Source organism: Afifella aestuarii, assembly GCF_004023665.1.
GTDB lineage: Bacteria > Pseudomonadota > Alphaproteobacteria > Rhizobiales > Afifellaceae > Afifella > Afifella aestuarii.
On sequence record NZ_SAUF01000001.1, the window covers coordinates 57,672 to 115,342 of the forward strand.

Sequence of the window (57,671 nt, forward strand, 5' to 3'; positions counted from 1 at the left end):
CGCCCTTCATCCGTGTCCGCCACCCGCACGAGCCCGCGAGATGGGCCCGTCTTGATGAGGCATTGTTCTCCCCGCAGCGAAAAGTACGCTCCCGGCGCAAACGGGGTTCCGCCTTCATGGGCTTGCATCCGTTTGGCGAGCCAGTCGCGGTGGCCGGCCAGAAAGCGCTCGCCCGCCGAGAGCGGCACGGAGGCCGGAAGCGTCAAAAGCGGTTCGCCTGTCGCAGCGTCGAGCCGCAGGATCATACGCCGGGCCCGGCTGGAACGGCGTACCTTTACGGCAAGCTCGCTCTCCTGAAAGGCAAGACGGCAGGTTTCGGGGGTTTTGCGGCGGGAGAATCGCATAGCGCGCACTATGCCTCGTCTACCGCCGTCGCCAAAGGCGTTGCTCGTTTCGCCCACGCATCTCGGGCAAGCCGGCGGTCTCAGCGCTCAAGATCATCTTCGACCGCCCAAAACGACAAACGGGGCCCTGCGGGCCCCGCTGTCTTCGCAATCCGTTCCTGGACTTTAGAACGCGCCCTGCGTTCCGTCGTCCGTGCGCCGGCGGTACTCGGCCATGAAGCGATCGAACTCTTCCTTGTCCTTCGCCCGCCGCAATTCCTTCACGAAGGTCTCAAACTCGGTGCGCATGCCTTCGACCTTACGGCGCTCTTCCTCGATCCGCTCCAACTCACGGGCACGGTACTCGTCGAAAGCGATATTGCCGGTGTCGCCGACACTGAATCCGGCCTGGCGCGTGATGCCGCCGAACTGGCTGCGGAATTGATTGCGCATGTCCTGTCCGAACCGGACCAATTCCTGGCCCCAGATCATCCAGGCCAGCATGGCAAGGCCGAGCGGCCAGAACAGAGCAAAACCGATCACCATCAGAAGAATGTTCAGCGGTGACCAGCGGCCCCGAGTCGAACAGGCCCGATTGGCAGTAACAGTTTGGTTCATCGAACTCCCCTCAAGCAGTGGATGAACTGGAGATGGGGAGCGCAAAATCGGGATTCAAGAAAAACCGGAAGCCGTGCGCCCCAAAGAGCTCTCGAGCTCTCGCGACGGCGATCGCGGCACTTCGACCGGTCAGTGCGTCGACGGCGAGGTTCCGGCCAACGGAAAAGCCCGATCAGTGCCGGGTATCGGCGGCCACGCCCATCATGCGCCGCGCCTGTGCCACCCAGCTCTCGAGCGCCTCGCCCGCATGAGGTGACATCTCCCCTTGCAAGGCTTCGATCGCCTCGCTCGTCATTTCGGCGAGCTGGCTCACCTGGAAGATGCCGAACTCGTTGAGGCTGTCAGCTGCGGCCGGTCCGAGACCGACGATCTCGTTCAGATCCGTCGCGACCGCCGGGAGGTTGTCGACGGCAAGCGCCGAGAAGCCCATCGCATCGGCAAAACGCGCATGATAATCCTCGCGCGGGTTGCTGCGCACGGCCTCCGCCGCCCCGTTCAAGGGCTTGGCGTCCTCCCGCGCGAAGCGGCGGATGAAATCTGCGATGACGGGCACGATCTCCTTGCGGAACCGGGTGCCATTGAAGACGCCGTAATGGCCGACCTTTGGCTGCAGGTGGTGGTACTTCATCTCCGCGGGCAGGCTGGAGCACAGGGACTGCGCCGCTTCCGTCTGGCCCACACCGGAAATGTCGTCGCGCTCACCTTCCACCGTCAGAAGCGCCGTCTTTTTGATGAGCTCCGGGCGAACGAGGCGGCCGCGATGGCGCATCTCTCCGCGCGGGAGATCGTGGCGGATGAAGACGGTCTCCACCGTCTGCAGATAAAACTCCGCCGTCAGATCCATCACGGCGAGATATTCGTCATAGAAGTCGCGGTGCTTCTCGGCGCTGTCGCCGTCGCCGTCGACGAGGTGCTGGAAGAACTCGTGATGGGCGCTCACATGCCGGTCGAGATTCATGCTCATGAAGCCCGAGAGCTGCAGGAAGCCCGGATAGACCGCCCGCATGAAGCCCGGATGCGGGAAAGGCACGTTCATGATGACGTGGCGCCGGAACCAGTCGACGCTCTTGCCGTCGGCAAACATGTTGACCGCAGTCGGATTGCGCCGCGTGTCGATCGGCCCGCCCATCAGCGTCATGGAGGCGGCCTGACAGGGATCGTCGTCTTCCGCCATCACGGCAGCTGCGGCGAGGACCGGGACGGACGGCTGGCAAACCGCCATGACATGCGTTCCGGAGCCCAGATGATGCAGCATCTCGACGATGTAATCGACGAAATCGTCGAGATCGAAATGCCCCTTGGACAAGGGCACCATGCGCGCATCGGTCCAATCGGTGATGAAGACCTCGTGGAAGGGCAGCATCGCTTCCACCGTTCCGCGCAGCAAAGTGGCGTAGTGGCCGGACATCGGCGCGACGATCAGAAGTTTCGGATCGCGCGGGCGGTCAGACGGCAGGTCGCGCTTGAAATGGAGGAGATCGCAGAAGGGCTTCGACCACACCACGCGCTCTTCGATGGCAACGGTCTTGCCGTCGACCTCGACATCTTTCAGGCCGAACTCCGGCTTGCCGTAGCGCCGCGTCGTGCGCTCAAACAACTCCGCCGCAGCCGCGACCGACCGGCCGAACGGGGTCTCCGCAAACGGGTTGAATGGATTCTGGAAGGCGAGCCGCGTCACATCGGCCATGGCCCGCCACGGCGCAAGCACGGCGTGATTGAGCTCGTAGAACTGATAGATGCCCACGTTTCCCGCCCTTTCTTTCGCCGTGACGCCGATGTCCGGGGAATTGCGGCGTCGCAGCATAGTCTTCTGCATCGCAGAATAGGCCGTTTAGTTTCAAAGGCAACTGCGGCACGCCAAAAGTCTTCGGGCGCGATGCTTGCGCGGACCTGTTATTCGCCAAGCTGAAGCAACGCACCCGACCGGCGACCTGAGCGCAAAAACGCTGCAAAAGCAACGGATGCCGCAGTCAAATAAACAAGATTGAGGCCGCCGGCCCACAACATCTCGCCAACGTCGAAACGATTCTCCAAAACGAGAGCCCGCATGCCCTCGAAAACATGCGTCGGTGGAAGCGCGAGCGAAATCGGCTGCAGCCAGGCGGGCAGAACCGTCACGGGGTAGTACACACAGGCGAGCGGAAGCAGGAGGAACGAGACGCTCCAGACGAAACTCTCCGCGCCGAGCCCGTTGCGCAGAACGATGCCGCAGGCGAACAGCCCAACCGCCCAGCTGGTTATGATGAGATTGGCAAAAAAAGCGGCGAGCGCCAGACCCATCCCCAGAAGGTTGAAGCCGAAGAAGACGATCGCCATCACCGTGACCGGCACCAGCCCGATCAGGAGCCTGATGATGCTCATCACTCCGAGGGCGGCCAGAAGCTCGTACATCCTGAGCGGCGTCATCATCAGATTGCCGAGGTTGCGGGACCACATCTCCTCCAGGAAGGAGACCGAAAAGCCGATCTGGCCCCGCAACAGGATGTCCCACAAAAGAACCGAGCCGATGAGGGCGCCGCCGGCGAGTGCGGTGACGGACGTCTTTTCCGCGAGATAGGCCTGCAAAAATCCCCACATCAACAACTCGACGGTCGGCCAATAGACGATGTCGAGGAGCCTCGGCCAGGAATCTTTGAGAAGATACCAGTAGCGCAGAACGAGCGCGAAGATGCGGTTGAGGGAGGCAGAGAGCATCGTATCGTCCTTGACGGTTCCGGCGGCGAAGAGGCTCGCAAAGAGGCTGGGCGAAGCGGCCGCCCGGCAATCGTAGACCCGCCGCCGCAGCGCGAAAAGCCGGCAAGAAGCCGGAGAAAAATGCCGCTGACCGGGCCCCGACCCATCACGTCGCCCCTTTCCGCGCGCCGCCCCCTCCCTTCGGCGACCATCATTGCCTAAGGTCCTCGCCGACAAATTCAGCGAAGAGGAAGCCTCATGGTCTATGGCATCATCGGCGTCGGAGCGATCGCTGAGGCGATCGTGGAAGGCTTGTGCAGCGTCGACGTGGGCGCACCCGCAATCGTGCTGTCGCCGCGCAATGCCGAGATTGCCGCCGATCTCGAGCAAAGATACGCAAGCGTCACGGTTGCGGAGGACAATCAGGCCGTCATCGATCGCTCATCGGTCGTGATCCTTGCCGTCAGGCCTCAGGACGCGGCGGTGGCGCTCAAGGATCTCGTCTTTCCCAAAGAGCGCCCGGTCATCAGCCTGTTGGCTCGCACACCGCTTGCGCAGCTTTCTTCGCTCGTCGCGCCGGCCACAAAGATCGCGAGAGCCATCCCGCTGCCGCCCGTGCGCGCACGCTCAGGCATCACGCCCGTCTTCCCGGCCGGAGGGGAAGCCAAAACCCTGTTCGATCGGCTCGGCAGCGCCGTCGAGCTGCCGAGCGAGGAAAGCTTTGAGGCTTTCGCCACGGCTTCTGCGACGGTCGCGGCGCATTTTGCCTATCTCGACACCATCGCCGGATGGCTCACGGCTCAGAACGTGCCTCAGAAGGCCGCGTCACAGTATATGGCGGCGGTCTTCGCCGGTGTGGCGGGCTCGCTCCACGAGGACAAGCCGGACTTTGAGCGCCTCGCCAAGGATCACGCGACGCCTGGGGGCATCAACGAAGCGTTTCTCACCGCCCTCACCTCGGCCGGTGTCTTCGACAAGGTGAAGGACGGGCTTGAGACGCTCGCCGCAAAGACTTCGCTTTCCTAGAGGTCTCAGACCGCCTCAGGCCGCCTCGCCCTGCCTGCGGCCGCGGGCGACATCGAGGAAGACATCTTCCATGGTCTCGCGGCCATAGCGCGAGATTAGCTCGGACGGGGCCCCCTGATCGACGATCACGCCGCCCTTCATCATGACGACGTCATCGCAGAGACGCTCCACCTCGGGCATGTTGTGCGAGGCGAGGAGAATGGTGGCGCCGCGTTCGCGGCGATAGCGCTCCAGATGGGTGCGCACCCAATCGGCGGTGTCGGGATCGAGCGAAGCGGTCGGCTCGTCGAGGAGGAGGACCTCGGGCCGATTGATCAGGGATTTTGCGAGCGCCACGCGGGTTTTCTGTCCGGCGGAAAGCTTGCCCGACGGGCGGTCGAGAAAATCCCGAAGCGCCAGCTCGCCGGCGAGCTCGTCGATGCGCTCCTTGAGGTCGGCGACACCGTAGAGCCGCCCGAAGACCTTGAGGTTCTGCCGCACGGTGAGCCGCATCGGCATTTCCACATAGGGACTTTCGAAATTGATCCGGTGGAGAACCTGATAGCGCTGGTGCGCCATGTCGGCACCCAGGATGCGGGCTTCCCCCGAGCTCGGCGTGATCAAACCCATCAGCATGGCGATCGTCGTCGTCTTGCCGGCGCCGTTGCCGCCGAGGAGGCCGGTGACGGAGGCGGCGGGCACCGAGAAGCTGATGCCGTCGACGGCGCTGACCGGGCCGTAGCGCTTGGCGAGGCGCGTCACCGCAATCGGACTGACACCCAGCTGTTGCATCCTCGTGGTCCTCACGCAGAGCTTCGCCGGCGTCGGGCGCAAATCTTGCGGCCCCCGGTCGAACGGCCTTGAAAACGTCTCCTGAGATTACGGAGAGACGGCTGGCACTTCCAGCCTCAGTCGCGCGGCTCGCGGGTCACATCCTCGCCGAAACCGCCTTCGACGAGAGCAGCAAGCGCCTCAAGTGCTGCATCCGCATCCGGCCCGACGGCGGCGATATCGATGAAACAGCCGGGGGCTGCGGCAAGCGTCATCAAACCCATGATGGAGGTGCCGCCGACGCTTTGACCGTCCTTGATCACCACCACCTCTGCATCGAAACAGCTTGCGAGCTTCACGAACTTCGCCGAAGCACGTGCGTGAAGGCCCCGCTTGTTGCAGATGGTGAGGCGTCGCAAAGGCAGGCTCTCCAGAGCGATCGTGGTCATTTGGCGGACAAGATCCGGCTGGCGACGTTGATGTATTTCCTCCCGGCATCCTGAGCCGCGACTGTCGCCTCGTCGAGCTCCGCATCGCCACGGATGCTCGCAAGCTTGATCAGCATCGGCAGGTTGACGCCGGCCACGACCTCGATGCGGCCAGGTTCCATCACCGAAATCGCAAGGTTCGAAGGGGTGCCACCGAACATATCGGTCAACAGGATCACGCCATCGCCGGCGTCGACCTCCTGCACCGCCTGAACGATGTCCTGGCGCCGATCCTCCATATCGTCGTCGGGGCCGATGGAGATCGTCGCGCAGCCCTGCTGAGGCCCCACCACATGTTCCAAAGCAGCGCGAAATTCAGAAGCGAGCTGGCCGTGGGTGACGAGGACTAATCCGATCATGCGGGGTTTGCCGATCCATTGTGCAAGGGTTGTCATCTTGGCCACAAAAATGCGTCACCTTGCAAGTCCCTCGCGCGGCTGAAGGGCTGCGGCAAGCGCTGTTCGCACGAGCAGCAGCGTCGCAGGGCTCCGTGCCGGAGCCGGTTGGCGCGGCAGGCCTATCCCGGCGATCTCCGTCATCAGCTCCTCGGCATCCGGCAGGCGTTCGAGAGCTGCCTCGGGGACGAGGTCGACGACGAGGCGAATCACCGCTGCCTTTTCATGAGGCAGCGGTACTAGCCCGCGGCCCCGCAGCTCTATCAACCCCTCGGTCGCTGCGGGCGGGGTGGCGACGAGGCGGCCATGGCAGGCCGTCAAATCGCAGTAATCATCGGCAACGAGGCGTCCACCTTCCGCAAGGATCGACCAGGCGAGCATGGATTTGCCGCTTCCCGACGCGCCGCGAATGAGAATGCCAGCCCCTTGCCAGAGAACACAGCTTGCGTGCAGCCGCAGCGACATGGCCCCCTCAATCGGCTGCGGGCAGGACGACCGTGAAGCGCGCACCCGCAACGGAACCGTCCCGGTTGCGCCGGTTTTCCGCAGTGATCGTGCCGCGGTGCGCGACCACGATCTGCCGCGAAATCGCGAGACCGAGACCAGAATTGTTGCCGAACGCCTCTTTTTCCGGGCGGTCGGTGTAAAAGCGCTCGAAAATGCGCTCGAAATTGTCTTCCGGGATGCCGCGGCCGTCATCATCGACCACGACCACGATCCGCCCGGGCAAGCGCTCGGCTACGACCCGCACCACGCCCTCGTCGGGGGAGAAGGACAGCGCGTTGTCGATCAGATTGTTGAACACCTGACCAAGGCGGCTGTCATGGCCGAGGACGTAGAAGGCGTCCTTGCCGAACTTTCCGGACTTGAGGCTGAGGGTGAGCTGGCTCGGATCGGTCGTGCGCACCTCGCGCGCGACACTCACCACCGCCTCGAGAAGGCGGGCGATATCCACCGGCTCCGTGTCCTCGCGCGCCAGTTCGGCATCGAGGCGGGAGGCATCGGAGATGTCGCTGATCAGGCGATCGAGGCGACGCACATCGTGCTTGATGACATCGAGAAGCCGCTCTCGGTTTTCCTCGCTGCGCGCGATCGGCAGGGTCTCGACGGCACTTCGGAGCGAAGTCAGCGGGTTCTTCAGTTCATGCGCGACATCGGCGGCAAAGCGCTCGATCGCATCCATGCGGCTGTAGAGCGCGTTGGTCATGTCGCGCAGCGAACGCGCCAGATGGCCGATCTCGTCCTTGCGCTCGCCGAAATCGGGGATCTGCATGCGCGAGCGCACGCCGCGCCCGACCCTTTCCGCGGCCTGAGAAAGGCGGCTGATGGGGCCCGCGATCGTACTCGCCAGCAGGATCGACAACAGGACGGTCGAACTGGCAGCGACCAGGAAGACGCGGAAGATGCCCATACGTTCGGCATGGACGATCGCATCGATGTCGCCCGATTCCGTCGACAAAAGCAGCGCGCCGAGGACCGCACGGAAGCGCTGCACGGGCACCGCGACCGAGACGATCAGGCCGCCGTCTTCTCCGACGCGCACGACGGACCCCGCCTGGCCTGAAAGGGCGTTGACCACTTCGGGATAGGCCCGGCCGTCGCCGGCACCGACCTCGTGATATTTCGGCAGATCGCCACGCCGCAGCCAGAGGCGGAGCTTGTCCCAGGACTTCTCCCACCAGGAACGCGTTTCTTCCGGTGCCGGCAGATCGAAGCGCAGGATCTGACCGCGCGTGTAAAGCCCCTTGGAATCGACGATCAGGTTGCCTTCCTGATCGTAGAGACGGCCGCGAATGCGCGTCGGCGTCATCAGCCGCTTCAACAGGGGCGCGACGCGTTCCGGGTTGATCGGAAAATCGGCTGAGGTCTCGCCGACATCGAAAGATGAGACGCTTTCGCCCGCCTGCAATTCCAGGAGCTTGTCGGGATCGATGGTGATCGCGTCGGTTTCAACGGTTGCCTGCGCGGCGATCGCCGCGGCAATGATCTCCCCCTGCGTTCTCAGGCTTTCGACGCGGGCATCGATCAGGCCGGCGCGAAACTGGTTGAGGTAGAGAACCGCAAGGACGAGCGCGATGAGGCCGGCGAGGTTGAGGGTGACGATGCGGCGGCTGACGCTCGAAAAGCTCGCCTGGGCAAGGATCGACAGGCCTCTGGCGAACGGCAAGACCAGGAGCCGCCGCCAGCGCCGTCGCGCCCGCAGCGCTTCATTCTGCCGCGGGGTCTCTTCACGCTTGTGCGTCTCGCCTGGATGCGTCTCAGCCACCATGGGCTAAAGCGCTCTCATGTCTCGCGGAAGCGATATCCGACACCGTAGAGGGTCTCGATCATGTTGAACTCGTCATCGACGGCCTTGAACTTCTTGCGGAGCCGCTTGATGTGGCTGTCGATGGTGCGGTCATCCACATAGACCTGATCGTCATAGGCCGCATCCATCAGTGCGTTGCGGCTTTTGACCACGCCAGGCCGCTGAGCCAGTGCGAAAAGAATCAGAAATTCCGTGACGGTCAGGGTCACATTCTCGTTATTCCACGTGCAGGTGTGGCGCTCCTGATCCATGACAAGGGCGCCGCGCTCCAATGTCTTTGAGCTGTCGCCGGTGCGCGCAGGGCCCATTTCCTTGGGCTGGGCACGGCGCAAGACGGCGCGCACCCGTTCAACCAGAAGCCGCTGCGAGAACGGCTTTTTGATGAAATCGTCGGCTCCCATCTTGAGGCCGAAAAGCTCGTCGATCTCTTCATCCTTCGAGGTCAGAAAAATCACCGGCAGGTCCGTCTTCTGCCGCAGTTTGCGCAGGAGCTCCATGCCGTCCATGCGCGGCATCTTGATATCGAGAATGGCAAGGTCCGGCGGGGCCTGCGTCAGCCCATCGAGCGCGGAGGCGCCGTCGTTGAAGGTCGTGACGCGATAGCCTTCTGATTCCAGCGTCATCGCCACGGAAGTCAGGATGTTGCGATCGTCATCCACGAGTGCGATGGTCGCCATGGGGTGATGCTCCTACCGGTGGTTTGCGGCGCCAAAGACTGCGCCTGCGCCGCTCTTGTGACAGAATGCGAACGAATTGTGGCAGGTTGCACAAAAAATGCCGTTGCGGAACATGAGAAATCTGTAAGGTTCCGTAACTTAAAAGATGCCTGCCGTCGCAGGGACACAACTGCGAATTAGGGATCAGAGTTGCAAATGTCGCTCTTGCGACTGCGCATAGCACCCGTCTATGCAGAAACAGGGGTAGCCGGCTCCGGGGGGATGTCCGGCTCAAAAACATATAGGAGTGAATGGTGGAGGAGAGTGGCAAGCGCAACCCCGCATGCGGGGTCGAAGCTGTTGGGCTTGATAGGGTCAAAAGGGTTTTCTGGAATCTTCCGCAGGCGGAGCTTGCCGAGCACGCCATCCGGCGCGGCGAAGCCCGCTTTTCTTCAGACGGCGCGGTCGTCGCAACGACCGGCAAGCACACCGGTCGGTCGCCGAAAGACAAGTTCATCGTTCGCGACGAGAAGACGGAAAACACCATCTGGTGGGGCGGCAACGGCGCCATGGAGCCGGAGGCTTTCGAGCGTCTGCGCGAGGACTTTCTCGCCCATGCCGACGGGATGACGCTCTATGCGCAGGACATGTGCGGCGGCGCCGATCCGGTTCATCGCCTCAATGTCCGCGTCTACACCGAGCTCGCCTGGCATTCGCTGTTCATTCATAACCTTCTGCGCGTACCGGACGCGGAGGCCCGCGCCTCCTTCCTGCCGGAGTTCACGGTCATCGATCTGCCGAGCTTCAAGGCGGACCCCGAGCGGCATGGCTGCCGCACCGAAACCGTGATCGCTGTCAACTTTTCGAAGAAGCTCATCCTCATCGGCGGATCCGCCTATGCCGGCGAGATCAAGAAGTCCGTCTTCACGCTTCTCAACTATCTCCTGCCGGAGAAGGGCGTGATGCCGATGCATTGTTCGGCCAACGAGGCGGACAATGGCGACGTCGCCATCTTCTTCGGCCTGTCGGGCACCGGAAAGACCACGCTGTCGGCCGATCCTGAGCGCACGCTCATCGGCGACGACGAGCATGGCTGGAGCGAGAACGGCGTCTTCAATTTCGAAGGCGGCTGCTATGCGAAGACGATCCGACTTTCCGCAGATCAGGAGCCGGAGATCTACGCAGCGTCCACCCGCTTCGGCACGGTTCTGGAAAACGTCGTCCTCGACGAGGACACCCGCAAACCAGACTTCGACGACGGATCGCTGACGGAAAACACGCGCTCGGCCTATCCGCTCGACTATATCGCCAATGCGAGCGACACGGGCATGGGCGGCCAGCCCAACCACATCGTCATGCTGACCTGCGACGCGTTCGGCGTTCTGCCGCCGATCTCCAAGCTCTCGGCCGAGCAGGCGATGGTGCACTTCCTGTCCGGCTATACCGCCAAGGTGGCGGGCACCGAACGTGGCGTGACGGAGCCGGAGGCGACCTTCTCGACCTGCTTCGGCGCGCCCTTCATGCCGCGCCTTCCCGCCGTCTATGGCGACCTTCTGCGCGAGCACATCAACAAGCACGCCGTGACCTGCTGGCTGGTCAACACCGGCTGGAGCGGTGGCCCCTACGGCGTCGGCAAGCGCATGCCGCTGAAGCTGACGCGGCGGCTGCTGGAAGCCGCGCTCGAGGGCACGCTTGAGAAGGCGCCGATGGAGAAGGAGCCGGTCTTCGGCCTCGAGATCCCGACCGAGCTCGAAGGTGTCGATGCCAAGGTTCTGCATCCGCGTGAGACCTGGAGCGACAAGGCCGCCTACGACCGTCAGGCCGAGAAGCTGCTGGAAATGTTCTCCGAGAACTTCAAGCAATTCGCCGGCGACGTCGATGCAGAGGTTCTGGCGGCAGCCCCGCGTCTGAAAGACGCCGCCGAATAGGCGACGCTGTCATCTTTGTTGTCACGGCCGGCGTATCGCAACGGTGCGCCGGCCGTTTTGTATCCGGCTTCGGGACCCGTCCAGTTTATCCCTGTGCCGGGTCATCGTTTCGGTCTCACCTGCGGCTTAGCGAGGCTTCATGGGCAAAGAGCAGGCAAAGGGCGCTGTCGCCTGCGGCCATCGTGAGACGGCGGCCGCCGCTGTCGCCATTCTGTGCGAGGGCGGCAATGCCGTGGACGCCTGCATCGGGGCGCTGCTGACCGCCTGCGTCACCGAACCCATCCTTGCCGCGCCGGGTGGCGGCGGCTTTCTCATGGCCTATGACGGCGCGCAGCCACATCTCTTCGACTTCTTCTGCGACGCGCCCCTCGCTTTGCCGCCCGACGGAGACATCGATTTTTTCGAGATCCATGCCGATTTCGGCGAAACCACCCAGTCCTTCCATATCGGCGCAGGTGCGGCGGCAACGCCCGGTTTTCTTGCCGGGATCGCGGCCGCCTCAGAAAAGCTCGGCCGCCTGCCGCTCAGCGATCTCGTGGAGCCTTCGATCGCAGCTGCCCGCAAGGGCGTGACGATCGAGCCATTGCAGGCGCGCATGTTCGAGATCGTCGAACCGATCATCACCGCGGATACCGACGTGCGCCGGCTCTTCGCGCCTTCGGGGCGCCTCCTGCGCGCCGGAGATCTCTTCCGCAACGAGGCGCTCGCTGAGGCCTTCCAGGAAATCGGAGCCGGGCGCCTTGCCACGCTCGAGGCGGCGATGATCGAGCAGTGCACCACGCATGGGGGCCTGCTCGAAACCGCGGATTTCCGCCGCTATCAGGTGCAGGAGCGCGATCCGCTTGCGCTTGCCCTCGGCGAAACCACGCTTTTCCTCAATCCGCCCCCATCACTCGGAGGCAGTCTTTCGGCGATCGCGCTTCAGGCGCTCGTCCGGCAAAAGAAAAGCGACGCGCCCGCCAGGCTGACAGCCCTCAGGGAGATGGAGAAAGCGCGTCTTTCCGGAAATTTCGACGCGCTTCTTGCAGATCGGGACGACGATGGTCCGGCAAGCCGCGTCGTCAGCCGCGGCACGACGCATGTGAGTGTCGTCGACCGCGCCGGCATGGCAGCCGCTGCGACCGTCTCCAACGGCGAGGGCAACGGCCGAATGGTGCCGGGAATGGGCTTCATGTTCAACAATATGCTGGGCGAGGAGGATCTCAATCCGAAGGGCTTCCACGCCTGCGAGGCGGGCATGCGCCTTGCCTCCATGATGGCGCCGACGCTGGCTCTCGGCCCGGATGGCGAGATCACCGCCTTCGGCACGGGAGGATCCTCGCGCATCCGCACGGCAATCTTCAACGTCGCTGCCAACCTCTTTCTGGAACATGCCGATGCGGACACGGCCGTGTCAGCGCCACGCCTGCATTTCGAGAACGGGCAGCTCGACGTGGAGGCGGCCGCCGAGCGGGCCGATCTCGCACGGCTCAGAGACATCGAGCCGGAGCTCAGGGCCTGGCGCGAGCGCTCGCTTTATTTTGGCGGCGTGCATGTCGCCGAAAATGACGGAAAAGGCCGCTTTTCCGGCGCCGGTGATGCACGTCGCGGCGGCGTCTTCGCCAGCGCCTGAGGCGCTAGATTTTTCGGAAGGTCAGATAGGCGGGCCGGCGCCCTTCTCGCAACGCCTTCGCCTCGTAGCGCGTGCCGGGCCAGCCAGGATAGGGCTCGCGCCAGTCCGCCACCGTCTCGGCCGGCCATGCGAAGCCGCCATGGCGCAGGACGCGGATCATCGTCCAATCGACGTAAGAAGGGATGTCGCTTGCAAAGCGAAAAACCCCGCCCGGGCGCAGCACACGATGAATGCGCGCAAGGTTTTCGGCATTGACGAAGCGACGCTTCCAATGCCGCCGCTTCGGCCAGGGATCGGGATAGAAAAGATCGACGCGCGACAGGCTTTGTGGCGGCAACCAATCGAGGAGGTTGGCCGCATCGCCGTCATACAGGCGGATGTTCGCCAGCTCTTCGCCTTCGATCGCGGCGACGGCCTTCGCCATGCCGTTCACGAAAGGCTCGACACCGAAAAAGCCTGAGGACGGCGTCTTGCGGGCTTCGTGGATCAGATGCTCGCCCCCGCCGAAGCCGATCTCCAGACGCAGATCCTCGACGCCAGCCGCAAAAAGCCCTGACAGATTGTCGGGTGCCGGCTCGCTCAGATCGAGGGCGAGCTGCGGCAAAAGGCGCTCCATGAGCGCCTCGCGATGGGCGGTGAGCTTCTTGCCCTTGCGGCGGCCGTGAAGCGAGCTTGTGGTCGGCCGGTCCGCGGCCGACCCATTCTCAGAGCGCGTCGCGGATGCTGTCGGCGAGATCGGTCTTTTCCCAGGAGAAGCCGCCATCTGCCTCCGGCGCCCGGCCGAAATGACCATAGGCCGCCGTGCGGGCGTAGATGGGGCGGTTGAGCTGCAGGTGCTGGCGGATACCGCGTGGCGAGAGATCCATCACCTTGTTGATCGCACGTTCAATGTCGGAGGCACGCACATTCTTCGCCGTCTCGTGCGTATCGACATAGATCGACAAGGGCTTGGCGACGCCGATCGCATAGGAGACCTGGATCGTGCAGCGCTCGGCGAGATCGGCCGCAACGATGTTCTTGGCGAGGTAACGCGCCGCATAAGCCGCTGAGCGATCGACCTTGGTCGGATCCTTGCCGGAAAAGGCACCGCCGCCATGGGGGGCCGCACCGCCATAGGTGTCGACGATGATCTTGCGTCCGGTCAGGCCGCAATCGCCGTCCGGGCCGCCCACCTCGAACTTGCCCGTCGGATTGACGTGCCAGGTGGTCTCGTCGTTGATCCAGCCTTCCGGCAGCGCCTCGTAAACGAAGGGCTCGACGATCTTGCGCACGTCCGCGGAGGTCAGGCCTTTGGCATGCTGCGTCGACACTACGATGGAATGCACGCCGACCGGCACGCCGTTTTCATAACGCACCGTCACCTGCGATTTGGAATCCGGCATCAACTCCGGCGCACGGCCGGCGTGACGCGCTTCCGCCATCAGGTGGAGGATCTTGTGCGCATAAAGGATCGGCGCCGGCATGAGCTCCGGCGTCTCGCGGCAGGCGAAGCCGAACATGATGCCCTGGTCGCCAGCACCTTCTTCCTTCGCCTCGCCCGCATCGACGCCCTGGGCGATGTCGGGAGATTGTTCATGAAGGAGCACGTCGACCTGACAATTCTGCCAGTGGAAGCCTTCCTGGTGGTAGCCGATGTCGCGGATCGCCTCACGGGCGCATTGCTCGACGACGGCTGCATCGACCTCAGGCGAGCCGCGCACTTCACCGGCGATCAGGACACGGTTGGTCGTCGCCAGCGTCTCGCAGGCCACGCGAGCTTCGGGGAACTTTGCCAGATGGGCATCGACCACGCAGTCCGAAATACGGTCGCACACCTTGTCGGGATGGCCCTCGGACACCGACTCGCTGGTAAACAGGAAATGTTCTCGGGGCACGCACACGCCTCCTTTGAATATGGGAGAGCTACCCGAAGGCTGATCCGCACGGGCAGGAAGGTCGTTCGGTGGGTCTTGCCCGGGAGGAAGGTCGCCGTCAAGGTCGCTTTGCATGCGCGAGGCGCGCCTGTTGTCGCGATGACATAAATCCTTCTAATTGCCGAAGATACGGCCGAAGAATCCGCCAATGCCTCCCTGGCCGCCATTGCCGCGCTGCGGCCGCGACGGACCGGTCTGTGTGCGGTCGCTGTCGCGGTTGAGAATCCAGTCACGATATTGCGCATCGCCGCCGGATCCCGCGGCCGAAGGCTGTCCCGCCCCCGGATTTTGAGCAATCGCAGGGCTATAAAGCCCCTCGCCCGGCAAGGCCTCAACGGCCACGCCGCGATGCGCCGCTTTCATGAAATCCGCCCAGATCATCGACGGCACATTACCGCCCGAAGCCTTCTTGGTCGGCGAATTGTCGTCGTTGCCGACCCAGACGCCCGCCGTCAGATTGGCCGTGTAGCCGACGAACCAGGCATCGCGCCAATCCTGGCTGGTGCCGGTTTTGCCGCCGGCGGGCCAGCCGGGGATCTGGGCCTTGCGCCCGGTCCCGATCTCGAGCGTCGCCTTCATCATCTCGTTCATCATCGCGACGGTGTGCAGATCCACGACACGTCCGAGCCCCGGGCTGGAACGCTGGAAGAGCGTTTTTCCGTCATCGGTGACGACACGTTCGATCGCGTGCGGGAGGACGGCGAAACCGCCATTGGCAAGCGGCGCATAAGCACCCGTCAGCTCCAACAGGCTCACTTCCGACGTTCCGAGAGCGATCGTGGCGTTGGCCTTGAGGTCGGAGCTGATGCCCATCCGGTGGGCCGTCGCGACGACGTTCTGCGGTCCGACTTCGGCGGCAAGCTGCGCAGCGACCGTATTCAGCGAGCGGGCGAGCGCCGTCTTCAGCGTCACCGGCCCCTCGTATTTGTTGGAATAATTGTGCGGCTCCCAATTGCCGATCCGCACCGGCTTGTCGACGCGCACCGTCTCCGGCCTGAGACCCTGTTCGAGCGCTGTCAGATAGACGAAGGGTTTGAAGGAGGAGCCGGGCTGGCGCTTCGCCTGAACCGCGCGATTGAACTGGCTCTTGTCGTAGGAACGTCCGCCGACCATGGCACGGATCGCACCGGTGCCATCGAGCGCCACCAGAGCCCCCTGATGCACGCCGTATTTGTCGCCGTTCGCCTTCAGGCCTTCGACAAGCGCCGACTCCGCCTCGCGCTCCAGCGACAGATCGATGGTGGTGTAGACCGTGACGTCCTCATCGATCGCACCGACATAGGAAGGGAGCCGATCCATGACGAAATCGGCGACGTAGTTTTCCGCGTGAACGCGATGGCGCGAGGCGATGCGTGGCGGATTCTCCTTGGCATGCTTCGCCTGCGCGGCCGTGACAAAGCCTTCGCGCACCATCGCATCGAGGACGAGGCGGGCGCGCGCCTCGGCCGCATCGAAATTGCGGTCCGGCTGATAATGCGACGGTGCCTTGACGAGACCCGCCAGCATCGCGGCTTCCGCCAGGTTGAGATTGCTTGAATCCTTGGCGAAGAAGCGATGGGCCGCCGCATCGACACCATAGGCGCCCCCGCCGAAATAGACCCGGTTCAGATACATCTCCAGGATTTCGCCCTTGGAGTATTTGTGCTCCAGCCAGAGCGCCAGAAGCATTTCCTGGATCTTTCGCCGGATCGAGCGCTCAGGCGTCAGGAACATGTTCTTGGCAAGCTGCTGGGTGAGCGTCGAGCCGCCCTGCACGACACCGCCGGAGACGAGATTGCGCACGACCGCACGGGAAAGACCGATCGGATCGACGCCGAAATGCTGGCGAAAGCGATGGTCCTCGATCGCGATGACCGCTTCGGGCACATAATCGGGAAGTTCGGAAAGCCTGACCGCCTGGCCGCCGGTGTCGCCACGATTACCGATGAGGGCGCCGTCGACAGCGAGGATGCGAACATTGGGCGGCCGCTCCGGCACCCGCCATTCCGACGTCGGCGGCATCTGGACGCCGTACCAGGCGATGATGCCGACGACGGCGATCAAGCCCCACACGGCCAGAACCGACCCCCAGTAGAGCGTCCGCCTCAGAAATCCGCCGCCCGATCCGCGCGCCTTTCTTCTGCGGGGCGCGGAGGAACGGCTTTTTGCCGTCTTGGCTTTCGGTTTGCGCTGCGACGTCCCGCCGGCCGGCCGGTCGCGCGCCTCCACGCGGATGCCGCCGCTCTCGCCGAGCCGCGGCTCGACGCGCTGCTTTGCCTTCCGCCCCGCCATCAGATGTCCTGCACTGCCATAAGGATCCGGTGTAACGCTAAAAGCGGCAATTTAAGGCCGGGTTAACCACGACCTTAAGGCTCTCATCACGCTGCAAGATCGGCCACGACGGCATCGAGGACGACGAGACCGGCAGGCGTCGCGCGCAGACGTCCATCCGGTTCGAGCTGCATCATGCCGTGCTCCACGAGGTCGTGGATCCGGCTTTCCTGCAGCGGGCGGCCGGCAAGCGCCTGATAACGCGCAAGATCGATGCCCTCGACGAGACGCAGCCCCATAACGAGGAGCTCGTCCGCCTCCTCCTCCAGGCTCAGAAGGCGGTCTTCGATCAGGCCGTTGCCCGCTTCTTCGACCCGGCTGCGCCATGTCTCCGGATGCGCCTCCGCCACGGTCGCAAAACGCCCACCCTCGCCACGCACGCGGCCATGGGCGCCGGGACCGACGCCGACCCATTCGCCATAGCGCCAGTAGGTGAGGTTGTGACGGCTTTCAGCCCCCGGCCGCGCATGGTTGGAGATTTCATAGGCCGGCAGGCCGGCGGCAATCATCATCTCCTGCGTCAGCTCGTAGAAATCGGCCGAGGCGTCGGGATCGGGCAACGTGAGCTTGCCGGCCTGATGGAGGGCCGCAAACGGCGTGCCCGGCTCGATCGTCAGCTGATAAAGAGACAGATGGTCGGCCGCAAAGCCGATGGCCTCGCCGAGCTCGCGCCGCCAATCCTCAAGCGACTGGTTCGAGCGCGCATAGATGAGATCGAAGGACAGTCGCGGAAAGATCTCGCGGGCGAGTTCGACAGCTGCGAGCGCCTCCGCGCGGTTGTGCAGCCGGCCGAGCGCCTTCAGCGACGCATCGTCGAGAGCCTGCACGCCAAGTGAAACCCGGTTCACACCCTCTTTGCGATAGCCGCGGAAGCGCTCCGCTTCGACGCTCGAAGGATTGGCCTCGAGGCTGATTTCAGCATTTTCCGCGACCGTCCAATTCGCGGCGATCGCCTCGAGAAGCGCTGCGACCGTCGCCGGCTCCATCAAGGACGGTGTGCCGCCACCGAAGAAGATGCTCGTAACCCGCCGCCCGCGCGTGCGTTCGGCAAAAAAGCCGAGCTCGCGCCGGAAAGCCGAAACGAAGGCCGCCTGGTCCACCTTTTGGTGCCGCACATGCGAGTTGAAGTCGCAATAAGGGCATTTGGCCGCGCAGAAGGGCCAATGCAGATAGATGCCGAATTCCGTCTCCGCGGCCGGGATCATGCAGCATCAGCCTCCGTTGAGACCGAGACAGGCGACGGCGAACGCTTCGAACGCACGCGCCCGATGCGAAAGCGGATTGCGTTCACCGGGCTTCCAGCCGTGTTTTTCTTCCGCACTCATCTCGCCGAAGGTGCGCTCATGGCCCTCCGGCTGAAACATCGGATCGTAACCGAAGCCATGTTCGCCGCGCGGCGGCCACACCAGCGTGCCCTCCACTTTTCCTTCAAAGCTCTCCACAACTCCGTCGGGCAAAGCGAGCGCCAGGACGCAGACGAAGGCTCCGCCGCGGGCCTCGGGCGTCACCGCCCCCTGCATCTGAAGCTTCTCCTCGATGTTGCGCATCGCCTGGGCAAAGTCCTTGTCCGGCCCTGCCCAGCGGGCAGAATAGATGCCGGGATCGCCATTCAGCGCATCGACCGTGAGGCCGGAATCATCGGCAAGTGCGGGAAGGCCCGCGGCGTCGCAGGCGGTGCGTGCCTTCAAAATCGCGTTCTCAGCGAAGGTCGAGCCGGTTTCCTCCGGCTCGATCAGACCGAGATCGGCCGCGGAATGAACCGTGAAGCCGAACGGGTCGAGGAGTGCCCGGATCTCGGCCACCTTGCCGGGATTGTGGCTCGCAACGACGAGAGGTCCGGGCTCCAAGGCCAGTTTCACCATCACTCGACTGCCATCTTCTGCAAATCGACGAGACGGCCGATGCCTTTGCGCGCCAGGCCCATGAGGGCGATAAGCTCTTCCTCGCTGAAGGGCTTGCCCTCCGCCGTCGCCTGCACTTCGACGAGATTGCCGCTGCCGGTGATGACGAAGTTCGCATCCGTTTCCGCGTCGGAATCTTCCGCATAATCGAGATCGAGCACCGGCTCGCTGCGATAGATGCCGCAAGAGATCGCCGCCACATGGTCGGTGAGAACCGGAGCCTTGACGATGTCGCGGGCGCGCATCCATTCGAGCGCGTCGTGCAGCGCCACCCAGGCACCGGTGATCGCCGCGGTGCGCGTTCCGCCATCGGCCTGGATGACGTCGCAATCGACGGTGATCTGGCGCTCGCCGAGAGCCTTCAGATCGACGACCGCGCGCAATGAGCGGCCGATCAGGCGCTGGATTTCCATGGTGCGGCCGCCCTGCTTGCCCTGGCTCGCCTCGCGGCGCATGCGATCGCCGGTCGAGCGCGGCAGCATACCATATTCGGCCGTCACCCAGCCGCGGCCACCGCCGCGCAGCCACGGCGGCACCTGCTCGGCGACACTTGCCAGACACATCACCTGCGTGTCGCCGAAGCGAACGAGGCACGATCCTTCCGCATATTTCGAAACCCGGCGCTCAAGCGAGACGGCGCGCATCTCCTCGGCGGCCCGTCGCGATGGGCGCATGAAATCCTCCTTCAAGAATGTGGGCCCTGTTACGCATTCCATCCGCCGACGGCAAGGCGAGTGCCTTGCGTGATGCCCTCGGCGAAGCAATATGAGGCATCAAAGGTGCCCCGGCACCGGGGAACGTCCCATGATGAAATCGGAAATGCTGACAGCTTTGGACGACCGTTCGCGGGAGATCTTTCGACGCATCGTCGAGAGTTACCTGGAACGCGGCGAGCCGGTCGGCTCGCGCAACATCAGCCGCCTTCTGTCGACGGCCTTGTCGCCGGCGTCCGTGCGCAATGTCATGTCGGACCTGGAATCCATGGGCCTCGTCTTTGCGCCGCATACGAGCGCCGGACGCATGCCCACGGAAATGGGCCTCAGGTTCTTCATCGATTCGTTTCTGGAGGTCGGCGGTCTCAGCGACAACGAGCGGCAGGCGATCGAAAAACAGGTGCGCACCGGCGACGGCGAAAAGAGCGTCGAATCGCTGCTGACGGAGGCGAGCCAGACCCTGTCGGGCCTGTCGGAAGGCGCCGGCGTGGTGGTTGCCGCCAAACAGGACCTGCGGCTCAAACACATTGAATTCGTGCGCATCGAGCAGGACCGGGCGCTCGTCGTGCTCGTGGCCGATGACGGCACGGTGGAAAACCGCGTCGTCAACGTGCCGCGCGGCCTGCCGACCTCGGCCCTGACGGAAGCCTCCAACTATCTCAACGCCCATATCCGCGGGCGCACGCTGGCGGAAGCGCGCGCCGAACTCGAGCGCAAGCGTGAAGAGCGCCGACAGGCCATCGACGCCCTGTCGGAGACGATCATCTCGGAAGGGCTGGCGCAATGGTCGGGCCCGGCACAGGAGCCGGCCACCCTCATCGTGCGCGGCCGCTCCAAGCTTCTGACCGATCTCAGGGCGATCGAGGATCTGGAGCGCATCCGGATCCTCTTCGACGATCTTGAGACCAAGACGGACATCATCCAGCTCCTCAACCTGACGGAAGAAGGCGAAGGAGTGCGCATTTTCATCGGCTCGGAGAACAAATTGTTTTCGCTCTCCGGCTCGTCGCTCGTCGTGGCGCCTTTTCGCGACAGCGGAGAACGCGTCGTGGGGGTGCTCGGCGTGATCGGTCCGACCCGGCTGAACTATGCTCGCGTCATTCCCGTGGTCGATTACACGGCGCAACTGATGACACAGCTCATTCGCCGCTGAGAATGTGTGATTAGACATAGGTTGCGGGCCGGCGGGTTGATTTTCCCAGTGTGAGCCCTGATATGCCGCTCGACTTGAGATCACCTACGAGAGATCGAAGCTTCGCGATGGATACCGAAAAGCGTAACACCGAAACCAACGAAGCGCCGAGACAGGACAACGAGCCGCCGCTTGGCGCTGGCGCCGAATATGCAGCGGGCGCAGCAGAGGCCGCAGAGGCAGATGCCGCCGCGCAGGCTGCCGAGGACGCCGCCGCACAGGAGAGTGTGGAAGAGCTGATCGCCCGGCTGGAGGCGGAGAAATCCGACCTCACGGACCGGCTTTTGCGGGCTGCCGCCGAGGCGGAGAATCTTCGCCGGCGCGCCGCCCGCGACGTGCAGGACGCGCGTCGCTATTCCATGACCAAATTCGCGACCGACATGCTGCAGGTCGGCGACAATCTGCGCCGTGCGCTGGGTGCCGTCGACGAAAAGGCCTGGGGCACGGAAGATCCGGAGCTGAAGGCCCTGCTCGAAGGCGTGCAGATGACGGCGCGCGAACTCGACCGTATTCTGGAGCGCCATGAGGTCGTGATAATTCCGGCGATGGGCGAACGGTTCGATCCGCATCGCCATCAGGCGATGTTCGAGGTCCCGGATCCGAGCGTGCCGGCCGGCACCATCGTGCAGGTGGCCCAGGAGGGTTATATGATCGGCGACCGGGTTCTGCGTGCGGCCCTCGTCGGCGTCGCCAAGGGCGGACCGACTCCGGACAAGGCCGCCAATCAGGCGCCGAAGCCCGAGGCACAATAAGCGCCATTCCCACCGGATTTGACCAATGCGCCTCCTCGCAAGAGGGGGCGTTTTTCTTTGTGCGGCGTCAGGCGGTGCGACCCGCGCTCGGTAGTGTTGCCGGCCGAAAGGCCTGCACAAATCCTTGCCCGACACGCTGAAGGCTTGACCCGCCGCCGGCTTTCCTGCCTTTCGGGAGGCGGAGGCGACATGGACGATCAAGCAGCACTTTTTTCCATCATCAAGGAACGCTCCTTCCGCCAGGGCGGCGAGTTCACGCTCGTCTCGGGGCGAAAGAGTACGATCTACTTCAACCTGAAACCGACGATGCTCGATCCGGAAGGCGCACGCCTCATCGGCGCGGCCGTCGCGGCAAAAGCGCACGAATTGAAGCTCGTCTATGTCGGCGGGCTCGCCATGGGGGCCGTGCCGCTCGTCTCGGCGACGGCGGCGATGAGCGCAGTTGCCGGCACGCCGGTGAAGGCGATCTTCGTGCGCAAGGAAGCGAAGGGCCACGGCACGCAGAGCCAGATCGAAGGGCTTGCAGAAGGCGAGAGCCTCACAGGCCAGTCTCTTCTCGTCGTCGAGGACGTCACCACCACCGGCGGATCGGCCATGCAGGCGATTTCGATCCTGCGTGAGGCCGGCGCCGAGGTGCAGCACGTGTTGACGCTCGTCGATCGGCAGGAAGGGGCGGAAGAGGCTTTCCGTCAGGCCGGCATCACGCTCCACGCTCTCTTCCGCAAGAGCGATTTCGGCAAGGATCTGGCATAGGCGCCTACGAGGGCGAACCTATTCGCTCTTCGTCACCCGCCGCAGCGTCAGATTGATCCGCCCGCCTTTAGGCAAAAGCGTCGAGGTGCCGGCGATGATCCGGTCGACACCGTGGAAGGCGAGACGCGCCTCGCCGCCCAGGACCAGCGCGTCCCCGGATTTCAGGCGCAACGAACCGGTCGGATCCTTGCGGCTGTGGCCACCGATGCGGAACACGGCCTCGTCACCGAGAGACAGCGAGACGACGGGTGCTGCAAGATCCTTTTCGTCCCGGTCCTGATGCAGGCCCATGCGCGTTCCCGACGCATAGAAATTGACGAGGCAGGCTTCCGGCGGCCTCGAATAGCCGCCGAGTTCCGCCCAGGCATCCAGAAGAACCTGTGGGATCGGAGGCCATGGCCGGCCCGTCTCGGGATGCGTCGGCTGGTAGCGATAGCCGGCGCGGTCCGACACCCAGCCGAGCGTGCCGCAATTCGTCATGCGCACCGAGAAGGGCTTGCCGGAGCGCGGCATGACGGGCGTGTAGAAAGGTGCCTCTTTCAGGAGCGCACGAAGATCTTCGACGAGCTGCTCCTGCGCGCCCCGGTCGAGGAAGCTTGGCGCCAATTTGAAACCCTCAAGAGCCGTCATGCCGAATCTTTCAATCCAGACCTTCAGTGTTTTCAAACGCTTGCCAGCGAGCATGAGACCCCGTGGCAGCGGTACGATCAATATCTCGGTCGGCCGCTCGGCTTGTGCAACCTCAGGGCCCTTCTTACTTGCGGCTCCCAAACCCCCTTCTTATATGACCGTCAACGCGCGGCGGAGAGCCAGCGCGAAAGGTTTTTCGAACGTCAGACCATGGGGGCTGGTGAAGGCGTTTTGCCTCGTGCGGATGCCAGAAGGGGTCCGGCCGGCCTGCCGACAAAGGAGTGATTGAACATGGCGAAAGTCATCGGCATTGACCTCGGCACGACGAATTCGTGCATCGCCGTCATGGACGGCAAGAATCCCAAAGTCATTGAGAATTCCGAGGGCGCACGCACCACGCCGTCCATGGTGGCTTTCACGGAGGAAGACGAGCGCCTCGTTGGCCAGCCGGCAAAGCGCCAGGCCGTCACCAACCCGCAGCGCACGGTCTTTGCCGTCAAGCGCCTGATCGGCCGGCGTTTCGACGACCCGACCGTTGCCAAGGATCAGAAGCTCGTTCCCTACAAGATCGTGCGCGCCGACAATGGCGATGCATGGGTCGAAGCGAACAGCGAGAAATATTCGCCGTCGCAGATCTCGGCCATGATCCTGCAGAAGATGCGCGAAACGGCGGAAAGCTATCTCGGCGAGAAGGTCGAAAAGGCCGTCATCACCGTTCCGGCCTACTTCAACGACGCGCAGCGCCAGGCGACCAAGGACGCCGGCAAAATCGCGGGTCTGGAAGTTCTGCGCATCATCAACGAGCCGACCGCGGCTGCCCTCGCCTACGGCCTCGACAAGAACGACGGCAAGACCATCGCCGTCTATGACCTCGGCGGCGGCACCTTCGATATCTCGGTGCTGGAAATCGGCGACGGCGTGTTTGAGGTGAAGTCGACGAACGGCGACACCTTCCTCGGCGGCGAGGATTTCGACATGCGCCTCGTCGATTATCTCGCCGACGAGTTCAAGAAAGAGCAGGGCATCGACCTCAGGAACGACCCGCTCGCATTGCAGCGCCTCAAGGAAGCCGCGGAGAAGGCCAAGATCGAGCTTTCTTCTTCGCAGCAGACCGAGGTGAACCTGCCCTACATCACCGCCGATTCGTCGGGCCCGAAGCATCTCACCATGAAACTCTCGCGCGCCAAGTTCGAGAGCCTGGTGGATGACCTCGTGCAGCGCACGGTCGACCCGGTGAAGGCGGCGCTCAAGGACGCCGGCATCGCGGCCGGCGACATCGACGAGGTGGTTCTCGTCGGTGGCATGACGCGCATGCCGAAGGTCCAGGAAGTGGTGAAGAACCTCTTCGGCAAGGAGCCGCACAAGGGCGTCAATCCGGACGAGGTCGTCGCCATGGGTGCGGCCATTCAGGCCGGCGTGCTGCAGGGCGAGGTGAAGGACGTTCTGCTTCTCGACGTGACGCCTCTGTCGCTCGGCATCGAGACGCTTGGCGGCGTGTTCACGCGCCTCATCGACCGCAACACCACGATCCCGACCAAGAAGAGCCAGGTCTTCTCCACGGCCGAAGACAACCAGAACGCCGTGACGATCCGGGTCTTCCAGGGCGAGCGCGAGATGGCTGCCGACAACAAGATCCTCGGCCAGTTCAATCTCGAGGGCATTCCGCCCGCACCGCGCGGCATGCCGCAGATCGAGGTCACCTTCGACATCGACGCCAACGGCATCGTCAATGTCTCGGCGCACGACAAGGGCACCGGCAAAGAGCAGAAAATCACCATTCAGGCTTCGGGCGGTCTTTCCGACGAGGACATCGACAAGATGGTGAAGGAAGCCGAAGCCAATGCCGACGCCGACAAGAAGCGGCGCGAGGTGGTGGAAGCCAAGAACCAGGCCGAAGCCCTCATCCACGGCACCGAGAAGTCGCTGTCTGAGCATGGCGACAAGGTCGACGGCGAAACCAAGCAGGCGATCGAAACCGCGCTTGCCGAGTTGAAGGAAGCCGCCAAGGGCGACGACAAGGCCGACATCGAGGCGAAGTCGCAGGCCCTGGCGATGGCCTCCATGAAACTCGGCGAGGCCGTCTACAAGGCGCAGGAAGAATCCGGTGCCGAAGGCGGTGCGGAAGCCGCCGGCGAGGCCAGCGGCAACAAGGACGAGGATGTGGTCGACGCGGATTTCGAGGAAATCCAGGACGACGACCAGAAAAAGTCCGCGTAACGCCAATGATCGAGAGCCCGAGGCATCGCCTCGGGCTCGTCATTTTTGCCCGGTCCATGGCCATTGCTGCAATCTCCGCCGCGACTTCTCCCTTCCGCTGCACCTTGCGTGTGGATGACGGAGAAAATCGCGCGGGAACGCCGCAGGGAAAGCGTCTTTGCTTTCCGTCGGCTTGGCGGGCATCACGATTTGCAGTGGTAAATAAAAGCAATCGGCGCAACCTGCGCCCGTCTCGCATTGCAGCCGTCCGGCGCGCCCGCTACACGCAGGGAAAGCGCAGCCGCGGCAAACTCGCTTTGCGGCCGGTGGGGGTTGTGCCTTTCGCATCAATCAAGAGGAGCGCCTGAGCCGTGGCCAAGCGCGACTATTACGAAGTTCTGGGCGTCGGCCGAGAGGCCGACGAGAAGGCTCTCAAATCAGCCTTTCGCAAAATGGCCATGCAATACCATCCGGATCGCAATCCGGGTGATGAAGAGGCCGAGCACCGCTTCAAAGAAATCGGCGAAGCCTACGAGGTGCTGCGCGACCCGCAAAAGCGCGCTGCCTACGATCGCTTCGGCCATCAGGCGTTCGAGAACGGCGGCTTCGGCCGCGGTGGCGGCGCCGGTGCCGGGGCTGCAGGCTTCGGCTCCTTCTCCGACATTTTCGACGATATTTTCGGAGAGTTCATGGCCGGCGGGCGCCGCTCCGGCGGGCGCGAGCGCGGGTCGGATCTCCGATACAATCTCGAAGTCACGCTCGAAGAGGCGTTCAACGGCAAGACGGTGGAGATCGAAGTTCCGACCTCCGTCACCTGCGACGTGTGCTCGGGTTCCGGCGCGAAGCCTGGCTCTTCGCCGACCACCTGCCCGACCTGCCGCGGCGCCGGGCGCATCCGCGCCACGCAGGGTTTCTTCCAGATTCAGCAGACCTGCCCGACCTGCCATGGCCGCGGCACCGTCATTTCCGATCCGTGCAGCAAATGCTCGGGCTCCGGGCGGCTTTCGGAACGGCGGACCCTCTCCGTCAACATTCCAGCCGGCATCGAAGACGGCACGCGCATCCGGCTTGCGGGCGAAGGCGAGGCGGGCCTCAGAGGCGGACCGGCGGGCGACCTCTATATTTTCCTGTCGATCAAGCCGCACGAATTCTTCCAGCGCGACGGAGCCGACATTTTCTGCCGCGTGCCGGTGTCCTTCACCACGGCGGCGCTCGGCGGTCAGTTCGAAGTGCCGACGGTGGAAGGCGGGCGCACGCGCGTGCGGGTGCCGGAGGGAACCCAGACCGGCAAGCAGTTTCGCCTCAAAGGCAAGGGCATGCCGATCCTGCGCTCACGCAATTTCGGCGACATGTATGTGCAGATCGTCGTCGAAACGCCACAGAACCTGTCGCGGCGCCAACGCGAGATCCTCGAGGAATTCGAAAAGGCGCAGTCGGAAGACAACAATCCCGAATCGACGGGTTTCTTCGCCCGGGTGAAGGATTTTCTGGAATCCCTCGGCGACACATAAGTTTCATGGAAATGCCTGAAATGGGGGAAGCGGCGCATTACTTTATGTGTGCCGTGACAAGAGCATGAAAGGTCGAAAAATGGTCCAAACGGGGACGCCTTTAGCGGAACGGATCGAAGACGAATTCCGCTTCTTCAAGACTTGGGCCCAACGCCCTTTGAAAATGGGGGCGGTGTCGCCGTCCAGTCGCGCCTTCGCCCGCATGATGATCAAGCACGGCCGGCCCGATCCGGAAGGCTGGACATTGGAACTCGGGCCCGGCACCGGCGTCATCACCGAGGAGCTGATCCGCTCCGGCATTCCGCAGGAACGCCTCGTCTGCGTGGAGTTCGAGCAGCATTTCTATGAGCTGCTGAAGAAGCGCTTCCCGAGGGTCAATCTCATCCGCGGCGACGCTTTCGACCTTCAGAACACGCTCGGCGAATTTGCCGATACCGAGTTTTCGGCCGTGCTCTCCGGTGTGCCCGTGCTCCTCATTCCCGAAGAGAAACGGCGCCGGTTCATCGAAGACTGCCTGTCGCGCGTGCGCCCAGGCGGAAATCTGACCCAGCTTTCCTATTCCTTCACATCACCGCAGAAGTCCGTTCCCGGCTCCTTCACGGTGGAGAAGTCGCCGTGGGTGGCTTTCAACCTGCCTCCCGGGCGGGTGTGGATCTTCGAAAAAGAGGCGGCCTGATGGCCATTCGGGTGCTGGTGCTGCCGGGCTCGCTGAGCTCCGGTTCGCTCAACACCCGGCTTGCCGCCGTCGCCACCAAGACGCTCGCCCTTCGCGGTGCAGAGGTGACGCGGGTGTCGCTCGGCGATTACCCTTTGCCGTTCTACGAGGGCGATGTCGACTTGCGGGGCGGTGTCCCGGAGAAAGCCCGCGCCCTCGCCCGGCAATTCCGGGCTCACGATGCCGTCCTGATCGTTAGCCCGGAAGACAATGCCGGCATCCCGGCCATCTTGAAAAATGCCATTGATTGGATGGGCCGGGAGGACGTGAAGCCCTTCCGCGACCGCGTCTTCGCACTCGCATCCGCGTCGAGCGATCGGTTCGGCGGTCTTTGCGGCCTTCTCGCTCTGCGGCAGGTGCTCGAGGCAAGCGCGCTCGGCGCGCTCGTGATCCCTGAGCATTTTCTTTTGCCGGAGGCCGAAAACGCTTTCGACGAGCGTGAGGAGCTGAAGGACCGCACGGCATCGCGACGTCTCGACGGCGTCCTTCAGGCGTTGATGCAGCGTGCGGCTGCGCTCAAGCTCGCCCGTGAAAGCTGAACTGGGCTTCGCCCGATGCAACGCTCGCCAAGTTTCACCGAACCGGCGCGCATATTGAAACCGCGCGACAAAAGCCTCGGACTTCCTGCGTTTTCGTATCGGTGCAGGGTCCGCCAGCTTTTGCGAGACAGCCCCGCGCAGGTTCCCTATCGTCAACTGGCGCTCGACAGAGGCAGAGCCCGCGACTTGCTGGCCTCTGCCCACCATGGTAACCGCGCGCCAAGCAACTGATCTTCCACAAGCCGAGAACCGCATGTCCCAGAACGAAGATTTCATCGTCAAAGATCTTTCGCTGGCCGATTGGGGCCGCAAAGAAATCGAAATCGCCGAGACCGAAATGCCGGGCCTCATGGCGCTTCGGGAGGAGTTCGGCGAATCGAAGCCTCTCAAGGGCGCGCGCATCGCCGGCTCGCTGCATATGACGATCCAGACGGCCGTCCTCATCGAGACGCTGGTCGCTCTCGGCGCGGAAGTGCGCTGGGCCTCGTGCAACATCTATTCGACCCAGGACCATGCGGCCGCCGCCATCGCCGCTGCCGGCATCCCGGTCTATGCGATCAAGGGTGAGACGCTTCCCGAATACTGGGATTACGCCGACCGCATCTTCGAGTGGCCGAACGGCGAAACCGCCAACATGATCCTCGACGACGGCGGCGACGCGACGCTTCTCGTTCTCCTTGGCGCGCGCGCCAAGGACGACCCGTCCCTCATCTCCGATCCTCAGAACGAAGAGGAAGAGGCGCTCTATGCCGCGATCAAGCGCCGGCTGGAGAAGGATCCTGAGTGGTTCGTGAAGGTGCGGAGCGCCATCCGCGGCGTTTCGGAAGAGACCACGACGGGCGTCATGCGTCTCTACGACCTGCAGCGGAAGGGCCTCCTTCCCTTCCCGGCCTTCAACGTCAACGACAGCGTGACGAAGTCGAAGTTCGACAACAAATACGGTTGCCGTGAATCGCTCGTCGACGGCATCCGTCGCGCCACCGACGTGATGATGGCCGGCAAGGTCGCTCTCGTCTGCGGGTACGGCGATGTCGGCAAGGGCTCGGCCCAGTCACTTCGCGGCGCCGGCGCCCGGGTGAAGGTCACGGAAGTCGACCCGATCTGCGCCCTGCAGGCGGCGATGGACGGCTTTGAAGTCGTCACGCTCGAAGAGGCGGCCCCGGAGGCCGACATCTTCGTCACCGCCACGGGCAACAAGGACGTAATCACGCTCGACCATATGCGCGCCATGAAGGACATGGCGATCGTCGGCAATATCGGTCACTTCGACAACGAAATTCAGGTCAGCGCACTGCGCAACCTGACATGGACCAATATCAAGCCGCAGGTCGACATGATTCAGTTCCCTGACGGCAAGCGGATGATCCTCTTGTCGCAGGGGCGTCTCCTCAATCTCGGCAACGCCACCGGCCATCCGAGCTTCGTCATGTCCGCCTCGTTCACCAACCAGGTGCTGGCGCAAATCGAGCTGTGGACGAAGTCGGAAAAGTACGAGAACCAGGTCTACGTGCTGCCCAAGCATCTGGACGAAAAGGTTGCGTCTCTGCACCTCAAGAAGCTCAACATCACGCTGACCAAACTGCGGCCGGATCAGGCGGACTATATCGGCGTCTCGCCGGAAGGGCCGTTCAAGGCCGACCATTACCGCTACTGATTCGTTTCAGCGAAGCGCTTCATCGGGCCGGCCGCTCCCCAGCGGCCGGCCCGAATGTTTATTAACTCGCGGTAACCTTTCCGACTTTCGGCGAAGCGGGTAAGGTACGATTCGGGTGTGAATGCCGGGGCGGTCACCCGGTATCAAGCAGACGTGGCGGAGACGATATTGAACCGGCAGGCCCGGCACAGAGCGATTCGAGCTTCGGGCAGGCTCATCCCCGGCGTCGCGACCGCCGCCCTCTTCGCCTTTTCCGCCGACAGTGCGTTCGCCCATCCGCTTTTCGGAGAAGGGACGGGTTTTTCCCAGATTCTCTGGCTCGCCATTACCGCGGGCTTCGCCGGCGCGGCCACGATTGCGTTGTCGCTCTTGTTGCGGCGCGACCGCGACAACGGCCTCGCCGCCGCACAACAGCAGATCGCCCGGCTCAAGCAGGCGCTCGATCGCTCCGAAGCGCTCCTTGCCAGTGACGATCAGAAGACCCTGTGCTGGAGCCGTCCCGACGCCGCCGCGGACGTACATGGGACCCTGCCGAGCCATGTCGGCGCGCCGACCTCCGGCGAGCTCTTTCTCGATTTCTTCTCCTGGCTCGAACCGCGCAGTGCCGAAGAGCTGCAATGGGCCCTCGATCAGCTCTGGGAGACGGGGGAAGCCTTCCATCTCTCGCTGCGCACGCAGACCGATTGTTTCCTGGAGGCGAACGGGCGCACCAGCGGCCCCCGCGTCATTTTGCGCCTGCGCGAGCTGACCGGCGAACGCCGCTCGTTCGCCGAATTGAAAGAACAGGCCGGCGTCGTCATCGCCGAGATGACGGCGCTGCGCAGCCTCGCCGAGGCGCTGCCCTTCCCGCTGTGGCGCCGCAATCAGCACGGGCGGCTCAGCTGGGCGAACTCCGCCTATGTTCAGGCCGTGGGCGCACCCGATCTCACCATGGTGACGACGCGCGGCACGGAATTGCTGGAACCGGCAACGCGCGGCGCCGTGCGCGAGGCGCATCGCGACGGGGCCCATTACCATGCGGTGGCTCCGGTCGAGATTGCCGGTGCCGAAAAGCAGATGGAGATCTTCGACATCAAGGTCGAGAACGGCACGATCGGCCTTGCCATCGACGTGACGGAAGTCGAGACCGCGCGCCAGGAGCTCAAGCAGAACATCGAGGTCAACTCCCGCCTACTCGACCAGCTTTCGACGGCGATCGCCGTCTTCGACGGCGAGGCGCGGCTGCAATTCGCCAATGCCGCCTTCCGGGCTTTGTGGGATCTGCCGGCGCGCTTTCTCGCGACCGGCACCGAAGAGGGCGTCCTTCTCGACCAGATTCGGGCCGAGCGGCGCCTGCCGGAACAGGCAAATTATCGCGAATGGCGGCGCCAGCATCTTGAACATTACGCTGATCCGCAGCCGCGCGAGGAGATGTGGCACCTGCCGGACCGGCGGTCCTTCCGCATGATCGCCACGCCCAACCAGCAGGGCGGCTTCACCTATATCTACGAGAACGTCACCGAGCGCCTGTCCCTGGAAAGCCGGGTCAACACCCTGTCGCGCATGCAGGGCGAGACGCTCGACCACCTTTCGGAAGCGGTAGGCGTCTTCGGATCGGACGGGAGGTTGAGGCTCTACAATCCGGTGCTTGCCGAGATGTGGCAGCTGTCGCCCGATTTCCTCAAGGAAGAGCCGCATATCTCGACCCTCATCGGGCATTGGATGCTGTTCTTTCCCGAACAGGGCGCCTGGACGAAGATCTCCAACGCCATCACGCGGATGGAGGCGGCTGAGAGCCTCGCGGGGCGGATGGAGCGGCGCAACGGCTCCATCATCGAATATTCCACCGTGCCGCTGCCGCAGGGCATGACGCTCCTGACCTTCGCGGACGTCACGGAGAAGGCCGAGGCGCATCGCTTCCTGGAAGAGCGCAACCGGCTGCTTGAGGAAACGGATCGGCTCAAATCCGATTTCATCCAGCACGTATCCTACGAGCTGCGCTCGCCCCTCACCTCCATCATCGGCTTTGCGCAGATCCTGGCCGCCGGCGCGGCGGGCGAACTCAACGCCCAGCAGCGCGAATATATGGACCACATCGCGCAATCCTCAGATTCGCTCCTCGTCCTCATCAACAACATCCTCGATCTCGCCACCGTCGATGCCGGCATCATGGAGCTCGAGATCGACAAGGTGGACATCAGCGAAGTCGTGCACGGCGCCGTCGTCGGCGTGCGCGACCGCATCGAGGAGAAGGACATCGACCTGTTCATCCAGGCCGACGAGACGCTTGGGAATTTTCGCGCCGACGCGTCGCGCGTGCGCCAGATCCTCTACAACCTCCTCTCCAACGCCATCAATTTCTCGCCGTCGGGAAGCCGCGTGGAAATCCGCGCGCAGCGCCAGGACGGTTCGGTCGTCTTCGTCGTGCGCGACCAGGGCCCGGGCATTCCGCCGGAGATCCGCGACGACGTCTTCGAACCCTTCGAAGGCACGGCGCCTGAAGGCGGCCGGCGCGGCGCTGGCCTCGGCCTGTCGATCGTCAAGCGCCTCGTCGAGCTGCATCAAGGCGACATCGCCATCGATTCCGAACCCGGTGAAGGCACCACGAGCTGGGTGCGGCTCCCTGCCGATATCAGCAAGGCTCAAGAAGCCGCCGAATGACCGACGTGGGCGCGATCGAGCCGAAAGAGGCGGAAACGGCGCCGAGCTTCAGGCCGCACCTTGCCGACGAGGAGGCGACGAACCGGCTGGCGGAAGATTTCGCGGCCGCCGCAAGACCTGGCGATCGCATCCTCCTGTCGGGCGATCTCGGCAGCGGCAAGACGAGTTTCGCGCGCGCCTTCATTCGCAGCCTCGCGGGCGATCCCACCTTCGAAGTGCCGAGCCCCACCTTCCCGCTGCGCATCGATTATCCCTTCGCACGCTTTCCGGTCGTGCATGCCGATCTTTACCGGCTGGGTGACCCCGACGAGGCGGAGGAGATCGGGCTTTTCGACCTTGCAGACGACACCGTGCTTCTCGCCGAATGGCCGGAGCTCGGCGACCTCGCTTGGCCGGACGCCGCCAATCTCACGTTTGAGCTCGCGGCCGAAGGGCGCGACGTTGTGGTCGTCGCCGGTGGCGACTGGGGCGAGCGGCTGACACGCAGCTTCGCGATCCGCCGATTTCTCGATCGCTCGGGACGGGCCGGCGCCACACGCAATCCAATCCTCGGTGATGCCTCCGGGCGCAGCTACGAGCGCATCGTCGACGGAGCCGAGGCGATATTGATGAATGCGCCCGCCCGGCCCGAGGGACCGGCGGTCTGGCAGGGCAAGAGTTACGACGCGGTGGCGCATCGCGCGCGCGATCTCTCGGCCTTCCTCAATGTCGGCTCGCTCCTTGCCGAGCGCGGCGTGCGGGTGCCGCAGGTCCTGGCGCAGGATGTGAGCGACGGGCTGCTTCTGGTGGAAGATTTCGGCAGCGAGCCGATCATCACGGCCGACCGCCGGCCGATCATCGAACGCTACGAAGCCGCGGTCGATCTTCTCCTGCGCCTGCATCTTTGCGAGGTCTCAGCGGATGCCTCGGCATCTCACAGTATCCGCGCACCCGATTTGCCGCCCTACGACACCGAGGCGCTTCTCATCGAGACGGCCCTCTTCACCGAGCATTTCGCCGGGCGCGAGGCGGGACCGGAGATGAGCGACGCGGCGCGCGATGAGTTTCTGGCGCTCTGGCGCGCGCTTTTCGACAGGCTTGCCGGCCGTGAGCGGGTGATCGTGCTGCGCGATTATCATTCGCCGAACATCATCTGGCTCGAAGGGACCGACGGGACCGACCGGGTGGGTGTCATCGACTTCCAGGACGCGCTTTTGGGCGATCCCGCCTATGATGTCGCATCGCTCGCACAGGATCTGCGCGTCGACATCGACGAGGCGGAGGAAGAAGCACTCGTCGCACGCTATATCCGAGGCCGCCGCGCCGCCGATCCCGCCTTCGACGAGGCGCCCTTCCGCGATGCCTGCGCCATTCTCGGCGCACAACGCGCTACGAAAGTGCTCGGGGCCTTCGCGCGGCTTGCACACGAGGGCAAGCCGGCCTATCGCAGCCATATCCCGCGCATCCGCGCGCGGCTCCGTCGCAGCCTCGAGAGGCCGGTTCTGTCGGAGCTTCGCCGATGCTATGACCCCTATCTCTGATCGTTTCGGAGTTGCCGCACTTGGCCGTTCTCTCCACCGCCATGGTGTTGTCCGCTGGCTATGGCCGGCGTATGCGCCCGCTTTCCACCACCACGCCCAAACCTCTGATCGAGGTCGCGGGCAAAGCTCTCATCGACCATTGCCTTGACGGCCTCGCGGCTGCCGGCATCGAGAAGGCCGTCGTCAACGTCCATTACATGGCGGACCTCGTCGAGGCGCATCTCGGACGCCGGCGCGCGCCCAAGACCATCGTCTCCGACGAGCGCGCGAAGCTCCTCGATACGGGCGGCGGCTGCCTCAAGGCTCTGCCGCTTCTGGGCGAGGGTCCGTTTCTTCTGCGCAATTGCGATTCCTTCTGGCTCGAAGGCGTGCGGCCCAATCTCGATTGGCTGATCAGCGGCTGGAACGACGATGAGATGGACGGGCTTCTCCTTCTCGCCTCGACCGTCGCCTCGGCCGGCTATTCGGGCACCGGCGATTTCATGCTCGGCAAGGACGGGCGCCTGACGCGGCGGGCCGAGCGCACCGTGGCGCCGTTCGCCTATGCGGGTGCTGCGATCCTGTCGCCCCGTCTCTTCCGCGACCCGCCGGGAGAGGTTTTCTCTCTCAACGCGCTTTTCGATCGCGCCCTCGAAGAAGGCCGGCTTTTCGGCGTGCAGCTCGACGGTCTGTGGATCAACGTGGAAAACCCGGACGCCGTCAAAGCCGCCGAAATGGCCATTCTGGAGAGCGCCGCCTGAAGCGATGACGACGAGCACCGGCACGCAGGACCATCCCAACGTTTTCACACTGCCTGCCGGTGTCGCCTTTCTCGATGAGCTGGTGGAGGCGCTCTATGACGGGCGTCTTCCAGGCGTGGGGGGGGTCGACGACCCACTGGCACTCGCCGACCTCACGCTTTATCTGCCGACGCGACGCGCCGCCCGCGCCATCCGCGGCAGCTTCCTCGCCCGCAGCCGTGCCGGCATCATCCTGCCGAAGATCCGCACGCTCGGCGATCTCGACGAAGACGAACCGCTCAGCGCGTTCGACGGGCTCGATGCGGAGGATCTGTCCCGCCCGGTGATGGCGCCGCTTTCGCGGCAATTGATTTTGACGCGGCTCGTGCTCGGCTGGTCGGGCGCGATCGCGCGGCAGAAGGCGGGTCTTGGCGACGAGCCGTCGCTCATCCCGGCATCGCCCGCCGATGCCGCGCGCCTCGCCGCTTCACTCGCAACCCTTCTCGATGATGTCGGCCTTGCGCCGGAGCGCTGGCAGGCACTCGGCCAGCTCGCGCCAGACGACCTCGCCCGCTACTGGCAGATCACACAGGAATTCCTGACGATCGTTTCAGACGCCTGGCCTTCGATCTTGAGCGAGCGCGGCCTCGCCGATCCGGGTGCGCAGCGCGACCTGCTTCTGCGGGCAGAGGCGCGCCGTCTCGCCGAGCGGGGATCGAAAGGCCCGGTGATTGCCGCCGGCTCCACCGGCTCGGTGCCGGCAACGGCGGAGCTTTTGGCCGTCATTGCCCGCCTGCCGAACGGCGCGGTGGTGCTGCCGGGTCTCGATCAGGAGCTCGACGCCGCTGGATGGGATGCGATCGGCGATGCGCGCAACGACCCTGCCGATGCCGGTCATCCGCAGTTCGGGCTGAAGAAGCTGCTTGAAAGCCTCGGCTGCGCGCGCGATGCGGTTATCCCGCTCGCATCCGCCCCCGCCGGCCTCAGCCGGCGCATGCGCTTTGTCTCCGACGCGCTCAGACCGGCCGCCACCACGGATATCTGGGCAGAGACGGTACCCGCACCGGAGGCTCTCGCTGACGCACTCGACAACGTCGCGCTGATCGAGGCCGCCGAAGAGCGCGAGGAAGCGTTGGCCGCCGCGCTCGTTCTGCGCCGGGCCGTCGAAGACGGGCAGACCGCCGCCCTCATCACACCCGACAGGGCGCTCGCCCGCCGCGTCTCCGCCATGCTGGAACGCTGGCAGATCCGCGTCGACGATTCCGGCGGCATGCCGCTGTCGCTGACCCCGCCCGGCATCCTGGCGCGGCTCGTCGCAGAGGTGGCCTGGCGCGGTGCGGCCGCGATCCCGTTTCTCGCACTCCTCAAACACCCGCTCGCCCGCTTCGGCTGGCCGGCAGGGCGCGTGCGGCACGCCGCCCGTGTCCTGGAACGCGCCGTGCTGCGCGGCCCCGTCCTTGCCGAAGGGCTGGAGCCGCTTCAACGCGCCTTCCAAAAACGCCGTGCCGAGTGGCTGGCGAAGGAGGCACGGAGCGCAGCCCTCAACGGGCTCGAAGAGCGCGATTGGGACGAAGCAGAGGCGCTGCTTGCCGAGCTTCTGACTACGCTTCAGCCCATGCTGGAGGTGTCGAGAGAGGCGCCCCTCTCAAATCTTCTTGGGGCGCATGTGGCGGCGCTCTCAGCGATCGGACGTGACGAGGAGAGCGGCCCTGGCGAGCTCTGGCAGGACGAGGCGGGCGAGGCCATGGCCGCGCGTCTCGACGCGCTGACAGAGGCCGCACCCGAGGGTCCGGAGCTTTTTTACGGCGATTATCCGGCGCTGTTCGAGGCGCTGATTGGCGATGTTCGGGTGCGCCGGCGCGGCGGCAACGATCCGCGCGTGCACATCTGGGGCGCGCTCGAAGCCCGTTTGCAGAATGTGGACGTCGCCATTCTCGGCGGCCTCAACGAAGGTGTCTGGCCGCGCCCCTCGCAAAGCGATCCGTTCCTGTCGCGGCTGATGGCGGCCTCGATCGGTCTCGATCCACCCGAACGCCGGCTCGGCCTCTCGGCTCACGATTTCTATCAGGCGCTCGGACATCCGCAGCTCTATCTCAGCCGCGCATTGCGGCAGGGAGCGGAACCGATGGTGCCGTCGCGCTGGCTGCAACGGCTGACCGCCCGCGCCGGCGAGAGCGCAACACACGCATTGCGGGCACGCGGCGACGAAATCCTGGGCATGACCCGCCTTCTCGACCGGCCGGAGACGAATATTTCCCTTGCCGCGCCAGAGCCGCGACCGCCGCTCACCGCCCGCCCGAAACGGCTTTCCGTCACGCGCATCGAAACGCTCATCCGCGATCCTTATGCGATCTACGCGCAATATGTGCTGGGCCTCGACGCCTTCGAGGAGATCGCCTCGCCCGCCGGCGCGGCCGAGCGCGGTATGCTGATCCACGATATTTTGGAGAATTTCATCAAAGAGCGCCCGGCCGGCCCTTATGACAAGGCGGCAAAGGCGCACCTTGCAGAGGTGGGTCGTGAGGCTTTCGCGGCCTACGAGGATTGGCCGGAAGTGGCGGCACTGTGGTGGCCGCGCTTTCAACGCATCGCCGACTGGTTCCTCGCCCAGGAGCGCGGCCGCACGGAGGTCCAGAAACGTCATGTGGAAGCGACGGGCGACTGGGCCCTCAGCCCGGAATTCCGCCTGACGGGCCGGGCCGACCGCATCGATCTTCTGAATGACGGGCGGCTTGCCATCATCGATTACAAGACCGGCACGCCGCCGAGTGCCAAAGCCGTCCTATCGATCAGCCCGCAATTGCCGCTGGAGGCGCTGATGGCGCGGCGCGGCGCCTTCAAAGACACGCCGTCCGGCGAAACCGCCGAACTCCTCTATTACCATCTCTCCGGCCGTGGCGAAGGCGGGCAGGTGCACGCGCGCGGCTTCCGCAAGCCGACGAAAAGTGAGCCGGGCGTCAGCCTGGAGGAATGCCTGCGGGCGACGGAAGACAAACTCATCGCGCTCATTGCGCATTTTGCGCAGGCCGATACGCCCTACCTTTCCAACCGCGTGCCGCGCTCGGACCGGGAATTCGGCAGCGATTACGATCATCTTGCCCGCATCGGTGAATGGTCGCTCGGCGAGGGCGAGGAATGAAACGCCCGGCAAGCCCCACCGAACGCCAGCAATGGCAAGCCTCAGATCCCGCCGCCTCTGCCTGGGTGGCGGCCAATGCCGGTTCCGGCAAGACGCATGTCCTGACCCAGCGCGTCGTGCGGCTGCTGCTTGCCGGGGCCGATCCCGCTGCCATCGTCTGCCTCACCTACACCAAGGCCGCAGCGGCGGAGATGTCGGGCCGCGTCTTCAAGATGCTCGGCGAATGGGCGACGCTCCCGGACGCAGAGCTGACGGAGGCGATCGCCAGAAGTCAGGGCGAGACGCCGCGACCCGAAACCCTGACGCGGGCACGCCGTCTCTTTGCGCAGGCGCTGGAGACACCGGGCGGCCTCAACATCCAGACGATCCACGCCTTTTGCGAGCGGATCCTGCACCAATTCCCCTTCGAGGCGAACGTGCCGGGGCATTTCGAGGTGCTGGACGAAACGGCCGCCGAGGGGCTGCTCCTTGAAGCCCGGCAGGCCGTCCTGCGCGCCGCCAAATCGGACGGTTCTCGTCTCGGCACCGCCTTCACCCGGCTTGCGACACTGCGATCCGATCAGGACATCGAGGCGGCCCTTGCGGCGCTCGTGGCCGAACGCGACCGGCTGGAGCGATGGATCGCGTGGGCGGCGACAAACACCCACACCCCCTCCGAGGACATCGACGATGCGATTGCCGACCTCCGGCGCCGGCTGGGGCTTGAAGCGGACGAGAGCGAAGAAGCTCTGTGCGCAGAGATCTGCCGCGCTTCGGGGTGGGCATCGGGAGATTGTCGAAGCCTGTGCGACGCCCTTTCGGCAGAGGCGGCGAACCGCACCGACGAGGGGGCACGGAGCGCACTGGGAGCGATCCTCGCCCATGAGGGCGGAGCGCTTGAAGCTGATTTTCGCGCCGCCTTCTTCCTGACGGCAAAGCCGGAGGGCTGGTCCCCCCGCAGCGAGAGCCGGCGTTTCTCCGCCGCCTTCCGCCGCAACCGGGACGGCCTCGATGATCTCTTTGCCGGCGAGGCGGCCCGCCTTCAGCCCTTGCGCGAACGTCTGTCGCTGGCGCGCACGGCGGAAGCGACGGAAGCGCTTCTCCTCATCGGAGGCGCCATCCTGCAGCGCTACCGCGTCCTGAAGCAGCGGCGCGGCTTCCTCGATTTCTCCGACCTCATCCTGCGCACGCGCAATCTCCTGCAGCGGCCGGACGTGGCGGCCTGGGTGCAATACAAGCTCGATGCCGGCATCAGCCATCTTCTCGTCGACGAGGCGCAGGACACCTCTCCCGACGCCTGGGCGATCGTCGAGCAGCTGGCGGAAGAATTTTTCGTCGGCGAGAGCGCCGAACGCCGGCCACGGACCCTTTTTGCCGTCGGCGACGACAAGCAGTCGATCTACGGTTTCCAGGGCGCCGAGCCGCGGCTTCTCGCCGAACTCGGCCGCAAGTTCAAAACCCGCGCCGAGGCCACCGCGCAGGAGTTTCGCGCCCTCTCGCTCGGCGTCTCCTTCCGCTCCACGCAGGCCGTGCTCGACGCGGTCGACACGGTCTTCGACGGGCCGCTCTCCGAACGGGTGACGCGTCTCGGCTATCAGCGGCACCAAGCCTATCGGCAGAATGTGCCCGGACGCGTCGAAATCTGGCCGCGCATCGTCCGCCCCAAGGGCGAAATGCCGGAGGATTGGTGGCAGCCCTTCGACGCGCCGGCGGAATCTGAACGAAAACTCGCAGAAGAGATTGCCGACGAGATCGCGCGCCTGCTTCACCCTGAGGCACGGCTTCCCTCCGGCAAGGTGATCTCCGCCGGCGAGATCATGATCCTGACGCGCAAGCGCGGCAGTTTCGCCCGCGCCATGGTCAGGGCGCTCAAAGCCCGCAACCTGCCGACGGCCGGCGCCGACCGGATCGCGCTTGCCGACCACATCATCGTGCAGGACCTTCTGGCGCTCGCCGATGTCGTTCTCCTGCCGGAAGACGATCTGCAGCTTGCGGCCCTTCTGAAATCGCCGCTCTTCGGTTTCGACGACGACGATCTGATGGCGCTTGCGATCGGGCGCGGCAGAGAGAGCCTGTTCTCGCGGCTTCGTGCAAGCGAGGACCCCCGTCACAGCCAGGCGGCGGAACGCCTGCGGCATTGGATGGCGATGGCCGACCAGATGCCGCCCTTCGCCTTCTATACGCGCCTCGTCGAGGCCGAGGGGGCGCGCAAGGCCTTCCGGGCGCGGATGGGCAGCGAGGCGGACGACGTGCTCGACCTTGTCCTCTCGGCCACGCTCAGCCTGGAGCGCGTCTCCCCGCCCGGCCTGCAGGCTCTGGCCACCGCACTTCGTGAAGGCGGCGGCGACATCAAGCGCGAGCTTTCGGAGACAACCGATGCCGTCCGCGTGATGACCGTGCATGGGGCGAAAGGGCTCGAGGCCGACATCGTCTTCCTCGCCGATACCGGCGGCCAGATTGCGGCACCCCAGCACCGTGACGCACTCGCCTTCATCGGCGACGACGACGATCCCGCCTTCATCTGGCGCCAAAGCAAAGAAGACGCGACGCCACAGCAGCGCGAGGTGGAGGCGAAGGAGGCGGAGGCCGCACGCGACGAATATTTCCGCCTTCTCTATGTGGCGATGACGCGGGCGCGCGACGTTCTCTACGTCACAGGTATCAGGGGCGATCGCACACCCAAGGATGGCTGGTACGCGGCGATCCGGAATGCGCTCGCGTCAGAGAACGATGAAAACGCGGAAGACGGTTCCGACAACGAGCTCGCCGAGCGCCTGCACTTCTTTGGGCTGGAACCGGGCGACGGCCCGCCGCCCGCACCCGAAGAGAGGGTGGAGACACCTTCGGTTACTCCTCGCGTCCTACCGGAATGGGCAGAGCGCCCGGCCGCGCCGGCACCGCGTCCGCCGCAGCCGCTTCGCCCCTCCAGTGCCCTCGCCGAGGAAGATCCGCCCGACAGCGCGCCAGCGCCAGTCATTGCGGGGCGGAGCGCGGCGATGCGCGCCGCAGCCGGCCGCGGGCGGGCGATCCACCGGCTTTTGCAGTTCATGCCCGACTGGCCTGCCGATGAAAGGCAGCGGCGTGGGGAGCTGCTTCTCGCGCGGGACTGGCCGGAGGCCGCGCCCGCAGATGTTGCGGCCGCGCTGTCGGAGGCTGCAGGCGTCCTCGCGCATCCCGACCTTGCCGGGTTCTTCGCAGAGGGGAGCCGCGGGGAGGTGTCGCTCGTGGGCGAGATCGCGACCTCACGCGGGACGTTCGCCGTCGGCGGGCGCGTCGACCGCCTGGCGGTGACGGAGAGCGCCGTCCTTCTCGCCGATTACAAGACGAGCCTGTCGCCTCCCGCCTCGCTTGCTGCGGTCGACGAAGGAATGGTCCGCCAGCTTGCTCTTTACGCGCGTCTTCTCGGGCCCCTTTACCCCGGGCGAAAGGTCCAGGCCGCGCTCGTTTTCACCGCCGGTCCGCGCATTTTTCCGGTGTCCGCCGAGCGCCTCGCCGAAGCGCTCGCACCTCTCGACATCGCGCATGGCAGTCCATCTTCCGGCACGCCGCTCGCTTGACCGACCCCAAGGCCCTCCCTACGTTCCTCGTGAAATCTCAGGAGAATCTTTATGACCACCGAAACCGTGAGCGACGGCACATTCGAGGCCGACGTGCTCAAGTCCGAGACACCCGTCATCGTCGATTTCTGGGCGGAATGGTGTGGTCCCTGCAAAATGATCGCGCCGCATCTGGAAGAGATCGCGGGCGAAATGCAGGGCAAGGTGAAGATCGCCAAGCTCAATGTCGACGACAATCAGCAGACCGCGATCAAGTACGGTGTGCGCTCCATCCCGACGCTGATCATGTTCAAGGGCGGCGAGCCCGTCGACATGAAGGTCGGCGCGAGCGCCAAGAGCGATCTGCAGAAGTGGATTGCCGGCGCCGCCTGAGCCGCCGCCTTGTCTGCTGCGTCTCCATCCGATCGGCGGCGCGAGTTTTTCACGGCCCTTTGCCTAAACCGGCAGAGGGCCGTTTTCTTTGAGCACCTGACCGGCGAGATAAAGCGAACCGCAGATGAGAATGCGCGGCGGTTCCGTCGCCATGTCGCCGATCGCCTGCAAAGCGGTCCGCACGTCAGGCGCAGAGCGCGCCGGCAGCCCGACCTCGTTGGCACGCGCGGCAAGCTCGCGTGGATCGAAGCCCGCATGTCCCTCGATGGGGACCGTGAAGACATATTGGGTGAGACTGTCGAAGGCGGAGAAGAAGCCGTGCGGGTCCTTCGTCGTCAGCATGCCGGTGATGAGGAAGAGCGGCTTCGGCGCACGGTCGAAGAGCGAGGCCATTTCAGCTGAAATAACCGAGCCGGCGGACGGATTGTGCCCGCCGTCGAGCCAGACCTCGCTCCCGGGAGGAGAGGAGGCGACCAGTGGGCCTTCGGAAAGGCGCTGAAGCCGCGCCGGCCATTGCGCCTCGCGTAGGCCCTGGCCGATCGCCTCGGCGCTGATGTCGACACCGATGGCACGGAGCGCTGCGACCGCCGTCCCCGCGTTGTCGATCTGATGCTGACCGAGAAGCCGCGGCAAAGGCAGGTCGAGCAATCCGTCTTCGTCCTGATAGACGAGGCGGGCGTTTTCGCCGTGCGCGGCCCATTCCTGATTGTGCCGAAATGGAACGGCATGCGCCGCTTCCGCCTCCAGCCCCAGAAGCGCCATCACATGCTCGTCCTGGCGGCCGATGACAGCGGGCGCGCCAGCCTTCAGAATTCCCGCCTTCTCCATGGCGATCTCGGCAATTTCGGTGCCCAAGAACTCCGCATGGTCGAGGCTGATCGACGTGACGACGGAGGCGAGCGGCCTGGCGATCACGTTGGTCGCGTCAAAGCGGCCGCCGAGCCCGACCTCGATCAGGGCGAAATCGGCAGGCCGTTCGGCAAAGAGCTTGAAGGCGATGGCCGTGGTGATCTCGAAGAAGGTGATCGGCTCGCCCGCATTCGCCTCGCGCACGGCCTCGATCGCATCCATGAGCGTTGTATCATCGACCAGCTGGCCGCCCCCCGCCGCGCCCAACCTGATGCGCTCGTTGAAGCGCACGAGATGCGGCGAGGTGTAGACATGCGCCGTCTTGCCGGACGCCTCCAGCATGGCGCGCAAAAACGCGACCACGGAGCCTTTGCCGTTGGTGCCGGCAACATGGATGACCGGGGGCAAGCGCTCCTGCGGGTTGCCGAGGCGCTCAAGCAGCCGGGCGATGCGTTCAAGCGAGAGATCGATACGCTTCGGATGCAGCGCCAGAAGCGCTTCAAGTCTCTCTTCGAGTGAGGCCATCTATCAGGCCGGCTGCGGCCCGGATGCGGCAGCCGGCTCTTCTGTCGGCTTCTCGGCCACCGCTGCCAACTGCGCCTCTTCGGCAAGCGTATCTTCGTCGATCGTCGGCTCGGGCGGAGGTTCGGGCAGTTTCATCAACAGGCGGCAGAGACGGGCCACCGTCGGGCGGAGATCCTGACGCGGGACGACCATGTCGATCATGCCGTGCTCGAGAAGATAATCGGAGCGCTGGAAACCCTCGGGAAGCTTTTCGCGGATGGTCTGTTCGATGACGCGCGGGCCGGCAAAGCCGATAAGGGCACCGGGTTCGGCGATATGGATATCGCCCAGCATGCCGTAGGACGCGGTCACGCCGCCCGTCGTCGGATTGGTGAGAATGACGATGTAGGGCAGTCCCGCTTCCTTCAGCCGATCGACCGCGACCGTCGTGCGCGGCAATTGCATCAGCGAGAGGATACCTTCCTGCATGCGCGCACCGCCCGATGCGGTGACGAGCACGAAGGGCACGCCACGTTCATACGCCGCCTCGGCGCCGGCAATCAGAGCCTCCGCCGCGGCCATGCCGAGCGAGCCGCCCATGAATTCGAAATCCTGCACGGCGACGATGAGCGAGACGCCCTCCACCTTGCCTTCGGCAACGAGGATCGCGTCTTTCAGGCCAGTCTTCGCCTTCGCGGCCTTGAGCCGGTCCGAATAGCGCCGTTCGTCACGGAAGCGCAGGGGATCGGTGACCGGCTCAGGGAACTCGATTTCCTGCCACTGCGCAAAATCGAGAAACAGACGCAGCCTGGTGCGCGCATCGATGCGCTGATGATAGCCGGAGCCCGGAAAGACGAACTGGTTCGCCTCCAGATCCTTGTAGAAGACCATGGTGCCGGTCTCCGGGCATTTGACCCAGAGATTGTCCGGCACTTCGCGTTTGGTCCAAAGACCGCGGATCTTCGGGCGGACGACGTTGGAAATCCAGTTCAACGGTGTCTCCTATTCGGCGGCCATCTGGCGCGCGAAACGCACGCCTTCGGCCAGCTCCTGCACCAGCGCCTCGACGGCGGCAACAGTGCCGTCGGTCGCGTGGCCTTCTTCATCCAGACTTCCGGCGACCGCCTGCACGATCGCGGAGCCGACGACGACCCCATCGGCTGTGCGGCCGATGGCGGCTGCCTGTTCGCGCGTTCTGACGCCGAAACCAACGGCGACCGGCAGATCGGTATGCGCCTTGATGCGCTCCACCGCCGCCGCCACGTCGCTCGTCTTGGGGGCGGAGGAACCGGTGATGCCGTTGATCGAGACGTAATAGACGAAGCCGGAGGTGTTTTGCAAAACTGCCGGCAGGCGTCTGTCATCCGTCGTGGGCGTGGCAAGGCGGATAAAATTGAGCCCGCCCTTCAGGGCCGGGATGCACAATTCGTCATCCTCTTCCGGCGGAAGATCGACGACAATGAGCCCGTCGACGCCGGCTGCGCAGGCATCAGCGACGAACTTCTCCGGCCCGTATTGGTAGACCGGGTTGAAATAACCCATCAATACGATCGGCGTATCGGCGTCGGTTGCGCGGAAATCGCGCACGAGCGCGAGCGTCTTCTTCAGGGTCTGGCCGGCATGGAGCGCGCGAAGGCCCGCCGCCTGGATCGCAGGCCCATCGGCCATTGGATCGGAAAAGGGCATGCCGAGTTCGATGATGTCGGCACCGGCCTTGGGCAAAGCGGCGAGAATGCGCGCGCTCGTTTCAAGGTCGGGATCGCCGGCGGTCACGAAGGTGACGAGGGCCGGCCGCAATTCCTGAGCGACGGCCGCAAAGCGGCGCACGATCCGGCCGCCGGAAGACATCTCAGCTGACATGGTCTCTCACTTCGATGGTCACGGCGAAAGCGAAGAAGCCGTCGCGGTCGATATGCTCGCGGGCGACTTCCGCATCGAAGGCGATGCGCGGGTTTTCGTCGTCGGGAATGTTGCGGAGGAAGACGAGATTCTCGCTGTTGCGAATGCCTTCGGCCTCCTCGCGATGGTCGCCGGCACGCACGGCGACGTAATGATCGCGGTTTTGCAGCGAACGGTAGATCTCAAAATAGGTCATCGTCCCCCCTTCAGATCTCCATATCGAGATGCTCGGCCACAGCGAAGATGTCCTTGTCGCCGCGCCCGCTCATATTCATGACGATGATCTGGTCACGGTCCATCTGCGGTGCAAGCTTCAGCACATGCGCCAAGGCATGGGCCGGTTCGAGCGCCGGAATGATGCCTTCAAGGCGGGTGCACAGCTGGAAGGCGTCGAGGGCCTCGCGGTCGGTCGCCGAGACATAGGTGACGCGCCCCGTCTCCTTGAGCCAGGCATGCTCCGGCCCGATGCCCGGATAATCGAGGCCGGCGGAGATCGAGTGGCCTTCGAGGATCTGGCCGTCCTCGTTCTGCAGAAGATAGGTGCGATTGCCGTGCAGAACGCCGGGCCAGCCGCCGTTCAGAGAGGCAGCATGCCCGTTCTCCACATCGAGCCCGTGGCCGCCGGCTTCGACGCCGTAGATCTGAACGGCCGGGTCGTCGAGGAAGGGGTGGAAAAGCCCGATCGCGTTCGAGCCGCCACCGAGACAGGCGACGAGCGCATCGGGAAGCCGGCCTTCCAGGTCCTGAAGCTGGTCCTTCGTCTCATTGCCGATCACCGCCTGAAAATCCCGCACGAGCTCGGGATAGGGGTGCGGGCCCGCGGCCGTGCCGATGATGTAATAGGTGTCCTCGACATTGGTCACCCAGTCGCGGAGCGCCTCGTTCATGGCGTCCTTCAAGGTGCCGGCGCCGGCGGTGACGGGTTTCACCTCGGCGCCGAGAAGGCGCATGCGGAAGACGTTCGGCTTCTGCCGTTCCGTATCGGTCTTGCCCATATAGATCGTGCAGGGAAGCCCGAAGCGCGCCGCCACCGTTGCCGAGGCCACGCCATGCTGGCCGGCACCGGTTTCGGCAATGATGCGCGTCTTGCCCATGCGGCGGGCAAGCAGGATCTGGCCGAGGCAATTGTTGATCTTGTGCGAGCCCGTATGGTTGAGCTCCTCGCGCTTGAAATAGACCTTGGCGCCCCGGCCGACGCCCGCTTGTTCGCGCAGATGTTCGGTCAGCCGCTCGGCATAATAAAGCGGGCTCGGTCGGCCGGAATAATGCTTGGCGAGATGCGCAAGCTCGGCCTTGAATTCCGGATCGGCCTTGGCGCTCTCATAGGCCTCTTCGAGCTCGAGGATATTCGGCATCAAGGTTTCGGCGACGAACCGGCCGCCGAAAATGCCGAAATGACCGCGATCGTCCGGGCCGGTGCGGTAGGAATTGGGCTTCATTGCTGGCTCAGCCATCAGTGCAATACCTTCACAGTCAAACGTTGCTCAGGCCGCGGCGACCGGGGCGGCTTTCGCCGCGGGCCTTGCATCTTTCGCGTCTCCGCGGCGCGCATCATGGGCGCGCACGGCCGCGACGAAACGAGCGATTTCGGCCGGATCCTTCACGCCCGGTGCCCGCTCGACACCGGAGGACACATCGACGGCCGAAGCCCTCGTCGCCGCCAAAGCGGCGCCAATGTTGTCGCCATTGAGGCCGCCCGACAAAAACCACGGCATTCCGGGCGCAAAATCTTCCAGGAGCCGCCAATCGAAAGAGGCGCCGTTGCCGCCCGGCCTCGTCGCCCCTTTCGGCGGGCGCGCATCAAGGAGCAGACGCTCGACATGGCCGGCGTAAAGGGACGCCCTGTCGAGATCCGCGCGCTCGCCGATACCGAGCGCCTTGAGCGCGCGCAAACCGAAACGTGAGCGGATTTCCGTCGCACGCTCCGGCGTTTCCGAACCATGCAGCTGGATGAAATCGGGCCTGAGATCGCGCGCGATCTCCTCAATGAGATCGTCTTGCGCATCAACGGTCAGCGCGACGATGCCCACTCGGCCTCGGGCAGGCGCCGCGAGCTCCGCCGCGCGTGCAATCGACAGCGATCGCGGGCTCTTCGCGAAGAAGACGAAGCCGATCCAATCGGCGCCGGCAGCAAGCGCCGCGTCGATGTCTTCAGGCTTCGTCAAACCGCAGATTTTGACCTCTGTCTTCATCGCCTTCCAGTCGCACGAATCCGCATTCTTGTCCAACGTCAGCAGGGGTTTGCGGCCCCTCATCACCCTTTGTCGGAGGCCTGTTCGGCGGCCATCGCCTCCACCGCGGCAACGAGCCGCGTGAGATCCTGCGGCCGCGACAGACGGTGGTCGCCATCACGCACCAGCGTCAGGATCGCATCGTCATAGCAGAGGCGGTCGAGAAGCGCCTCGGCATGACGCCAGGGGACATCCGTATCGCGCATCCCCTGCAGGATGTGCACCGGACATCCGATCTCGATCGGCTCGGCGGCGAACAGATGCTTTTCGCCATCCTCGATCAGCTCTCGAGTCAAGATATAGGGTTCGTCGGCATAATCTGAAGGCTGTTCGATGAAGCCCTTCTCGGCCATCTGCGCGCGCTCCGCCTCGCCGAAATGATCACTCATCAAGGCCTTTGTCATGTCCACAGCGGGGGCGATCAGCACCATGCCGTGAAGCCGGTCCGTTTCGCCGCGTTCGGCCAGCGCATTCGCCAGAAGAAGGGCGATCCAACCGCCCATGGAGGAGCCTACGACGATCTGCGGGCCTTCGGTGAAGGCCTCGAAAACGGCGAGCGCCTCTTCGAGCCAGCGCGAGATGGTGCCGTCGCTAAAGGCGCCTCCCGATTCGCCGTGCCCGGAATAATCGAAACGGGTGGCCGCATGGCCGTGCTGCGCCGCCCAGGCGTCGAGCGCCTCGGCCTTGGAGCCGCGCATGTCGGACCTGAAACCGCCGAGCCAGAAGACGCCGGGCGCGCGAGCGCCCGAACTGCGGCCATTGCGCCGCAAAACGGCGATCCGGCGCTTTTCTTCGCCCTCCCCCACGGCGAGGCTTTGCAAGTCGGTCTCCGTCATTCTAAGTCTCGCTCCTCGCAGCTCGGCTGTGGACTATGGCGCAGGAGGTGCGCCGAGCCCGTGCCGGCGTCAACCCGTCCACAGCCTCTTTCGTTCATGCCAAAAACCATCCTGCAGGTAATCCCCCAGCTCGAAACCGGCGGCGCAGAGCGCACCGCCGTCGACATGGCCGCGGCCGTCGTCGAGAGCGGAGGGCGAGCCCTCGTCGCCAGCGAAGGCGGGCGCATGGAAGAAGAGCTGCAGGCGAAGGGCGGGGAAGTGGTGCGGCTGCCGGTCGCCTCGAAGAACCCTTTCGTGATGGCCGCCAATGCCCGCCGTCTCGCCGCTCTGATCCGCAGGGAGAAGGTCGACCTCGTTCATGCCCGCAGCCGCGCGCCAGCCTGGTCGGCGCTTCTCGCCTGCCGCATGACCGGGGTGCCGTTCGTCACCACCTATCACGGCATCTACAATCAGAACGGCGCTGTCAAAGGCCTCTACAATTCCGTGATGGCCCGCGGGACGGAGGTCATCGCCAATTCCGATTTCACCGCCCGCATCATCATGCAGCGCCATGGCACGCCGCGGGAGCGCATTCGCACGATTTACCGAGGCACCGATCTTGCCCGTTTCGACCCGGCCGCCGTGCCAGAGGTGCGCATCGCGGCGTTGCGTCAGGCCTGGGATTTGCCGGCGGACCGGCCGGTCATCCTCAACGTGGCGCGCATCACGCAATGGAAGGGCCAGCCGACCCTGATCGAGGCGGCGGCGCGGCTTGCAAAGAGCAAGGATTTTCTGCTGGTCCTGGCCGGCGACGCGCAAGGCCGAGAAGCCTATCTCGCCGGGCTGCGCCGGCAGGTTTCGGAGGCGGGGCTCAGCGAACGCGTGCGCATTCCCGGTCATTGCGACGACGTGCCGGCAGCGCTTGCGCTCGCCTCGGTGGCGGTCGTCGCCTCCGTCGAGGCGGAAGCCTTCGGGCGCTTCGCGGTCGAAGCTCAGGCCATGGGCGTCCCCGCCATCGTCACCGATCTCGGTCCGTCGCGGGAGACGGTGCTCGCCCCGCCGGAGGCCGGAGAGGCGGAGAGAACCGGCTGGCGCGTGCCGGCGGGCGATGCCACAGCACTTGCTGCCGCCCTTGACCACGCGCTTTCCCTTACCCATCTGGAGATCGACGATCTGGCACGACGCGCCAGATCCCACGCGTCGCGTTTTTCCCTCGATGCGATGACCCGGGAGACGCTGGCGCTTTACGAAGAAGTTCTGTCGAGAGGCGCAAAAACCTAGGACAGATTCCGGCGGGTTGGCCCTGCGACCTTGTTTCGATGAGGTTTTTCTCGGCCCTGCGTTCCGATTTACGTCTCGAAATGCTATTATGCCCGCCCAGCGCGGCTTGCGAGCCCGCTCCAAGCCTGCAAGACAGCAATTATATAAGGAGAGCTGACCATTCGCAGACCCCATCGTGCGCCACCTCCGGTGAAGGAGGGGCCCCGCGTCAACGACGAGATCCGGCTTCCCGAGATCCAGTTGATCGATCATGAAGGCACTAATCACGGCGTCATTTCCACGGACGAGGCCAAGGCCATCGCCGCGGAAGCGGGGCTTGATCTCGTCGAGATCTCGCCCAATCAGCGACCGCCCGTCTGCAAGATTCTGGACTACGGCAAGTTCAAATACATCTCGCAGAAGAAAGCCTCTGAGGCGCGCAAGAAGCAGAAGACCGTCGACGTCAAAGAAGTGAAGATGCGGCCGAACATCGACACGCACGATTACGAAGTGAAAATGCGCAATGCGCGCCGCTTCGTCGAGGACGGCGACAAGGTCAAAGTGACGATGCGCTTCCGTGGGCGCGAAATGGCGCACCAGGAACTCGGGCTGCAAGTCCTCAACCAGGTTCGTGACGAGCTGGAAGACCTTTCCAGGGTGGAACATGCCCCCAAGATGGAAGGTCGCCAGATGATCATGATCCTGGGCCCTGATCCGCGGAAGATCGCCGCTCTGCAAAAGGCGCAGAAGGAAGCCGAGAAGGCTCGCAAGCGCGAGGAACGCCTCGCCGCGCAGCGGGACGGCAACGCATCGGATGACGCCGAAGAGCCTGAGATGGAGGCCGAAGATCCCGAGCTCGACGCCGATGAGGCGAACGAGACGGAGTCGGAGGACGATACCGATCGGCAGACGGCTCAGGCGGCAGCCGAGGCATAACCGAAAGACCCGGCCCTACGCCCCCGCAAGGCCATCTTGCCTGCGTGCGGCGGTCGGGCAGCTTCTTTCGAGCGAGAACCGGGGTTATGGCGGCGTGCGGCATGTCTGTTGCCGGGCCGCCGCATCATCGGCTTGCGGCGGCTGACGGCTCGGCGGAGCCGCAGTGATCCTCTCGTGACAATCGGCAGGGGCGGCGCCCTTGCCTTTAATTTTGCGCTTATCTATAAGCGCGCCTGCCGGATCGCCCGGCTATCTGCCTTCGGGCGGATTGGGCATGCCGTGGCGATCCAGAAAGCTCATACATGAGCCGATCAGGGATGGGCTCCGCATCCGGCGGGGCCTCTTCCTTATGGAAAGGAGAGCAAAATGCCCAAGATGAAAACGAAAGCGGGCGCTAAAAAGCGCTTCAAATTTACCGCCTCCGGCAAGATCAAAGTGGGCGCGGCCGGCAAGCGCCACGGCATGATCAAGCGCACGACGAAATTCATCCGCAGCGCGCGGGGCACGATGGTGCTCAGCGACCAGGATACGAAGATCGTCAAAAAATACATGCCCTACCAGCGTTAAGGAGAGCGGATCATGGCACGTGTGAAACGCGGCGTGACGGCTCACGCCAGGCACAAAAAGGTCATCAAGCAGGCGAAGGGCTATTATGGCCGTCGCAAGTCGACCTTCCGCGCCGCCAAGCAGGCGGTGGAAAAGGCCAACCAGTACGCCTATCGCGATCGGCGCGCGAAGAAGCGCAATTTCCGCGCTTTGTGGATCCAGCGCATCAATGCCGCTGCGCGCCTCAACGGTCTCACCTATGGTCGCCTGATCGACGGGCTCAGCAAGGCGGGCATCGAAGTCGACCGCAAAGTCCTGTCCGATATCGCCATCCATGAGCCGGAAGCGTTCACGGCACTCGCCAACAAGGCGAAGGATGCGCTCGCTTATCTCAAGGACCATACGCCGAACGAGTTCGAGGCCGCCGTCCGCTGACGCCGGTTCAAGCATTCGATATCCAAGGGCGGCCACGGGCCGCCCTTTTTCGTTGCGGCGGTTTCCGAACCGCCCACGCTTGCGTCAGAAAAGCGAGAGGTCTTTTCTCCGGCGCGCGATGACGCTAGAGCGGTTCCCACCATGACCGAAGACAACGATCTCGTCGCGCTGGAGCGCGATATCCTCGAGCGCATCGACACCGCAGAGAACGAGGCGGCGCTGGAAGACGCGCGCATCGCCTCGCTCGGCAAGAAAGGTGTCGTCTCGGAACGCCTCAAAGGGCTCGGCAAGATGACGCCGGAGGAGCGCCAGGTCGCAGGCCCCGCCCTCAACGGCCTCAAGGCGCGCATCACCGAGAAGATCGAGGCGCGGCGCAGCGTTTTGAAAGAGAAGGCGCTGACACAGCGGCTGAAGAGCGAGACGATCGACGTCACGCTGCCGGCACGTCCCGAACAGCGCGGCACCATCCACCCGACCACGCAGGTCTGGCAGGAAGTGATCGCCATCTTCGCCGATATGGGTTTCTCGGTCGCCGAGGGGCCGCACATTGAGAGCGACTGGTACAATTTCGGCGCGCTTAACATTCCGCCGGAGCATCCGGCCCGGCAGGAGATGGACACCTTCTATCTGAAGCCGAAGGAAGACGGCTCGCGCATGGTGCTGCGCACGCACACCTCGCCCGTGCAGATCCGCACGATGGAAAACGAGACGCCGCCGATCCGCATCATTGCGCCGGGACGCACCTTCCGCTCCGATTCCGATCGCACGCACACGCCGATGTTCCATCAGATCGAGGGTCTCGTCATCGACGAGACCACGCATATGGGCCATCTGAAGGGCACGCTGGAAGCCTTCTGCAAAGCCTTCTTCGAGGTGGACGACGTGAAGATGCGTTTCCGCCCGTCGCATTTTCCCTTCACCGAACCTTCGATGGAGATCGATATCGGCTGCCATTGGGAGGGCGGGGAGCTGAAGATCGGCGAGGGCGATGACTGGCTGGAGATTCTGGGCTCCGGCATGGTCCATCCGAACGTGATCCGTGCCGGCGGTCTCGACCCTGAAAAGTATCAGGGCTTCGCCTTCGGCATGGGGCTCGACCGCATCGCCATGCTGAAATACGGCATTCCGGATCTGCGCGCCTTCTTCGAGGCGGATCTCAGATGGCTCCGGCATTATGGCTTTGCCGCGCTCGACATGCCGAGCGTTGCCGAGGGCTTGAGTTGAAGCACCAGGGGGTGCGACTTCTCCCCCTCTTCTGCCTGATCCTCAGCCTTACAGCCTGCCAGACTGCGCCGGCTCCCTCATCGGCGTCCGAGGACGCCGTCACTGTGGGCAATTGGACCGTTCGCACCGGCGCAGCGGTTCGTGTCGACGCTGTCTATTCGAAGTGATCCAGTAAAACTCCTCCTCTGGTCGCGTCGCAAGCTTCGCACAACCTGCCGATGTGCATTTTTCCCGCGCAGTCCGCCCTTCCCCCCGGCGGAGAGCGATGGGAAATCACATTATGGAAACAGAATCCGCGCTGCGTGAGCGGCTCTCCTTTCTCAACATCGGACAAGAGGAGCGCGATCAGCTGCACGCGATGTGGCCGCTGATCGAACCGGCTCTGCCGGGAATCATTCACCGGTTCTACGACCATGTCGGCAAGGTCCCGCATCTGAAGGAGATGATGGGCAACAAGCAGGATCGGCTCGTCGGTCTCCAGGCCGGGCATTGGGGGCACCTCTTTTCGGGTGCCTTCGACGATGCCTATTTCGCCTCCATTCGGCGCATCGGCCTCATTCATCATAAAATCGGGCTCGAGCCACGCTGGTATATCGGCGGTTACGCCTTCGTTCTCAACGAACTCGTCCGCCATATCACGTCGCTGGGCCGGGTCGGTCGCCGCACCCGCAACCACTGGCTGACCACGATGAACAAGGCGGTGATGCTCGACATGGACATCGCCATCTCCGTCTATGAAGAGGTCCTCATCGAGGAGCGCCAGCGCCGCGGGGCTGCGCTCGCCGAGGCGATCACGGCCTTCTCGGTAGCCGTGGAAGAAAGCCTCTCGGTGTCGCGCCAGGCCAATCTCGACCTGTCGACGAGTGCGGAAACCCTTGACGGTACGACCGGATCGGCGAGCGCGCTTGCGACACAGGTGGTGGCCGCGGCAGAACAGACGGCCTCGAACATGCAGGCAGGCGCGGCGGCCGCCGAACAGCTCGCCGCCTCCGTCCGCGAAATCGCCGAACATGCCGGACGCTCGGCGAAAATCGTCTCAAGTGCGGTTGTCGGCACCAAGACGACGAGACAATCGGTCTCTGGGCTCGCCGGGCATGCGCGCCAGATCGGCGCCGTCGTCGATCTCATCAACCAGATCGCGTCGCAAACCAATCTCCTGGCGCTGAACGCCACGATCGAGGCCGCCCGTGCCGGCGAGGCCGGCAAAGGCTTTGCCGTCGTCGCCCAGGAGGTGAAAGCGCTCGCCGGGCAGACCGCCAAGGCGACCACGGAGATCGTCGGGCTCGTCACCGCCATCCAGTCCGCGACGCAGGAGACGGAAGATTCCATCGGCGACATCAGCCGCATCATCGAGGAAGTGAGCGAGACGGCCACGGCGATCTCGGCCGCAGTCGAAGAGCAGAACGCGGCCACCGCCGATATCGCCAACAACGTGAATCAGACCGCGGACAATGCGCGCTCGGTGGTGGAGAGCATGGAGATCCTCAATTCCTCCACGACGAACGCCGCCAATGTCGCCCATCGGGTCAAGATGGCGAAGGACACCCTCGACAGGGAGCTCGGCCGGCTGCAGGGCGACATCTCAAAGTTTCTGGAAACGGCGCAGGCCGCCTGAGCCCAGCAGCCCAGGGCGGCGGAGTTCGGCCGCCCTCTCCGGCCTTTCAAAACTGCTGCGGTGAGCCGACACTCGAGCGCATGCACGCGCTGAGATTTGGCCGCTGCTCCAACGGAACACCAGAAAACCGGCGTCGCCTGCAGACGACGCCGGTTTTCATGATGACAGAGAGGCTCTCCCCGGCACGGATCGCGCCTTCCCGAACCCTGCCGACAAGCGTTTCTCGGTCGCTCTTCGTTGCTGTCGCGACACCTCGCCTGCCTGCCGACCTTGCCTGGTGCGGCAGAGGCGTCTAGGGATCGGCAACGATCGCGACGAAGACGAACATGAAATTCACTCTCTCCTGGCTCAAATCCTTCCTCGACACCGACGCTTCGGCAGAGGAGATCGCCGACAAGCTCACCATGATCGGTCTCGAGCTTGAAAGCCTCACCAATCCGGCCGATGCGCTGAAGCCCTTCGTCATCGCAAAGGTGCTCGAAGCCAAGCAGCATCCGAACGCCGACAGGCTGCGCGTCTGTCAGGTCGATCCGGGAACGGGCGAGGCTATTCAGGTGGTCTGCGGGGCACCCAATGCCCGCACCGGCATGATCGGCGTTTTCGCGCCTGTCGGCTCTTACGTTCCAGGCACGGGCATCGAGCTCAAGGCCGGCAATCTGCGCGGCCAGGCCTCGAACGGCATGCTGGTCTCGGAACGCGAATTGATGCTCTCCGACGATCATGAGGGCATCATCGACCTTCCCGACGACGCGCCGGTTGGCACGCCCTATGCGACCTGGGCGGGGCTCGACGACCCCGTCATCGATATCGGCGTCACACCGAACCGGCCCGACGCTCTCGGCGTCTACGGCATTGCCCGAGACCTCGCCGCAGCCGGGATGGGCACGCTGAAGCCGCTCGAGGCGGCACCGGTCGAGGGAGCCTTCAAGAGCCCGATCGGCGTCGAACTCCGTTTCGACGGAGACGATACGAGCCCCTGCCCGCATTTCGTCGGCCGCTATATCCGCGGCGTCAAGAACGGTCCCTCTCCCGCCTGGATGCAAAAGCGGCTTCGGGCGATCGGGCTTCGGCCGATCTCGGCGCTTGTCGACGTCACCAATTACATGACCATCGCCTATGGCCGGCCGCTGCACGTCTTCGATGCCGCCAAAGTCAAAGGCACGATCCATGCGCGCCTGGCAAAGCCCGGCGAGACCATCGAGGCACTCGACGGGCGCACCTATTCGCTCGACGAGACGATGACGGTGATTGCCGACGACGCAGGACCTGAAGGACTTGCCGGCGTCATGGGCGGCGAGGTGTCCGGCGTCAGCGAGACGACGACGGACGTGTTTCTGGAATCGGCCTATTTCGATCCGATCCGCACCGCCTCCACCGGACGCAAGCTCAATCTTCTGTCCGATGCCCGTTACCGCTTCGAGCGCGGCATCGACCCGGCCTTCACCGAGCCGGGCGCGGAGATCGCCACCCGCCTCATCCTCGACATGTGCGGGGGCGAAGCCTCCGAGATCGTCATCGCCGGCGAAGCGCCGCTTCGAAACGCCAATGCGCGTCTGCGCATGAACCGCGTGACGACGCTCGCTGGCGTCGAGATCGCACCACGGACCCAGGTCGATATTCTGGAAAGCCTCGGCTTCGCCGTTGCCGGGACCGACGAAGAGATCGTCGCAGCGATTCCCTCATGGCGTCCGGACGTCAATGGCGAGGCGGATCTCGTGGAAGAGATCGTGCGCATCCACGGGCTTGAGAAAATCGCTCACGTTATGCTGCCGCGCACCGATGCCGTCACGAAGCCGAAGCTCTCCGTGCAGCAACGGCGCCGGTTCAAGGCGGCCCGCGCACTTGCCTCGCGCGGCTTTAACGAGGCCGTGACCTGGTCCTTCCTGCCGTCCGATCAGGCGCGTCTCTTCGGCGGCGGCGAAGACCTCCTCGCCCTCGATAATCCGATTTCGACGGAGCTGTCCGATATGCGGCCGTCGCTGCTTGCCGGATTGATCGCTGCCGCTTCCAGGAACGCCGATCGTGGCACGGAAACGCAAGCGCTTTGCGAAGTGGGACAGGTCTATCCAGGCGACCGCCCGGAGGATGAACGCCTCCACGCCACGGGTATCCGCCTCGGCGTCACCGGACCGCGCAGCGCGCTTCAGGCCCCGCGGGGCGTCGATCTCTTCGACGCCAAAGCGGACGTGCTCGCAGTTCTCGAACTTCTCGGCGCACCGGTCGACAAGGTGCAGGTGCAGGCCGAAGGGCCCGAGTGGTATCATCCAGGGCGTGTCGGCACGGTCACTCTCGGCCCGAAGAACAAACTCGCGACCTTCGGTGAACTTCATCCCCATATCCTGGAGGCTTTCGATGTCTCGGGACCGCTCGTCGGCTTTGAGATCGACATCGACGCCATTCCGGTGCCGAAATCACAGCGTGCCGCACGCGCGGCGTTGAAGATTTCGGGCTACCAGGCTGTCCGGCGCGACTTCGCCTTCGTCATCGAAGACAATGTTCCCGCAGAAAAGCTCGTGCGTGCGGCCAAGGGCGCAGAAAAGAGCCTGATTAGCCAGGTCAACGTCTTCGACGTCTTCAGAGGCGCGGCAATCGGCGAAGGCTACAAGTCGATCGCCATCGAAGTGACACTAACGCCCGAAGACCGCACATTGACGGAAGCAGAGATCGAGGCAGTCTCCAGCCGAGTCGTCCAGGCCGTGGAGAAGGCAACCGGCGGTCAGTTGCGGCGTTGAACCCAACGAGATCTTCCACAGCTTGTGGTAAAGCTGTGGAAATCGTCTGATTCTCGATGAAGAACGTCCGATATCTCAGGATGTTGGCGGATGTTTTTGTTTTGTCCTTCCCGGAGGGAAGGTCGAAGATCAAAGCAGGAACAAGACCGTCAGACGATCTCGTCCATCACCTCGTCTGAGAGGTTTTCCGGAACGATCGTGACCGGAATCGGGAATGCGGCACCGCCTTTTTGCGCAATCGAGGAGACGAGCGGGCCAGGTCCTTCCGAACCGCCGGAGGCGGCGAGAACGAGAATGGCGATGTCCTCGTCTTCTTCGATGAGCTTGCGGATCTCGTCGGCCCGCTTGCCTTCGCGGATGACGAGCTCGGGCTCGATCCGCGACATGTCGGCCATGCGCGAGGCGAAGCGCCCAAGAATATTCTCCGCCTCTTCCATGGCTTCGGCACGCATCACTTCTTCGACGCCCAGCCAGTGCTGGAAATCACCGGGCTCCGTGACGAAAAGCATGGTAACGGCGCCGTTGGTGCGCTCCGCACGCTTTGCGGCATAGCGCATCGCGCGCACGCATTCCGGCGTGTCGTCGATCACCACCAGGAATTTCCGCTTGTGGCCCTCTGCCCGGGCGCGTCTCGGCCGCATCATGCACTCATGCTGCCATTGGCGGGAGCTGTCAGCAAGCGCGGCGTCGCCGTCATGCGGCAGGCCCGCTCTTGGCCTGCGGCCGCAAGAGCCCGACCACGTCCTTCACCTCGTCCATGATCGGATCGGCAATGGCGCGCGCCCTGTCGGCGCCACGGGCGAGCAGCGCGTCGATCTCGGCCGGATCGGCGAGCAAGCGCCGCATCTCGTCGGCGATCGGCGCGAGGCGAGCAACCGCAAGATCGGCGAGCGCCGGCTTGAAGGCGGCAAAGCCCTGTCCGCCATATTCGGCGAGCACGGCCTCCTTGCTGATGCCGGCGAGTGCCGCATAAATCCCGACGAGGTTTTCGGCACCGGCACGATCCTTGAGACCCTCGAGCTCAGAGGGAAGCGGCTCCGGATCGGTGCGCGCCTTGCGCACCTTCTGGGAGATCGCATCGGCGTCGTCGGTCATGTTGATGCGCGAATAATCGGACGGGTCCGACTTCGACATCTTCTTGGT

49 protein-coding genes and 1 pseudogene (2 of these 50 cut by a window edge) are annotated in these 57,671 nt (G+C 64.3%); 24 read left to right on the forward strand and 26 right to left on the reverse strand.

The genetic code is table 11. The annotated features are described in order from the left end of the window. The 4 genes from EO094_RS00230 to EO094_RS00245 all read right to left on the reverse strand — a co-directional run. Nucleotides 1–344: the 5' end (the start) of a M48 family metallopeptidase gene (locus EO094_RS00230; protein ID WP_128290363.1), read on the reverse strand. 403 nt of this gene lie to the left of the window's left edge; the window shows 344 of its 747 coding nt (coding positions 1–344); the start codon lies at nt 342–344; its stop codon lies off the left edge, out of view. Between the two features lie 165 nt (nt 345–509). Beyond that, the gene (locus EO094_RS00235; protein WP_092811783.1) at nt 510–941 is read right to left on the reverse strand and encodes a DUF2852 domain-containing protein; all 432 of its coding nucleotides are present in this window, start codon (nt 939–941) and stop codon (nt 510–512) included. Between the two features lie 172 nt (nt 942–1,113). Next, nucleotides 1,114–2,745, reverse strand: a complete 1,632-nt coding sequence (phaZ, locus tag EO094_RS00240) for a polyhydroxyalkanoate depolymerase (protein WP_128290364.1) — start codon at nt 2,743–2,745, stop codon at nt 1,114–1,116. An 89-nt stretch (nt 2,746–2,834) separates the two neighbouring features. Continuing rightward, a complete protein-coding gene (locus EO094_RS00245) occupies nt 2,835–3,635 on the reverse strand; it encodes an ABC transporter permease (RefSeq protein WP_128290365.1) in 801 nt (266 codons plus the stop codon). 237 nt (nt 3,636–3,872) lie between these two features. On the opposite strand from EO094_RS00245, the gene EO094_RS00250 reads away from it, so the two are divergent. Further along, entirely contained in the window at nt 3,873–4,640 is a 768-nt protein-coding gene (locus tag EO094_RS00250; protein ID WP_128290366.1) for an NAD(P)-binding domain-containing protein, read from the forward strand. Nucleotides 4,641–4,655: 15 nt separating this feature from the next. Here the strand turns inward: EO094_RS00250 and EO094_RS00255 are convergent, their stop codons facing one another. From EO094_RS00255 to EO094_RS00280, 6 genes are all read right to left on the reverse strand, one after another. After that, the gene (locus EO094_RS00255) at nt 4,656–5,411 is read right to left on the reverse strand and encodes an ABC transporter ATP-binding protein (RefSeq protein WP_128290367.1); all 756 of its coding nucleotides are present in this window, start codon (nt 5,409–5,411) and stop codon (nt 4,656–4,658) included. A 116-nt stretch (nt 5,412–5,527) separates the two neighbouring features. Beyond that, complete coding sequence (locus EO094_RS00260) at nt 5,528–5,839, reverse strand: HPr family phosphocarrier protein (RefSeq protein ID WP_128290368.1); 312 nt, start codon at nt 5,837–5,839, stop codon at nt 5,528–5,530. Continuing rightward, the gene (locus EO094_RS00265; RefSeq protein WP_092811793.1) at nt 5,836–6,237 is read right to left on the reverse strand and encodes a PTS sugar transporter subunit IIA; all 402 of its coding nucleotides are present in this window, start codon (nt 6,235–6,237) and stop codon (nt 5,836–5,838) included. The genes EO094_RS00260 and EO094_RS00265 overlap by 4 nt, the downstream gene beginning before the upstream one ends. A gap of 54 nt (nt 6,238–6,291) precedes the next feature. Continuing rightward, the gene (locus EO094_RS00270) at nt 6,292–6,738 is read right to left on the reverse strand and encodes an HPr kinase/phosphorylase (protein WP_128290369.1); all 447 of its coding nucleotides are present in this window, start codon (nt 6,736–6,738) and stop codon (nt 6,292–6,294) included. A gap of 7 nt (nt 6,739–6,745) precedes the next feature. Continuing rightward, nucleotides 6,746–8,542, reverse strand: a complete 1,797-nt coding sequence (locus tag EO094_RS00275; protein ID WP_128290370.1) for a sensor histidine kinase — start codon at nt 8,540–8,542, stop codon at nt 6,746–6,748. 14 nt (nt 8,543–8,556) lie between these two features. Next, on the reverse strand, nt 8,557–9,258 hold the full coding sequence (locus tag EO094_RS00280; protein WP_092811799.1) for a response regulator transcription factor: 702 nt from the start codon (nt 9,256–9,258) through the stop codon (nt 8,557–8,559). A gap of 293 nt (nt 9,259–9,551) precedes the next feature. Here EO094_RS00280 and EO094_RS00285 point away from each other — a divergent pair, with 293 nt between their 5' ends. Both EO094_RS00285 and EO094_RS00290 read left to right on the forward strand, forming a co-directional pair. Next, complete coding sequence (locus EO094_RS00285) at nt 9,552–11,165, forward strand: phosphoenolpyruvate carboxykinase (RefSeq protein ID WP_164879590.1); 1,614 nt, start codon at nt 9,552–9,554, stop codon at nt 11,163–11,165. A 139-nt stretch (nt 11,166–11,304) separates the two neighbouring features. After that, the gene (locus EO094_RS00290) at nt 11,305–12,777 is read left to right on the forward strand and encodes a gamma-glutamyltransferase (protein WP_128290372.1); all 1,473 of its coding nucleotides are present in this window, start codon (nt 11,305–11,307) and stop codon (nt 12,775–12,777) included. 4 nt (nt 12,778–12,781) lie between these two features. Here the strand turns inward: EO094_RS00290 and trmB are convergent, their stop codons facing one another. The 6 genes from trmB to rph all read right to left on the reverse strand — a co-directional run bounded on the left by trmB (nt 12,782) and on the right by rph (nt 19,575). Further along, nucleotides 12,782–13,393 (reverse strand): tRNA (guanosine(46)-N7)-methyltransferase TrmB, encoded by a 612-nt coding sequence (trmB, locus tag EO094_RS00295; RefSeq protein WP_425455814.1) that lies wholly within the window; start codon nt 13,391–13,393, stop codon nt 12,782–12,784. Between the two features lie 88 nt (nt 13,394–13,481). Then, entirely contained in the window at nt 13,482–14,651 is a 1,170-nt protein-coding gene (gene metK / locus EO094_RS00300; protein WP_128290374.1) for a methionine adenosyltransferase, read from the reverse strand. 153 nt (nt 14,652–14,804) lie between these two features. After that, nucleotides 14,805–16,961, reverse strand: a complete 2,157-nt coding sequence (locus EO094_RS00305; RefSeq protein ID WP_128290375.1) for a transglycosylase domain-containing protein — start codon at nt 16,959–16,961, stop codon at nt 14,805–14,807. 86 nt (nt 16,962–17,047) lie between these two features. Continuing rightward, nucleotides 17,048–18,205 carry a radical SAM family heme chaperone HemW gene (hemW, locus tag EO094_RS00310; RefSeq protein ID WP_128290376.1) on the reverse strand — a complete coding sequence of 386 codons (1,158 nt, stop codon included), beginning with the start codon at nt 18,203–18,205 and terminating at the stop codon, nt 17,048–17,050. A gap of 6 nt (nt 18,206–18,211) precedes the next feature. Then, complete coding sequence (gene rdgB / locus EO094_RS00315; RefSeq protein WP_128290377.1) at nt 18,212–18,862, reverse strand: RdgB/HAM1 family non-canonical purine NTP pyrophosphatase; 651 nt, start codon at nt 18,860–18,862, stop codon at nt 18,212–18,214. Then, nucleotides 18,862–19,575 (reverse strand): ribonuclease PH, encoded by a 714-nt coding sequence (rph, locus tag EO094_RS00320; RefSeq protein ID WP_128290378.1) that lies wholly within the window; start codon nt 19,573–19,575, stop codon nt 18,862–18,864. Before rph ends, rdgB begins: the two co-directional genes overlap by 1 nt. 130 nt (nt 19,576–19,705) lie before the next feature. On the opposite strand from rph, the gene hrcA reads away from it, so the two are divergent. From hrcA to pyrE, 3 genes are all read left to right on the forward strand, one after another. Further along, nucleotides 19,706–20,767 carry a heat-inducible transcriptional repressor HrcA gene (gene hrcA / locus EO094_RS00325; protein ID WP_128290379.1) on the forward strand — a complete coding sequence of 354 codons (1,062 nt, stop codon included), beginning with the start codon at nt 19,706–19,708 and terminating at the stop codon, nt 20,765–20,767. Between the two features lie 107 nt (nt 20,768–20,874). Beyond that, entirely contained in the window at nt 20,875–21,558 is a 684-nt protein-coding gene (gene grpE / locus EO094_RS00330; protein WP_128290380.1) for a nucleotide exchange factor GrpE, read from the forward strand. A 189-nt stretch (nt 21,559–21,747) separates the two neighbouring features. Then, on the forward strand, nt 21,748–22,311 hold the full coding sequence (pyrE, locus tag EO094_RS00335) for an orotate phosphoribosyltransferase (RefSeq protein ID WP_128290381.1): 564 nt from the start codon (nt 21,748–21,750) through the stop codon (nt 22,309–22,311). An 18-nt stretch (nt 22,312–22,329) separates the two neighbouring features. Here pyrE and EO094_RS00340 read toward each other — a convergent pair whose 3' ends face one another. Then, complete coding sequence (locus tag EO094_RS00340; protein WP_128290382.1) at nt 22,330–22,941, reverse strand: alpha-ketoglutarate-dependent dioxygenase AlkB family protein; 612 nt, start codon at nt 22,939–22,941, stop codon at nt 22,330–22,332. A gap of 291 nt (nt 22,942–23,232) precedes the next feature. Between EO094_RS00340 and dnaK the strand changes: the two genes are divergently transcribed. The 11 genes from dnaK to trxA all read left to right on the forward strand — a co-directional run bounded on the left by dnaK (nt 23,233) and on the right by trxA (nt 41,482). Next, nucleotides 23,233–25,158: a molecular chaperone DnaK gene (gene dnaK, locus EO094_RS00345; RefSeq protein ID WP_128290383.1), complete on the forward strand. Its 1,926-nt coding sequence runs from the start codon at nt 23,233–23,235 to the stop codon at nt 25,156–25,158. A gap of 350 nt (nt 25,159–25,508) precedes the next feature. Beyond that, the gene (gene dnaJ, locus EO094_RS00350; RefSeq protein WP_128290384.1) at nt 25,509–26,648 is read left to right on the forward strand and encodes a molecular chaperone DnaJ; all 1,140 of its coding nucleotides are present in this window, start codon (nt 25,509–25,511) and stop codon (nt 26,646–26,648) included. A gap of 172 nt (nt 26,649–26,820) precedes the next feature. Then, nucleotides 26,821–27,324 carry a class I SAM-dependent methyltransferase gene (locus tag EO094_RS00355; RefSeq protein ID WP_164879497.1) on the forward strand — a complete coding sequence of 168 codons (504 nt, stop codon included), beginning with the start codon at nt 26,821–26,823 and terminating at the stop codon, nt 27,322–27,324. Then, complete coding sequence (locus tag EO094_RS00360; RefSeq protein WP_128290386.1) at nt 27,324–27,902, forward strand: NADPH-dependent FMN reductase; 579 nt, start codon at nt 27,324–27,326, stop codon at nt 27,900–27,902. Before EO094_RS00355 ends, EO094_RS00360 begins: the two co-directional genes overlap by 1 nt. A 253-nt stretch (nt 27,903–28,155) precedes the next feature. Continuing rightward, a complete protein-coding gene (gene ahcY, locus EO094_RS00365; RefSeq protein ID WP_128290387.1) occupies nt 28,156–29,556 on the forward strand; it encodes an adenosylhomocysteinase in 1,401 nt (466 codons plus the stop codon). Between the two features lie 168 nt (nt 29,557–29,724). Beyond that, a complete protein-coding gene (locus EO094_RS00370; RefSeq protein ID WP_128290388.1) occupies nt 29,725–32,196 on the forward strand; it encodes a sensor histidine kinase in 2,472 nt (823 codons plus the stop codon). Then, nucleotides 32,193–33,716, forward strand: a complete 1,524-nt coding sequence (tsaE, locus tag EO094_RS00375) for a tRNA (adenosine(37)-N6)-threonylcarbamoyltransferase complex ATPase subunit type 1 TsaE (RefSeq protein WP_128290389.1) — start codon at nt 32,193–32,195, stop codon at nt 33,714–33,716. The genes EO094_RS00370 and tsaE overlap by 4 nt, the downstream gene beginning before the upstream one ends. A gap of 41 nt (nt 33,717–33,757) precedes the next feature. Continuing rightward, a complete protein-coding gene (locus EO094_RS00380) occupies nt 33,758–34,456 on the forward strand; it encodes a nucleotidyltransferase family protein (protein WP_205649846.1) in 699 nt (232 codons plus the stop codon). A gap of 4 nt (nt 34,457–34,460) precedes the next feature. Next, nucleotides 34,461–37,574, forward strand: a complete 3,114-nt coding sequence (gene addB / locus EO094_RS00385; RefSeq protein ID WP_128290391.1) for a double-strand break repair protein AddB — start codon at nt 34,461–34,463, stop codon at nt 37,572–37,574. Beyond that, nucleotides 37,571–41,110 (forward strand): double-strand break repair helicase AddA, encoded by a 3,540-nt coding sequence (gene addA, locus EO094_RS00390; RefSeq protein ID WP_164879498.1) that lies wholly within the window; start codon nt 37,571–37,573, stop codon nt 41,108–41,110. Before addB ends, addA begins: the two co-directional genes overlap by 4 nt. Before the next feature lie 51 nt (nt 41,111–41,161). After that, entirely contained in the window at nt 41,162–41,482 is a 321-nt protein-coding gene (gene trxA / locus EO094_RS00395; RefSeq protein WP_128290393.1) for a thioredoxin, read from the forward strand. A gap of 63 nt (nt 41,483–41,545) precedes the next feature. On the opposite strand, the gene EO094_RS00400 is transcribed toward trxA, so the two are convergent. The 7 genes from EO094_RS00400 to EO094_RS00430 form a co-directional block, all read right to left on the reverse strand. Further along, the gene (locus EO094_RS00400; RefSeq protein WP_128290394.1) at nt 41,546–42,856 is read right to left on the reverse strand and encodes a bifunctional folylpolyglutamate synthase/dihydrofolate synthase; all 1,311 of its coding nucleotides are present in this window, start codon (nt 42,854–42,856) and stop codon (nt 41,546–41,548) included. 3 nt (nt 42,857–42,859) lie between these two features. After that, nucleotides 42,860–43,828 (reverse strand): acetyl-CoA carboxylase, carboxyltransferase subunit beta, encoded by a 969-nt coding sequence (gene accD / locus EO094_RS00405; RefSeq protein WP_128290395.1) that lies wholly within the window; start codon nt 43,826–43,828, stop codon nt 42,860–42,862. A 9-nt stretch (nt 43,829–43,837) separates the two neighbouring features. Next, nucleotides 43,838–44,695, reverse strand: a complete 858-nt coding sequence (gene trpA / locus EO094_RS00410) for a tryptophan synthase subunit alpha (protein ID WP_246008320.1) — start codon at nt 44,693–44,695, stop codon at nt 43,838–43,840. Continuing rightward, a complete protein-coding gene (locus EO094_RS00415) occupies nt 44,685–44,930 on the reverse strand; it encodes a hypothetical protein (RefSeq protein ID WP_128290396.1) in 246 nt (81 codons plus the stop codon). The genes trpA and EO094_RS00415 overlap by 11 nt, the downstream gene beginning before the upstream one ends. Before the next feature lie 10 nt (nt 44,931–44,940). Next, nucleotides 44,941–46,188, reverse strand: a complete 1,248-nt coding sequence (gene trpB, locus EO094_RS00420) for a tryptophan synthase subunit beta (RefSeq protein WP_128290397.1) — start codon at nt 46,186–46,188, stop codon at nt 44,941–44,943. 30 nt (nt 46,189–46,218) lie between these two features. Further along, the gene (locus tag EO094_RS00425) at nt 46,219–46,926 is read right to left on the reverse strand and encodes a phosphoribosylanthranilate isomerase (RefSeq protein ID WP_128290398.1); all 708 of its coding nucleotides are present in this window, start codon (nt 46,924–46,926) and stop codon (nt 46,219–46,221) included. Nucleotides 46,927–46,988: 62 nt separating this feature from the next. Then, nucleotides 46,989–47,801: an alpha/beta hydrolase gene (locus EO094_RS00430; RefSeq protein ID WP_128290399.1), complete on the reverse strand. Its 813-nt coding sequence runs from the start codon at nt 47,799–47,801 to the stop codon at nt 46,989–46,991. Between the two features lie 96 nt (nt 47,802–47,897). Between EO094_RS00430 and EO094_RS00435 the strand changes: the two genes are divergently transcribed. The 7 genes and pseudogenes from EO094_RS00435 to pheT all read left to right on the forward strand — a co-directional run bounded on the left by EO094_RS00435 (nt 47,898) and on the right by pheT (nt 56,528). Next, nucleotides 47,898–49,061: a glycosyltransferase family 4 protein gene (locus tag EO094_RS00435; protein WP_128290400.1), complete on the forward strand. Its 1,164-nt coding sequence runs from the start codon at nt 47,898–47,900 to the stop codon at nt 49,059–49,061. Between the two features lie 159 nt (nt 49,062–49,220). After that, nucleotides 49,221–49,751 (forward strand): annotated as a pseudogene (infC, locus tag EO094_RS00440) (translation initiation factor IF-3); the annotation flags it as partial. Nucleotides 49,752–50,342: 591 nt separating this feature from the next. Continuing rightward, complete coding sequence (gene rpmI, locus EO094_RS00445; protein ID WP_128290402.1) at nt 50,343–50,543, forward strand: 50S ribosomal protein L35; 201 nt, start codon at nt 50,343–50,345, stop codon at nt 50,541–50,543. Between the two features lie 12 nt (nt 50,544–50,555). After that, complete coding sequence (rplT, locus tag EO094_RS00450; protein WP_128290403.1) at nt 50,556–50,957, forward strand: 50S ribosomal protein L20; 402 nt, start codon at nt 50,556–50,558, stop codon at nt 50,955–50,957. 141 nt (nt 50,958–51,098) lie between these two features. Further along, a complete protein-coding gene (pheS, locus tag EO094_RS00455; RefSeq protein ID WP_128290404.1) occupies nt 51,099–52,181 on the forward strand; it encodes a phenylalanine--tRNA ligase subunit alpha in 1,083 nt (360 codons plus the stop codon). Nucleotides 52,182–52,461: 280 nt separating this feature from the next. Continuing rightward, complete coding sequence (locus EO094_RS00460; RefSeq protein ID WP_128290405.1) at nt 52,462–53,796, forward strand: globin-coupled sensor protein; 1,335 nt, start codon at nt 52,462–52,464, stop codon at nt 53,794–53,796. A gap of 326 nt (nt 53,797–54,122) precedes the next feature. Beyond that, on the forward strand, nt 54,123–56,528 hold the full coding sequence (pheT, locus tag EO094_RS00465) for a phenylalanine--tRNA ligase subunit beta (protein ID WP_128290406.1): 2,406 nt from the start codon (nt 54,123–54,125) through the stop codon (nt 56,526–56,528). Between the two features lie 149 nt (nt 56,529–56,677). Here the strand turns inward: pheT and EO094_RS00470 are convergent, their stop codons facing one another. Both EO094_RS00470 and trpS read right to left on the reverse strand, forming a co-directional pair. After that, on the reverse strand, nt 56,678–57,172 hold the full coding sequence (locus EO094_RS00470) for a universal stress protein (RefSeq protein ID WP_128290407.1): 495 nt from the start codon (nt 57,170–57,172) through the stop codon (nt 56,678–56,680). A 49-nt stretch (nt 57,173–57,221) separates the two neighbouring features. Then, nucleotides 57,222–57,671 carry the final stretch of a tryptophan--tRNA ligase gene (gene trpS / locus EO094_RS00475; protein WP_128290408.1) on the reverse strand. The gene runs 612 nt beyond the window's last position, so only the last 450 of its 1,062 coding nucleotides appear in the window; the start codon falls outside the window, past its right edge; the stop codon is at nt 57,222–57,224.

Bases quoted from the DNA above. Each gene is read 5' to 3' on its own strand.
- rdgB (WP_128290377.1), bottom strand. From the start codon at position 18,862: ATGGTGAAACTGGCCTTGGAGCCCGGACCTCTCGTCGTTGCGAGCCAC.
- EO094_RS00470 (WP_128290407.1), bottom strand. From the start codon at position 57,172: ATGATGCGGCCGAGACGCGCCCGGGCAGAGGGCCACAAGCGGAAATTC.
- EO094_RS00400 (WP_128290394.1), bottom strand. From the start codon at position 42,856: ATGGCCTCACTCGAAGAGAGACTTGAAGCGCTTCTGGCGCTGCATCCG.
- EO094_RS00255 (WP_128290367.1), bottom strand. From the start codon at position 5,411: ATGCAACAGCTGGGTGTCAGTCCGATTGCGGTGACGCGCCTCGCCAAG.
- EO094_RS00280 (WP_092811799.1), bottom strand. From the start codon at position 9,258: ATGGCGACCATCGCACTCGTGGATGACGATCGCAACATCCTGACTTCC.
- EO094_RS00270 (WP_128290369.1), bottom strand. From the start codon at position 6,738: ATGTCGCTGCGGCTGCACGCAAGCTGTGTTCTCTGGCAAGGGGCTGGC.
- tsaE (WP_128290389.1), top strand. From the start codon at position 32,193: ATGACCGACGTGGGCGCGATCGAGCCGAAAGAGGCGGAAACGGCGCCG.
- EO094_RS00340 (WP_128290382.1), bottom strand. From the start codon at position 22,941: ATGACGGCTCTTGAGGGTTTCAAATTGGCGCCAAGCTTCCTCGACCGG.
- EO094_RS00380 (WP_205649846.1), top strand. From the start codon at position 33,758: ATGGTGTTGTCCGCTGGCTATGGCCGGCGTATGCGCCCGCTTTCCACC.
- trpB (WP_128290397.1), bottom strand. From the start codon at position 46,188: ATGGCTGAGCCAGCAATGAAGCCCAATTCCTACCGCACCGGCCCGGAC.
- trxA (WP_128290393.1), top strand. From the start codon at position 41,162: ATGACCACCGAAACCGTGAGCGACGGCACATTCGAGGCCGACGTGCTC.
- EO094_RS00435 (WP_128290400.1), top strand. From the start codon at position 47,898: ATGCCAAAAACCATCCTGCAGGTAATCCCCCAGCTCGAAACCGGCGGC.
- rph (WP_128290378.1), bottom strand. From the start codon at position 19,575: ATGCGCCCATCGCGACGGGCCGCCGAGGAGATGCGCGCCGTCTCGCTT.
- addB (WP_128290391.1), top strand. From the start codon at position 34,461: ATGACGACGAGCACCGGCACGCAGGACCATCCCAACGTTTTCACACTG.
- EO094_RS00430 (WP_128290399.1), bottom strand. From the start codon at position 47,801: ATGACGGAGACCGACTTGCAAAGCCTCGCCGTGGGGGAGGGCGAAGAA.
- EO094_RS00250 (WP_128290366.1), top strand. From the start codon at position 3,873: ATGGTCTATGGCATCATCGGCGTCGGAGCGATCGCTGAGGCGATCGTG.
- EO094_RS00260 (WP_128290368.1), bottom strand. From the start codon at position 5,839: ATGACCACGATCGCTCTGGAGAGCCTGCCTTTGCGACGCCTCACCATC.
- phaZ (WP_128290364.1), bottom strand. From the start codon at position 2,745: ATGCTGCGACGCCGCAATTCCCCGGACATCGGCGTCACGGCGAAAGAA.
- ahcY (WP_128290387.1), top strand. From the start codon at position 28,156: ATGTCCCAGAACGAAGATTTCATCGTCAAAGATCTTTCGCTGGCCGAT.
- EO094_RS00360 (WP_128290386.1), top strand. From the start codon at position 27,324: ATGGCCATTCGGGTGCTGGTGCTGCCGGGCTCGCTGAGCTCCGGTTCG.
- trmB (WP_425455814.1), bottom strand. From the start codon at position 13,393: ATGGAGCGCCTTTTGCCGCAGCTCGCCCTCGATCTGAGCGAGCCGGCA.
- pyrE (WP_128290381.1), top strand. From the start codon at position 21,748: ATGGACGATCAAGCAGCACTTTTTTCCATCATCAAGGAACGCTCCTTC.
- rplT (WP_128290403.1), top strand. From the start codon at position 50,556: ATGGCACGTGTGAAACGCGGCGTGACGGCTCACGCCAGGCACAAAAAG.
- EO094_RS00305 (WP_128290375.1), bottom strand. From the start codon at position 16,961: ATGGCGGGGCGGAAGGCAAAGCAGCGCGTCGAGCCGCGGCTCGGCGAG.
- grpE (WP_128290380.1), top strand. From the start codon at position 20,875: ATGGATACCGAAAAGCGTAACACCGAAACCAACGAAGCGCCGAGACAG.
- EO094_RS00425 (WP_128290398.1), bottom strand. From the start codon at position 46,926: ATGAAGACAGAGGTCAAAATCTGCGGTTTGACGAAGCCTGAAGACATC.
- EO094_RS00415 (WP_128290396.1), bottom strand. From the start codon at position 44,930: ATGACCTATTTTGAGATCTACCGTTCGCTGCAAAACCGCGATCATTAC.
- EO094_RS00275 (WP_128290370.1), bottom strand. From the start codon at position 8,542: ATGGTGGCTGAGACGCATCCAGGCGAGACGCACAAGCGTGAAGAGACC.
- EO094_RS00290 (WP_128290372.1), top strand. From the start codon at position 11,305: ATGGGCAAAGAGCAGGCAAAGGGCGCTGTCGCCTGCGGCCATCGTGAG.
- EO094_RS00235 (WP_092811783.1), bottom strand. From the start codon at position 941: ATGAACCAAACTGTTACTGCCAATCGGGCCTGTTCGACTCGGGGCCGC.
- trpA (WP_246008320.1), bottom strand. From the start codon at position 44,695: ATGTCAGCTGAGATGTCTTCCGGCGGCCGGATCGTGCGCCGCTTTGCG.
- pheS (WP_128290404.1), top strand. From the start codon at position 51,099: ATGACCGAAGACAACGATCTCGTCGCGCTGGAGCGCGATATCCTCGAG.
- EO094_RS00460 (WP_128290405.1), top strand. From the start codon at position 52,462: ATGGAAACAGAATCCGCGCTGCGTGAGCGGCTCTCCTTTCTCAACATC.
- EO094_RS00245 (WP_128290365.1), bottom strand. From the start codon at position 3,635: ATGCTCTCTGCCTCCCTCAACCGCATCTTCGCGCTCGTTCTGCGCTAC.
- rpmI (WP_128290402.1), top strand. From the start codon at position 50,343: ATGCCCAAGATGAAAACGAAAGCGGGCGCTAAAAAGCGCTTCAAATTT.
- pheT (WP_128290406.1), top strand. From the start codon at position 54,123: ATGAAATTCACTCTCTCCTGGCTCAAATCCTTCCTCGACACCGACGCT.
- hemW (WP_128290376.1), bottom strand. From the start codon at position 18,205: ATGATCCCGGCCGCGGAGACGGAATTCGGCATCTATCTGCATTGGCCC.
- hrcA (WP_128290379.1), top strand. From the start codon at position 19,706: ATGATGAAATCGGAAATGCTGACAGCTTTGGACGACCGTTCGCGGGAG.
- EO094_RS00265 (WP_092811793.1), bottom strand. From the start codon at position 6,237: ATGATCGGATTAGTCCTCGTCACCCACGGCCAGCTCGCTTCTGAATTT.
- dnaK (WP_128290383.1), top strand. From the start codon at position 23,233: ATGGCGAAAGTCATCGGCATTGACCTCGGCACGACGAATTCGTGCATC.
- addA (WP_164879498.1), top strand. From the start codon at position 37,571: ATGAAACGCCCGGCAAGCCCCACCGAACGCCAGCAATGGCAAGCCTCA.